At 66.5% G+C, this 57,671-nt stretch carries 51 protein-coding genes and 3 pseudogenes (1 of these 54 cut by a window edge); 15 read left to right on the forward strand and 39 right to left on the reverse strand.

Going from position 1 to position 57,671, the window contains the following annotated elements; all coding sequences use genetic code 11:
• Nucleotides 1–365: 365 nt before the first annotated feature.
• Nucleotides 366–1,022 carry a hypothetical protein gene (locus BN4346_RS39475; protein WP_154677616.1) on the reverse strand — a complete coding sequence of 219 codons (657 nt, stop codon included), beginning with the start codon at nt 1,020–1,022 and terminating at the stop codon, nt 366–368.
• 130 nt (nt 1,023–1,152) lie between these two features.
• The gene (locus tag BN4346_RS39480; protein WP_067974490.1) at nt 1,153–1,590 is read right to left on the reverse strand and encodes a hypothetical protein; all 438 of its coding nucleotides are present in this window, start codon (nt 1,588–1,590) and stop codon (nt 1,153–1,155) included.
• Between the two features lie 1,591 nt (nt 1,591–3,181).
• Between BN4346_RS39480 and BN4346_RS47770 the strand changes: the two genes are divergently transcribed.
• Nucleotides 3,182–3,367 (forward strand): hypothetical protein, encoded by a 186-nt coding sequence (locus tag BN4346_RS47770; RefSeq protein ID WP_154677617.1) that lies wholly within the window; start codon nt 3,182–3,184, stop codon nt 3,365–3,367.
• A gap of 471 nt (nt 3,368–3,838) precedes the next feature.
• On the opposite strand, the gene BN4346_RS39485 is transcribed toward BN4346_RS47770, so the two are convergent.
• From BN4346_RS39485 to BN4346_RS39505, 5 genes are all read right to left on the reverse strand, one after another.
• Nucleotides 3,839–4,870: a sulfate/molybdate ABC transporter ATP-binding protein gene (locus BN4346_RS39485; RefSeq protein WP_067974493.1), complete on the reverse strand. Its 1,032-nt coding sequence runs from the start codon at nt 4,868–4,870 to the stop codon at nt 3,839–3,841.
• Nucleotides 4,867–5,679: a sulfate ABC transporter permease subunit CysW gene (gene cysW / locus BN4346_RS39490; protein ID WP_067974495.1), complete on the reverse strand. Its 813-nt coding sequence runs from the start codon at nt 5,677–5,679 to the stop codon at nt 4,867–4,869. Before cysW ends, BN4346_RS39485 begins: the two co-directional genes overlap by 4 nt.
• A gap of 1 nt (nt 5,680) precedes the next feature.
• Nucleotides 5,681–6,532 carry a sulfate ABC transporter permease subunit CysT gene (gene cysT, locus BN4346_RS39495; protein WP_067974498.1) on the reverse strand — a complete coding sequence of 284 codons (852 nt, stop codon included), beginning with the start codon at nt 6,530–6,532 and terminating at the stop codon, nt 5,681–5,683.
• Nucleotides 6,529–7,560, reverse strand: a complete 1,032-nt coding sequence (locus tag BN4346_RS39500; RefSeq protein ID WP_067974499.1) for an extracellular solute-binding protein — start codon at nt 7,558–7,560, stop codon at nt 6,529–6,531. Before BN4346_RS39500 ends, cysT begins: the two co-directional genes overlap by 4 nt.
• Nucleotides 7,561–7,919: 359 nt before the next feature.
• Nucleotides 7,920–8,117, reverse strand: a complete 198-nt coding sequence (locus tag BN4346_RS39505; RefSeq protein ID WP_047320021.1) for a hypothetical protein — start codon at nt 8,115–8,117, stop codon at nt 7,920–7,922.
• 87 nt (nt 8,118–8,204) lie between these two features.
• On the opposite strand from BN4346_RS39505, the gene BN4346_RS39510 reads away from it, so the two are divergent.
• The gene (locus BN4346_RS39510) at nt 8,205–10,256 is read left to right on the forward strand and encodes a glycoside hydrolase family 15 protein (RefSeq protein WP_067975032.1); all 2,052 of its coding nucleotides are present in this window, start codon (nt 8,205–8,207) and stop codon (nt 10,254–10,256) included.
• A 49-nt stretch (nt 10,257–10,305) separates the two neighbouring features.
• On the opposite strand, the gene BN4346_RS49535 is transcribed toward BN4346_RS39510, so the two are convergent.
• From BN4346_RS49535 to BN4346_RS39525, 4 genes are all read right to left on the reverse strand, one after another.
• Entirely contained in the window at nt 10,306–10,587 is a 282-nt protein-coding gene (locus tag BN4346_RS49535) for a sensor domain-containing protein (RefSeq protein WP_208863253.1), read from the reverse strand.
• Between the two features lies 1 nt (nt 10,588).
• Nucleotides 10,589–11,047, reverse strand: coding sequence for a sensor domain-containing protein (locus BN4346_RS49540; RefSeq protein WP_208863254.1), 459 nt, complete (start codon nt 11,045–11,047; stop codon nt 10,589–10,591).
• Nucleotides 11,047–12,939: a translation elongation factor 4 gene (gene lepA, locus BN4346_RS39520; protein WP_078058735.1), complete on the reverse strand. Its 1,893-nt coding sequence runs from the start codon at nt 12,937–12,939 to the stop codon at nt 11,047–11,049. Before lepA ends, BN4346_RS49540 begins: the two co-directional genes overlap by 1 nt.
• Nucleotides 12,940–13,052: 113 nt before the next feature.
• On the reverse strand, nt 13,053–13,607 hold the full coding sequence (locus tag BN4346_RS39525; RefSeq protein ID WP_067974506.1) for a hypothetical protein: 555 nt from the start codon (nt 13,605–13,607) through the stop codon (nt 13,053–13,055).
• Nucleotides 13,608–14,190: 583 nt separating this feature from the next.
• On the opposite strand from BN4346_RS39525, the gene BN4346_RS39530 reads away from it, so the two are divergent.
• Nucleotides 14,191–14,817 carry a type II toxin-antitoxin system PemK/MazF family toxin gene (locus BN4346_RS39530; RefSeq protein WP_067974509.1) on the forward strand — a complete coding sequence of 209 codons (627 nt, stop codon included), beginning with the start codon at nt 14,191–14,193 and terminating at the stop codon, nt 14,815–14,817.
• A gap of 8 nt (nt 14,818–14,825) precedes the next feature.
• Here the strand turns inward: BN4346_RS39530 and BN4346_RS39535 are convergent, their stop codons facing one another.
• Nucleotides 14,826–15,254: a CBS domain-containing protein gene (locus tag BN4346_RS39535; RefSeq protein ID WP_067974511.1), complete on the reverse strand. Its 429-nt coding sequence runs from the start codon at nt 15,252–15,254 to the stop codon at nt 14,826–14,828.
• Between the two features lie 126 nt (nt 15,255–15,380).
• Between BN4346_RS39535 and BN4346_RS39540 the strand changes: the two genes are divergently transcribed.
• Entirely contained in the window at nt 15,381–16,238 is an 858-nt protein-coding gene (locus tag BN4346_RS39540; protein WP_067974514.1) for a ribonuclease Z, read from the forward strand.
• A gap of 100 nt (nt 16,239–16,338) precedes the next feature.
• Nucleotides 16,339–16,599, forward strand: a complete 261-nt coding sequence (gene rpsT, locus BN4346_RS39545) for a 30S ribosomal protein S20 (RefSeq protein ID WP_024440738.1) — start codon at nt 16,339–16,341, stop codon at nt 16,597–16,599.
• Nucleotides 16,600–16,668: 69 nt separating this feature from the next.
• Here rpsT and holA read toward each other — a convergent pair whose 3' ends face one another.
• The 4 genes from holA to BN4346_RS39565 all read right to left on the reverse strand — a co-directional run bounded on the left by holA (nt 16,669) and on the right by BN4346_RS39565 (nt 20,686).
• Nucleotides 16,669–17,631 (reverse strand): DNA polymerase III subunit delta, encoded by a 963-nt coding sequence (gene holA, locus BN4346_RS39550; RefSeq protein ID WP_067974517.1) that lies wholly within the window; start codon nt 17,629–17,631, stop codon nt 16,669–16,671.
• A 12-nt stretch (nt 17,632–17,643) separates the two neighbouring features.
• Nucleotides 17,644–19,200, reverse strand: coding sequence for a ComEC/Rec2 family competence protein (locus BN4346_RS39555; protein WP_067974520.1), 1,557 nt, complete (start codon nt 19,198–19,200; stop codon nt 17,644–17,646).
• 3 nt (nt 19,201–19,203) lie between these two features.
• Nucleotides 19,204–20,052, reverse strand: coding sequence for a ComEA family DNA-binding protein (locus BN4346_RS39560; RefSeq protein ID WP_067974523.1), 849 nt, complete (start codon nt 20,050–20,052; stop codon nt 19,204–19,206).
• A gap of 109 nt (nt 20,053–20,161) precedes the next feature.
• Nucleotides 20,162–20,686 carry a DUF4352 domain-containing protein gene (locus BN4346_RS39565; protein WP_067974526.1) on the reverse strand — a complete coding sequence of 175 codons (525 nt, stop codon included), beginning with the start codon at nt 20,684–20,686 and terminating at the stop codon, nt 20,162–20,164.
• Nucleotides 20,687–20,794: 108 nt separating this feature from the next.
• Between BN4346_RS39565 and BN4346_RS39570 the strand changes: the two genes are divergently transcribed.
• Complete coding sequence (locus BN4346_RS39570; RefSeq protein WP_067974530.1) at nt 20,795–21,955, forward strand: acyl-CoA dehydrogenase family protein; 1,161 nt, start codon at nt 20,795–20,797, stop codon at nt 21,953–21,955.
• A gap of 14 nt (nt 21,956–21,969) precedes the next feature.
• Complete coding sequence (locus tag BN4346_RS39575; protein WP_067974533.1) at nt 21,970–23,079, forward strand: acyl-CoA dehydrogenase family protein; 1,110 nt, start codon at nt 21,970–21,972, stop codon at nt 23,077–23,079.
• Between the two features lie 4 nt (nt 23,080–23,083).
• Here BN4346_RS39575 and BN4346_RS39580 read toward each other — a convergent pair whose 3' ends face one another.
• Nucleotides 23,084–24,292 carry an enhanced intracellular survival protein Eis gene (locus tag BN4346_RS39580; RefSeq protein ID WP_096867713.1) on the reverse strand — a complete coding sequence of 403 codons (1,209 nt, stop codon included), beginning with the start codon at nt 24,290–24,292 and terminating at the stop codon, nt 23,084–23,086.
• 72 nt (nt 24,293–24,364) lie between these two features.
• On the opposite strand from BN4346_RS39580, the gene BN4346_RS39585 reads away from it, so the two are divergent.
• Nucleotides 24,365–25,420 carry an NAD(P)H-dependent amine dehydrogenase family protein gene (locus tag BN4346_RS39585; protein ID WP_067974536.1) on the forward strand — a complete coding sequence of 352 codons (1,056 nt, stop codon included), beginning with the start codon at nt 24,365–24,367 and terminating at the stop codon, nt 25,418–25,420.
• Nucleotides 25,421–25,434: 14 nt separating this feature from the next.
• On the opposite strand, the gene BN4346_RS39590 is transcribed toward BN4346_RS39585, so the two are convergent.
• The gene (locus BN4346_RS39590) at nt 25,435–26,022 is read right to left on the reverse strand and encodes a PepSY domain-containing protein (protein WP_154677618.1); all 588 of its coding nucleotides are present in this window, start codon (nt 26,020–26,022) and stop codon (nt 25,435–25,437) included.
• A gap of 207 nt (nt 26,023–26,229) precedes the next feature.
• Between BN4346_RS39590 and BN4346_RS39595 the strand changes: the two genes are divergently transcribed.
• The gene (locus BN4346_RS39595; RefSeq protein ID WP_067974547.1) at nt 26,230–26,673 is read left to right on the forward strand and encodes an MmpS family transport accessory protein; all 444 of its coding nucleotides are present in this window, start codon (nt 26,230–26,232) and stop codon (nt 26,671–26,673) included.
• Nucleotides 26,670–29,641, forward strand: a pseudogene (locus BN4346_RS39600) (MMPL/RND family transporter). The gene BN4346_RS39595 and the pseudogene BN4346_RS39600 overlap by 4 nt, the downstream one beginning before the upstream one ends.
• A 21-nt stretch (nt 29,642–29,662) precedes the next feature.
• Here BN4346_RS39600 and BN4346_RS39605 read toward each other — a convergent pair.
• From BN4346_RS39605 to nadD, 5 genes are read right to left on the reverse strand one after another with little or no spacing between them, the layout of a single operon-like run.
• Nucleotides 29,663–30,505 (reverse strand): DegV family protein, encoded by an 843-nt coding sequence (locus tag BN4346_RS39605; protein ID WP_067974548.1) that lies wholly within the window; start codon nt 30,503–30,505, stop codon nt 29,663–29,665.
• A gap of 7 nt (nt 30,506–30,512) precedes the next feature.
• Entirely contained in the window at nt 30,513–31,244 is a 732-nt protein-coding gene (octT, locus tag BN4346_RS39610) for a diglucosylglycerate octanoyltransferase (protein WP_067974551.1), read from the reverse strand.
• Nucleotides 31,234–31,923, reverse strand: a complete 690-nt coding sequence (gene gpgP, locus BN4346_RS39615) for a glucosyl-3-phosphoglycerate phosphatase (RefSeq protein WP_067974557.1) — start codon at nt 31,921–31,923, stop codon at nt 31,234–31,236. The genes octT and gpgP overlap by 11 nt, the downstream gene beginning before the upstream one ends.
• Complete coding sequence (gene rsfS, locus BN4346_RS39620; protein WP_067974560.1) at nt 31,920–32,315, reverse strand: ribosome silencing factor; 396 nt, start codon at nt 32,313–32,315, stop codon at nt 31,920–31,922. The genes gpgP and rsfS overlap by 4 nt, the downstream gene beginning before the upstream one ends.
• Complete coding sequence (gene nadD / locus BN4346_RS39625; protein WP_096867714.1) at nt 32,312–32,938, reverse strand: nicotinate-nucleotide adenylyltransferase; 627 nt, start codon at nt 32,936–32,938, stop codon at nt 32,312–32,314. The genes rsfS and nadD overlap by 4 nt, the downstream gene beginning before the upstream one ends.
• A gap of 224 nt (nt 32,939–33,162) precedes the next feature.
• On the opposite strand from nadD, the gene BN4346_RS39630 reads away from it, so the two are divergent.
• The gene (locus BN4346_RS39630; protein ID WP_096867558.1) at nt 33,163–34,155 is read left to right on the forward strand and encodes a class I SAM-dependent methyltransferase; all 993 of its coding nucleotides are present in this window, start codon (nt 33,163–33,165) and stop codon (nt 34,153–34,155) included.
• 58 nt (nt 34,156–34,213) lie between these two features.
• On the opposite strand, the gene BN4346_RS39635 is transcribed toward BN4346_RS39630, so the two are convergent.
• Genes BN4346_RS39635 through BN4346_RS39655 form a run of 5 tightly spaced genes read right to left on the reverse strand, consistent with a single transcriptional unit; the run spans nt 34,214 to nt 41,433 of the window.
• On the reverse strand, nt 34,214–35,656 hold the full coding sequence (locus BN4346_RS39635) for a vWA domain-containing protein (RefSeq protein WP_208863294.1): 1,443 nt from the start codon (nt 35,654–35,656) through the stop codon (nt 34,214–34,216).
• On the reverse strand, nt 35,653–36,552 hold the full coding sequence (locus BN4346_RS39640) for an AAA family ATPase (protein ID WP_067974569.1): 900 nt from the start codon (nt 36,550–36,552) through the stop codon (nt 35,653–35,655). The genes BN4346_RS39635 and BN4346_RS39640 overlap by 4 nt, the downstream gene beginning before the upstream one ends.
• A 25-nt stretch (nt 36,553–36,577) precedes the next feature.
• Nucleotides 36,578–37,840 carry a glutamate-5-semialdehyde dehydrogenase gene (locus BN4346_RS39645; protein WP_067974571.1) on the reverse strand — a complete coding sequence of 421 codons (1,263 nt, stop codon included), beginning with the start codon at nt 37,838–37,840 and terminating at the stop codon, nt 36,578–36,580.
• 27 nt (nt 37,841–37,867) lie between these two features.
• A complete protein-coding gene (locus BN4346_RS39650; protein ID WP_067974574.1) occupies nt 37,868–39,253 on the reverse strand; it encodes a mechanosensitive ion channel domain-containing protein in 1,386 nt (461 codons plus the stop codon).
• The gene (locus BN4346_RS39655; RefSeq protein WP_078058737.1) at nt 39,250–41,433 is read right to left on the reverse strand and encodes an adenylate/guanylate cyclase domain-containing protein; all 2,184 of its coding nucleotides are present in this window, start codon (nt 41,431–41,433) and stop codon (nt 39,250–39,252) included. The genes BN4346_RS39650 and BN4346_RS39655 overlap by 4 nt, the downstream gene beginning before the upstream one ends.
• 88 nt (nt 41,434–41,521) lie before the next feature.
• On the opposite strand from BN4346_RS39655, the gene BN4346_RS39660 reads away from it, so the two are divergent.
• On the forward strand, nt 41,522–42,382 hold the full coding sequence (locus tag BN4346_RS39660; RefSeq protein WP_067974578.1) for a ribokinase: 861 nt from the start codon (nt 41,522–41,524) through the stop codon (nt 42,380–42,382).
• Here the strand turns inward: BN4346_RS39660 and BN4346_RS39665 are convergent.
• Together BN4346_RS39665 and BN4346_RS39670 are read right to left on the reverse strand one after the other, a co-directional pair.
• Entirely contained in the window at nt 42,366–42,761 is a 396-nt protein-coding gene (locus BN4346_RS39665) for a tautomerase family protein (protein ID WP_067974581.1), read from the reverse strand. The two genes, BN4346_RS39660 and BN4346_RS39665, sit on opposite strands and share 17 nt — an antisense overlap.
• 183 nt (nt 42,762–42,944) lie before the next feature.
• Nucleotides 42,945–44,999, reverse strand: coding sequence for an NAD(+) synthase (locus BN4346_RS39670; protein ID WP_067974584.1), 2,055 nt, complete (start codon nt 44,997–44,999; stop codon nt 42,945–42,947).
• Between the two features lie 95 nt (nt 45,000–45,094).
• Here BN4346_RS39670 and BN4346_RS39675 point away from each other — a divergent pair, with 95 nt between their 5' ends.
• Both BN4346_RS39675 and BN4346_RS39680 read left to right on the forward strand, forming a co-directional pair.
• Nucleotides 45,095–45,946, forward strand: a complete 852-nt coding sequence (locus tag BN4346_RS39675; protein WP_067974586.1) for an NAD-dependent protein deacetylase — start codon at nt 45,095–45,097, stop codon at nt 45,944–45,946.
• A gap of 49 nt (nt 45,947–45,995) precedes the next feature.
• A complete protein-coding gene (locus BN4346_RS39680; protein WP_235653673.1) occupies nt 45,996–47,285 on the forward strand; it encodes an MFS transporter in 1,290 nt (429 codons plus the stop codon).
• On the opposite strand, the gene BN4346_RS39685 is transcribed toward BN4346_RS39680, so the two are convergent.
• Nucleotides 47,235–48,494 (reverse strand): cytochrome P450, encoded by a 1,260-nt coding sequence (locus BN4346_RS39685; protein WP_067974589.1) that lies wholly within the window; start codon nt 48,492–48,494, stop codon nt 47,235–47,237. The two genes, BN4346_RS39680 and BN4346_RS39685, sit on opposite strands and share 51 nt — an antisense overlap.
• 105 nt (nt 48,495–48,599) lie before the next feature.
• Here BN4346_RS39685 and BN4346_RS39690 point away from each other — a divergent pair, with 105 nt between their 5' ends.
• Nucleotides 48,600–49,235 carry a TetR/AcrR family transcriptional regulator gene (locus BN4346_RS39690; RefSeq protein ID WP_067974593.1) on the forward strand — a complete coding sequence of 212 codons (636 nt, stop codon included), beginning with the start codon at nt 48,600–48,602 and terminating at the stop codon, nt 49,233–49,235.
• A 98-nt stretch (nt 49,236–49,333) separates the two neighbouring features.
• Here the strand turns inward: BN4346_RS39690 and proB are convergent, their stop codons facing one another.
• The 8 genes and pseudogenes from proB to folC all read right to left on the reverse strand — a co-directional run.
• The gene (gene proB / locus BN4346_RS39695) at nt 49,334–50,443 is read right to left on the reverse strand and encodes a glutamate 5-kinase (RefSeq protein ID WP_067974596.1); all 1,110 of its coding nucleotides are present in this window, start codon (nt 50,441–50,443) and stop codon (nt 49,334–49,336) included.
• Nucleotides 50,440–51,882 carry a GTPase ObgE gene (gene obgE, locus BN4346_RS39700; RefSeq protein ID WP_067974599.1) on the reverse strand — a complete coding sequence of 481 codons (1,443 nt, stop codon included), beginning with the start codon at nt 51,880–51,882 and terminating at the stop codon, nt 50,440–50,442. The genes proB and obgE overlap by 4 nt, the downstream gene beginning before the upstream one ends.
• Nucleotides 51,883–51,930: 48 nt before the next feature.
• Nucleotides 51,931–52,191, reverse strand: a complete 261-nt coding sequence (gene rpmA / locus BN4346_RS39705) for a 50S ribosomal protein L27 (protein ID WP_024440772.1) — start codon at nt 52,189–52,191, stop codon at nt 51,931–51,933.
• Nucleotides 52,192–52,208: 17 nt separating this feature from the next.
• Nucleotides 52,209–52,498, reverse strand: a pseudogene (gene rplU / locus BN4346_RS39710) (50S ribosomal protein L21).
• A 152-nt stretch (nt 52,499–52,650) separates the two neighbouring features.
• Nucleotides 52,651–55,453, reverse strand: a pseudogene (locus BN4346_RS39715) (Rne/Rng family ribonuclease).
• A 297-nt stretch (nt 55,454–55,750) separates the two neighbouring features.
• The gene (ndk, locus tag BN4346_RS39720) at nt 55,751–56,197 is read right to left on the reverse strand and encodes a nucleoside-diphosphate kinase (RefSeq protein ID WP_067975041.1); all 447 of its coding nucleotides are present in this window, start codon (nt 56,195–56,197) and stop codon (nt 55,751–55,753) included.
• Between the two features lie 85 nt (nt 56,198–56,282).
• Nucleotides 56,283–56,633, reverse strand: a complete 351-nt coding sequence (locus BN4346_RS39725; protein WP_067974601.1) for a DUF4233 domain-containing protein — start codon at nt 56,631–56,633, stop codon at nt 56,283–56,285.
• A protein-coding gene (folC, locus tag BN4346_RS39730; RefSeq protein ID WP_067974604.1) for a bifunctional tetrahydrofolate synthase/dihydrofolate synthase crosses the window boundary here: on the reverse strand, nt 56,630–57,671 show its 3' portion. 374 nt of this gene lie beyond the right edge of the window; 1,042 of the gene's 1,416 nt are visible here — the last part of the coding sequence; its start codon lies off the right edge, out of view; it ends in the stop codon at nt 56,630–56,632. Before folC ends, BN4346_RS39725 begins: the two co-directional genes overlap by 4 nt.

Below are 57,671 nucleotides of genomic sequence, written 5' to 3' on the forward strand. Positions count from 1 at the left end.
TCACCTGCGAGGTGCCTTCCACTTGGAACGATTGAACCGTCGACAAGTCCAATTATTCCTTGCAGGACAGGCACTTTCGCTCATCTACACACCTTCACAAGGCGCATTTCGCGAAAAATCTGGGCTAGGTCCCCGTCATTGCAGCGGGTCGAGGAAGGATCGGCAGCGGTATATAGCGCCCAAGACGCGAGTGCCGTCCGCGGTCGCCGGTACGCCGGTACGCCGGTACGCCGGTACGAATATCGAGCTGACAGATATCGCTTGGTTCGCGGCAACGACGCCAGCAACGATCAGTGTGGAGTCGATACTCGTGTTCATCCGCGTCCGTGATCAGACGCCCGCGTCGCGGGCTGCCCATTCGCTGCTCAGCTGAAGCGAAAGAATACGGCGCCGCCGGCACCGTTACCACCGCCCATTTTCTCGTAGCCTGATTTGCCGGAACCGCCGGTACCTCCTGCGCCGATGCTACCGGTGATCTCGGTAATTGAAGAAGTAATAGCGACGGTGCTGGTGGCCCAGATGCCGGCGCTGCCGCCGGACCCGCCAAAACTGCCAAATGCGCCACCGGAGCCGCCACCACCACCAGGTGCTCCACCGTCGCCGCCCCGACTATTGAGGCCGGCTGTGCCAGGGTTGCCGCCCATGTACGTTTGTCCGTTGAAATCTTTGTTTCCGGGTATCGCACCGGCGCTCGAGTAGGTGAGTTGCCCATTGCTGCCACCGGCACCACCTGCCGCCGTCAACGTAGTACCACCCGTGGGTTTCGCAGTCGTTGAGCCTCCGGCGGTGCCGGCACCGGAAGTGCTGTAGCCACCGCCACCGCCACCGGCACCGATGACGACCATGTCTACGGAGGTCGCGCCAGCCGGGACGGGCACTGTGTACGGCCCGGGATTGCTGATAACGACGACCTGGGCACTACCTCCCGTACCCACGCCCGCGAAATTCTCGACGAGAGCTTGAGTCTGTGCGGCAAGGTCCAAGAAGTCTGCGGCGAGTTGTGGGTAATTCGGAGTGGTCATAGCCTGTGATCCTATCTTGTCTTGCGATATCTAATTAGTGGCTCACATTGTAAAATCTTGACGGCGAGCTTTCTTGATGAAGTTGTCGTTCCGTCACCACCGCAAAAGATCGAGGTGAGCTGCTACCGGGTCAGATATCGCACAAATTCTCGAAGAAATTCGAGGCAATATCGATGCTGTTTGGGAGCTCGTCTACGAAGTTCGGCCCGAACATAATTACAAAGCCGGTAATGGCGTTCGTTAGCCAAGTAAGTCCGTTCACCATCGGGACGAGAAGTTCAGTGACTGGATCAAAATCTAGCTCAAGTGCGGCAGCGCCACCACAGCAAGCGTCGCTGGCGACGGTCGCTCCTTCCCTATAAGCGAAACCCTCCTCCGCCGCCGCAAGGTAGCCTTGGGCTATAAAACAGCCAACCGAACCAGCTATATTGATAGACAAGCTCACCAAGTTAGCGATAATTTCGACCCATGGCGCTATGCTGACCACATAAAGTAACTCATCACCTAGCATTTTTACGGCATCTGACCATTCATCCACGGCGGCCGCAAGTTCAGTCTCACCAGACATATTTATCGCCAATCCTATTGATGAGGTTTAGTAAAAGTAAAAGAATGCTCCGCCGGAGCCGCCCGCGCCGCCGTTAGGTACCACTCCTGATGCGGGAACACCTGTGCCGCCAACACCGCCCGCGCCGACCGTACCGGTGATCTGCTCCATCGAGGAAGTAAGGGTCACCGTGTCAGCATTCCAAGTGCCAGCCAAGCCGCCCCCACCTCCAACGCCACCAATAGCACCGCCACCGCCGCCGGCGCCAGGGACGCCGCCGACGTTACCTGGCCCATCGACCGCCTGCTGGCCTGGATTTCCGCCGACATAACTTTGGCCGTTGAAGTCGTAAGTTCCCGGTGCGCTCCCAAGGGTGGCCGGATTGGTGGTGCCCCCGCCGCCTCCTCCGACGCCTGGCGCTGACAAATTGGAGGCGCCGGCTATGGAGGCGTTTGTTCCTCCGCTTCCCCCTCCTCCGGCGGCGCCCGAACCTCTGCCGCCACCTCCCCTCCGCCGGAAATAACCACCCGGTCGACATGAGTTACGCCGACCGGAATGGGCACTGTATAAGGTCCAGGCGTGGTGATTGCGACAATATTCGAGTCGCCGGGTCCTGTGTCCTTGAATCTATTGGATAGGTTGAGGAGCTGAGTGCGGAGGTTCGCAAACGACGCTGCAAGTTGAGGGTAATTTGGCGAAGTCATGAAGACGTTTCTAGTAGGCTACCGCGAGGCTTGTCAACAGTTTCTTGTATTATTTGCCGACCGCAATGCGTTTTTAGCAATCGTCGGGCCAGAGTGCTAGCGGCGGCCGGCGGTCCCGTCATCGACCGCGCCACCACTCCTTGCCTTCGTCATTTTTGCCTTCCGGCTAAACCGAGGAAAATATTTCCTGGACTTGACCGTGCCGCCGTCGGTGTTTTCTGGAATTTTAGGGCGTTTTCGAGCGGTCCGATGCGCAACGCTGCTATGGTGGCGATCTGTAAGCCGACATCCGGAGGACGCATCTGCGCGTAGGGATGCCCTTGTTGGCTTGCGTCCATTCGGTGGCCGAAACCGGGGTCCACAAGCATGTGAATTGTTCTTCTAACTAAGGGTCGCGCGACAGTTCATCGACCTGACTTGTCGTTAATGTCGTTGCGATCGAAGCACGTACTGAGAGTGCGCTAAAAATACCGTTTGTAGTTGCTGCGCGCGTGCCGTGACTTTTATCGAATATATATTTGTTATTGTCGCCCCGTCGGAACCGGGGCGATCCTCGAGCACTTGAAAACCAGACTCATGGAACCGCGAACCGGACAGCCACAGCCACAGCCACCATTGCGCAGGATCTTGCCTTGTTCATAGACGGCCTGGGATGACTGGCGAGGTGTCGACGTTGATTCACCCTGCGTAGGCCCTGGGTGCGGGAGCTGCTGGACCGCAAGACCGCGCCGAAAGGCACGGCGCTCTTCCTGGTTCGGACGAACGAAGCGAACCCGGTGGCTCCACGATGATCACTAGGGCAAGACGCTGGCCGCCAAGCTGTTGGACTGCCCAGACGACGAGACCCCGGAATATCTCGCCGACGGACTGACCGAATCCGGGAATGACCGCCGCCCAGGTGGTCCTGCTTGGCCTGGTCCTGGGTGCGATTGGAGGGCCGCACGCCCAAGGACGCCTGGCGTGGTCCCTCGGAGATCTCCCGCAAGTACCTGGGCTTCCTGTCGGCCAACGGCTACACCCTGGCCGAGGTGGAGCAGGCGAGCCTCGGGCGCCGCAGCGCTGATGAACTCCAGGCACGGCTGACCGGGCAGTAAGCGTCGGCGTCCGTCTTAGGAGGGCCCGGCCTCGAGTTCCTCTCGGGGCCGGGCTCCTTCGCGTCGTACTCCCCCACCCGCCGCGAGCTTGAACCCGAGCTGGCCATTGTGCGCCAGGCGGCAACGTTGCTCGGTGAGGCCAAGCCCCGCCCAACAGGCTCTACCCGGTGATCGACCGACTTGTCGACGCTGGTACTCCGGTTGACCGCTGTTGCACAGTCCTTGGCATCGCCCGCCAGAACTACTACAAGCACAAGCGAAAACCGACTACTGCCACCCATCTGCGCGGCCAATGGTTGACCGACTGATCCTCGAGATCCACGGCGGCCCTGCGGCATCTACGGCTATCGTCGCGTACACGCCGAGCTGACCCTCGACGTGAGACAAGCCGCATTACCGCTTGTCAGCGCATCCTTGCACGACACTGAATTTGAGGCCCCACACGATCCGGCGCAGGGAAGGCTGCCGCCGTTACGCCGGCACCGGTGCGTCTGCCGCCACGTCGCTCAACGGCGGCACCCGGGTGGCCCGCACGTAGACGGTGTCGCCCTCGGCCAGCGCGAGCGCTTCGGCGTCCCCGCGGGTGATCTGGGCGGTGAATGGCACTCCCGTGGCGGCGTTAGTGAGCTCGACCCGCACCTCGAAGCCCAGCGCCACCACCCGGTCGACGGTGGCACGCAGCACCCCGACCCCGTCGGCACCGTCTACCGTTGCCGCGGACACCGCCATGTCGGGAGTGCGGCCGACCCGGATGTCGTGCGGACGGACCAAAGCTCCGTTGAGCGAGGACACCGCGCCCAGAAACGACATGACGAACGCGTTCGCCGGCGCGTCGTAGACCTCGGTCGGGGTACCGAGTTGCTCGATGCGGCCCCGATTCAGCACGGCGATCCGGTCCGCGACGTCCAGCGCCTCGGCCTGGTCGTGAGTGACCAGCACCGTGGTGACATGCACCTCGTCGTGCAGGCGACGCAGCCAGGCCCGCAGGTCTTCGCGGACCTTGGCGTCCAGCGCACCGAACGGCTCATCGAGCAGCAGCACCTGCGGGTCCACCGCAAGGGCCCGTGCCAGGGCCATCCGCTGACGCTGACCGCCGGACAGCTGGTTGGGGTAACGGGTCTGAAAACCGCTGAGCCCCACCACTTCCAGCAAGTTGTCTACTTTTTCCTTGATCTCGGGCTTGGGCCGCTTGCGGATCTTGAGCCCGAACGCCACGTTGTCGCGCACCGTCATGTGCTTGAACGCCGCGTAGTGCTGGAAGACGAATCCGATGCCGCGCCGTTGCGGCGGCACACCGGTGACGTCGACCCCATTGATGGTGACTGTTCCGCTGTCCGGGTGGTCCAGGCCGGCGATAGCCCGCAGCAGAGTCGACTTGCCCGAGCCGCTCGGGCCGAGCAGCGCCGTGAGCGAACCGGACGGGACCGCGAAGTCGACGTTGTCCAAGGCAACGAAGTCGCCGTAGCGCTTGTTCGCCCCGCGCACCGTAATTGCGTTGCTCATTTGTCTCCCTTTCCGGCCCGCACGTCGAGCACCACCTGAACGATCAAGACCAACACCGACACTGTCATCAGCAGCGTGGACAAGGCGTAGGCGCCATATTCGGCGCCGCGGTTGTAACGGTCGGACACCAGCAATGTCAGCGTCTGAGACTTTCCGGGCAGGTTCGACGAGACGATCAACACCGCGCCGTACTCGCCCAGGGTGCGTGCCACCGTCAGCACGATCCCGTACGTCAGCCCCCAACGGATCGACGGCAGCGTGATCCGCCAGAACGTCTGCCACCAGCTCGAACCCAGCGTGGCCGACGCTTCTTCCATATCGGTGCCGAGCTCGTGCAGCACCGGTTCGACTTCCCGGATCACGAACGGCAGCGTGACGAAGATGCTGGCCAGCACGATGCCGGGCAGGCCGAAGATGATCTTGAAGCCCCAGTCGTTCTCGACAAAGCCCAGCAACCCCGCTGACCCCCACAGCACGACCAGCGCCACACCGACGATCACCGGCGAGACTGCGAATGGCAGGTCGATGACCGCTTGGAGCACGCCCTTGCCGCGGAACTTGTTGCGCGCCAGTACCAATGCCGTCGGGATACCGAAGATGACGTTCAACGGCACCACGATCGCCACCACCAGCAGCGACAGTTGCAGCGCCGAGATCGCTGCCGGCGTGGAGATGTAGTCGAAGAACTGTCCGAACCCGGGAGCGAAGCTGCGCCACAAGATCAATGACACCGGGACGATCAGCAGCAGGCCGATGTAGGCCACCGCCAGCGAGCGGAACAGATAGCGGAACTTCCGTGACGACGTCATATCAGGACCTCTCCTGCCGCTTGCCCACTCGCGACCCCAGCACCCGCAACGCGAGCAGCACCAGGAACGAGATCGCGAGCAGCACCAACGAGATCGCCGCCGCACCGGTGCGGTCGTCGTTCTCGATCAGCGTGCGGATCCACTGCGAGGAAACTTCGGTCTTACCGGGCACCGCGCCACCGATCAACACCACCGAACCGAACTCGCCGATCGCCCGGGAGAACGCCAGCCCCGCCCCCGTCAGCAGCGCCGGCGTCAGGGCCGGCAACACCACGGCGCGGAAGATGGTCAGCCCGGACGCCCCCAGGGACGCAGCCGCCTCCTCGACCTCACGATCGATCTCCAGCAACACCGGTTGCACGGACCGCACCACGAAGGGCAGCGTGACGAACGCCAGCGCCAGGCCAACGCCCCAGGCGGTGTGCTGCAGGTGCACGTGCACCGGGCTGGCCGGGCCGTAGAGCGCCAGCATCACCAGACTGGCGACGATGGTGGGCAGCGCGAACGGCAGGTCGATGATCACATCGATGAAGCGCTTACCAAAGAAGTCGTCACGCACCAGCACCCACGCGATCAACAGGCCGAACACCAGGTTGAGCACGGTGACGCCGGCCGCGATCGTCAGCGTCACCCGAAACGACTGCAGGGCGGCGTGCGAGGTGACCGCCAATTGGAACGCACGCCATCCGCCGCCGCCCGCCTGCCAGGCGATCGCGGCCAGCGGCGCCAACACGATCAGCGACAGCCACACCGCGGCAACACCGACCCGCAGGGACACCCTTTCCCGTCGCAGACCGGTGTGGCCACCACCGCCGCCGGGCCGAGTCTCCTCGGCGACCAGTGCCGCGCTCATCCGGTGACCCGGGTGTAGATCTTGGTAATGGCGCCGCTCGACTTGTCGAAGAGGGAGTTGTCGACAACGTCCCACCCGCCGAGGTCCGCGACCGTCCACAACTTGTCGGGATCTGGGAACGCGTGGCGGAATTCGTCGGCGATGCTCGGGTCGGCCGGACGGAAGCCGGCTTCGGCCCAGAGGCGTTGCGCCGCCGCCGTGTACTGGAAATTCTTGAAAGCGGTGACGGTGTCAAGGTGCCGACTGGAAGTCACTACGGCCAATGGGTTTTCGATCTTGAAGGTCTGGGACGGGTTGACGTGTTCCACCGGCTTGCCCTTGCGCTCGACCGCTATCGCCTCGTTCTCGTAGCTGATCAGCACGTCGCCGCTGCCCTGCAGGAACACATCGGTGGCCTCGCGACCCGAACCCGGGCGCAGCTTGAAATGGTCACCGACCAGCTGCTCGATAAAGTCCAGGCCGGCCTGCGGGTTCTTGCCGCCCTCGCTCTTGACCGCATAGGGAGCCAGCAGATTCCATTTGGCCGATCCAGAGCTCAGCGGGCTGGGGCTGATCACCTCGACGCCGGGCCGCAGCAGGTCGTCCCAGCCGTTGATGTGCTTGGGATTGCCCTGCCGGACCACCAAGGTCACCACCGAACCGAACGGGATTCCCCGGGTGACATCGGCGTTCCAGTCCTCGGCGACCTTGCCGGCCTTCACCAAGCGGGTGACGTCGGGCTCCACGGAAAAATTCACGATGTCGGCGGGTTTGCCGCTGGCGACCCCGCGGGACTGATCGCCCGATGCGCCATAGGAGGTGACAATCTGAACGTCGGAGCCCTCCTCGGTGTTGTAAAAGGCCGGGATCACCCTGCTCCAACCAGGTTCGGGAACCGCATAGGCCACCAACGTCAGGGTGGTGTGCGCGTCGGAGCGCTCGCCGCCGCCAATGACATCGCTGGGTCCGCCGCCGCACCCGGCGAGCGTGGTGACTGCCATGGCGGCGGCCAGCGCCAGCGCGACGCTGCGCGCGATGGTGTTGGGCATTGATGACCTTTCCGGGCGAATCCGTTTAGACGTCGGCAAGAATGCTTGTCCGTCGGATCGTGAAAGGCGTTCAATTCTCCAGAACGTGCCTCAATAAAGACGAGACCGGTACGCCGACGGGTGCGGAATCAACGACAACAGTGCAGGTCGGCCACAGCGGAGGTGATCACGGCGAGCTTCGGGAACGCCAAAAACTGGCGCCGCCGGTCACCGGTCGCTGCGAACATGCGGGGAAGCATAACAGAGGGGCAGCTCCCGGCCCGGTTCGGCGGGGCTAGCCGGTCAGCGCGTCAGCAGCCAACTGACGATTACCAGCAAAATCAGGCCGACCAGCACCAACGTCACCTGCGAACGAGGCATCAGCGGGCCCCACCGTCACGACCGTGCCGGACCCGCTCCTGCACGCGAATTCCCTCTCCCAGCGCCGCGTCCAGCACCGAGGCCAGGCCGTAGGCCAGCAACAACACCACCGGCATCACCACCGCGGTCTGTACCACGAAGCCGAGGCCGGACAGCCACAGCTCAACACCGTCCCACCAGCTCAGGAAGCCCACCACCCCGTCTACCCTAGGCGGGCCGGCAGCCGAAGCCAACATCGCCCGATCCGGGTAGACGTGCGCCATGCCGCCAGAGATGATGACGGAATGGACCTGCACACCCCGCCGGGCGATGCACCCGCCAAGACCGCCCCGGAAGTCACCACGCCTGCCGGAGGCACCAACACCGCGGCTGCGCCGCCACCGCCCCTGTCGGCGACCGCTCCGGTGCCGTACGCGGCGACACAGAGCCAGGTCCGCAACCCGTTTCCCCCGATCGCCGACTACGCATTTCTGTCGGACTGCGAGAACACCTGCCTGATCTCGGCGGCCGGTTCGGTGGAGTGGATGTGCCTGCCCCGCCCGGACTCCCCCAGCGTCTTCGGCGCCCTCCTGGACCGCAGCGCCGGGCACTTTCGGCTCGGACCCTACGGGGTATCGGTACCTGCGGCCCGGCGCTACCTGCCCGGCAGCCCGATCATGGAGACCACCTGGCAGACCCACACCGGCTGGCTGATCGTGCGCGACGCGCTGGTGATGGGCAAATGGCACGACATCGAGGCACGGTCCCAGACCCACCGGCGCACCCCCACCGATTGGGACGCCGAACACATCCTGCTGCGCACCGTGCGCTGCGTCAGCGGTACCGCCGAGCTGACGATGAGCTGCGAGCCGGCGTTCGACTATCACCGCACCAGCGCGACCTGGGAATACTCGTCCAACGCCTACGGCGAGGCGATCGCGCGGGCCCGGCAGAACCCGGACGCCCACCCGACGTTGCGGTTGACGACGAATCTTCGGCTGGGACTGGAGGGCCGTGAGGCCCGGGCTCGCACCCGGCTGACCGAGGGCGACGACGTCTTCGTGGCCTTGAGCTGGTCGAAACACCCTGCGCCGCAAAGCTATGCTGAGGCCGCCGACAAGATGTGGAATACCACCGAGTGCTGGCGCCAATGGATCAACATCGGCAACTTCCCGGACCATCCGTGGCGGTCCTATCTGCAGCGCAGCGCGCTGACGCTCAAGGGCCTGACCTATTCACCGACCGGAGCCCTGCTAGCCGCACCCACGACGTCGCTGCCCGAAACACCTCAGGGCGAACGGAATTGGGATTACCGGTACAGCTGGGTGCGCGACTCAGCGTTCACCCTGTGGGGGTTGTACACGCTGGGGCTGGACCGCGAGGCCGACGATTTCTTCTCGTTCATCGCCGACGTGTCCGGCGTCAACAACGGGCAGCAACATCCGTTGCAGGTGATGTATGGCGTCGGCGGGGAGCATGAACTGGTCGAGCAGGAGCTGGACCACCTGTCCGGCTACGACAACGCCCGCCCGGTGCGGATCGGCAATGGTGCCTACAACCAGCAACAGCACGACATCTGGGGCACCATGCTCGACTCGGTCTACCTGCACGCCAAGTCCCGCGAGCAGATCACGGAGGCCCTGTGGCCAGTGCTGAAACGCCAGGTGGAAGAGGCGATCAAGCACTGGCGCGAACCCGACCGGGGTATCTGGGAGGTGCGCGGCGAACCGCAACACTTCACGTCATCGAAGGTGATGTGCTGGGTGGCGCTGGACCGCGGGTCGAAGCTGGCCGAGCTGCAAGGCGCGGTCTCCTACGCCAAGCAGTGGCGCGCGATCGCCGAGGAGATCAAGGCGGACGTGCTGGCCAACGGGGTCGATGCCCGCGGCGTGCTGACCCAAACCTACGGGAGCACCGCACTGGACGCCTCGTTGCTGCTGGTGGTGCTCACCCGGTTCCTGCCGGCCGACGACCCGCGGGTGCGCGCTACCGTCATGGCGATCGCCGAAGAACTCACCGAAGACGGCCTGGTGCTGCGCTATCGCACCGAGGAGACCGACGACGGACTGTCCGGAGCCGAGGGCACCTTCACCATCTGCTCGTTCTGGCTGGTCTCGGCGTTGGTAGAGATCGGCGAGGTCAGCCGGGCCAAGCATCTGTGTGAGCGGCTGCTGTCGTTCGCCAGCCCACTGCACCTCTATGCCGAGGAGATTGAGCCCCGCACCGGTCGGCACCTAGGCAACTTCCCGCAGGCCTTCACGCACTTGGCGCTGATCAACGCCGTCGTCCACGTAATTCGGGCCGAGGAAGAGGCCGACTCCACCGGAGGGTTCCAGCCGGCGAACGCGCCGATGTAGGGCCCGTGTTTCGCGCGAGCGTAAAGCCAGCTTCACGTTCGGCCCGGGATCAGCCGCTGAGGTTGCGGATCTTGTCCAGCATCGCCCGGGCCAGGTCCGCGGCCGTGGTGTCGCCGGCGGGCGGGGCGCCGGAGTGGTCATCATCCTCGACGAACCAGAACACGTCGACGTCGACGACACAATTCACCCGCGCCGCGAGCGCCCGCGAAACCCGCAGTCCCGCTTCACCGTCCACACTTGTGCGCACAGTGGCCACCAATACCGCATCCCGGTCGGAGACGTCGGTGACCTCGCCGCTGGCCTCGCTGTCAGCCCCGCTGTCCCGCGTCACCCTACTGGACGAACTTCTCGAAGAGCGCGTCGGCGTCTGCCGCGCTGTCGAGCGCGATCACCGCCTCGCCCACCCCGGTCAGCGGCGAATCACCGTCGCTGGAGCTGTCCCAGAACTCGTGGGCGACGTCGCGCACCCGCGCGGCGCTGTAGACGCCGCGCTGACCGCCCACCGCGGCGCCGACACAGTCTTCCGGCTCAGCCGACTCCCACGCGTCGGGTAGCTCATCGAGGCCGCCGAACCGCGGCGGTATCGAGGGGTCACTGCGAAAGGGCTGGCCGGTCAGCTTCGCCAGCTCTGAGTCGTCGAGCAACACCTGCCGGACCGCCATCCCGGTCACCGGCGTGGGCGCCAATCCCGGTGCAGGACGCACGGTTCCGGATACCACCGTGGTGCACCCGCCGGCCAGCAGCACGACCGGCACCGCGCCCGCCGCGATTATGCCTGCCCGAAAGGCCACTACTTCTTGGCCTTATCCCCGGCAGAACCCCCGCTGTCGGTGGACAGTGCCGCGACAAACGCCTCTTGCGGCACCTCGACCCGGCCGATGGTCTTCATCCGCTTCTTGCCCTCTTTCTGCTTTTCCAGCAGCTTGCGCTTACGGGTGATGTCACCGCCGTAGCACTTGGACAACACGTCCTTGCGGATGGCCCGGATGTTTTCGCGGGCAATGATTCTCGAACCGATCGCGGCCTGCACCGGCACTTCGAACTGCTGACGCGGAATCAGCTCCTTGAGCTTGGTGGTCATCTTGTTGCCGTAGGCCGAGGCCGAGTCTTTGTGGACGATCGCACTGAACGCGTCCACCGCCTCGCCCTGCAGCAGGATGTCGACCTTGACCAAGTCGGCTTCCTGCTCGCCGGCCTCCTCGTAGTCCAGGCTGGCGTACCCGCGAGTGCGCGACTTCAGCGAGTCGAAGAAGTCGAAGATAATCTCGCCCAACGGCATGGTGTAGCGCAGCTCAACGCGCTCCGGTGAGAGGTAGTCCATACCGCCGAGTTCCCCACGGCGAGACTGGCACAGTTCCATGATGGTGCCGACGAACTCGCTCGGAGCGATCACGGTGGTCTTGACCACGGGCTCGTAGACCGAGCGGATCTTGCCTTCCGGCCAGTCCGACGGGTTGGTGACGACGATCTCGGTGTTGTCCTCGGCGATCACCCGGTAGACGACGTTGGGCGAGGTGGAGATCAGGTCCAAGCCGAATTCGCGTTCGAGCCGTTCCCGGGTGATCTCCATGTGCAGCAGGCCCAGGAAGCCACAGCGGAAGCCGAAACCCAGCGCCACCGAGGTTTCCGGTTCGTAGGTCAGCGCGGCATCGTTGAGCTGCAGCTTGTCCAGGGCTTCACGCAGGTTGGGGTAATCCGAGCCGTCCACCGGGTACAACCCGGAGTAGACCATCGGCTTGGGCTCGCGGTATCCGGTGAGTGCCTGGGTGGCTCCGCCCCGGGCGGTGGTGACGGTGTCGCCGACCTTGGACTGGCGCACATCCTTCACGCCGGTGATCAAGTAACCCACCTCGCCGACGCCGAGTCCCTTGGCAGCCTTGGGTTCGGGCGAGACGATGCCAACTTCGAGCAGCTCGTGGGTGGCACCGGTGGACATCATCGCGATCTTCTCGCGAGGGGTGATCTTGCCGTCGACGACCCGAACGTAGGTCACCACGCCGCGGTAGATGTCGTAGACGGAGTCGAAGATCATCGCCCGGGTGGGCGCATCGGGGTCGCCGGTGGGCGCTGGCACCTGCTTCACCACTTCGTCGAGCAGTTCGGCCACGCCTTCGCCGGTCTTACCGGAAACCTTCAGCACGTCCTGCGGCTCGCACCCGATGATGTGGGCCAATTCCGCGGCGTAACGCTCCGGGTCGGCCGCGGGTAGGTCGATCTTGTTGAGCACCGGGATGATGGTCAGCTCACGGTCCAGCGCCAGGTACAGGTTGGCCAGGGTCTGGGCCTCAATGCCCTGGGCGGCATCGACCAGCAGAATCGCGCCCTCACAGGCCTCCAGCGCGCGCGACACCTCGTAGGTGAAGTCGACGTGACCGGGCGTGTCGATCAGGTGCAGCACGTAATCGCCGGCCGCAGGCCCGTTACCCGCGTTCCGCTCCGGGTTGTCCTTGACCGTCCAGGGCAACCGCACGTTCTGCGCCTTGATGGTGATGCCGCGTTCCCGCTCGATGTCCATCCGGTCCAGGTACTGGGCCCGCATCGATCGGTCGTCGACGACGCCGGTGAGCTGCAGCATCCGGTCGGCCAGGGTGGATTTGCCGTGGTCGATGTGGGCGATGATGCAGAAGTTCCGTATCTGCGCCGGCGCGGTGAAGGTCTGGTCGGCGAAACTGCTGATGGGAATCTCCTGGTGAACGGGGGGCGGTGGTGCCTACTGCCTAGTCAGGGTAGCGAGACGGAGGCTTCAAAACGAAACCCCCGGAGACGATCCTCCGGGAGTTTCGGTTCGAGCTGCGGCTAGGAGTCAAAGATGCCGAAGTATCCCAGCAAGTCACCCCAGGCGTACTGGAGGTAGCTGGCGGCCTCTGCCCAGCCACTGTCGGCGCTATTGGCGATGTCCGCCATGCTGCTCCCGCCGAACAGGTCGCCGGTGCCGCCGTCCCAATCGAGCACCGCGCCGTTGTTCATCGTCGCGTACAACAGCGAGTTGATGCTGTCGTCGAACGGGACCATCGCGCCGTTGTAGACGCTGTAGGCACCGGGGTCAGTGGCCAGTCCGGCCTCCTCCGGGTTGAACCCGTAGACCAGGTGATCGAACGCCGTCGTGCCACTGTCCTGAACCGTCGAGACATCTGCCGACTTGATGATGTCGAAGCCGTCCGGGCCCATGGTGACGTCCGTGGAGGGGACCCCCGCCAGGAAGTTGTCGGTTCCGAAGAGGAAGTTCATCGACGCGATCTCGTTGTCCACCAACGAGGACAGTGGGTCCGTGTCAGCAGATGCCAACGGCGCCAATACGAACGCCGCGCCGGCGGCAAAGCCACCAACGACGACGAATTTGCGCATGCTCATGTTCAATGCCTTTCGTAATGTCTCTCTTTGGCGGTAGTCCACCCAGGAGCCCCCCAGCACCATTACTGAAAGCCGCAGGGGCTCTGTCAGTTTCGTTAATCCTGTTACGCTTGAAACCCTGCGTGATAGCTGCGCAAATCCATATACCTCCTGATAGCCCCTCGGCGCACAGCAGGGCCTGGGCGATCACCCACCGGATTCAGCCAAGGCATCAGTTGCCGGCGAACGCCATGTCGTACATGTCGTTCCGGGCGGTGACTTGCCCCGTTCAAGCACCCCCGGAGGAAAAGCCAAGCCCTCCCCAGACTGCGGTTTCGGCGACTTCCACCCACCGATTGAAATCTTCCGTCCGGCTGACGCGGCGATAGCTCTACGTCAGCCCGTTGAAAAGAAGCCCCCTGTGAATAGATATTCCCGTACCGTACGCCGATGTGCCTCTGGGGACAACACAAGTGGCACATCAGTTTTCGTACAGATTCCTGCGATTTTTGTTTACCTCCACGTCAAAAAGTTGTTGTCGCGGGGCCGCGCTGCCGATGCCCAGATACCGATGCCCGGAACAGGTTTCGCCTATGCTGCGAGCATGGCTTCCCCGCGGAAGACCCCATGGGAGTCGGTGCAGCGATTCGCGGAGAACCTGGTGTTCAACGAAGCCCCACGGTTCATCCGCCAACTCGAGCAGGCACCGCTGGTACAGCAGCGCATCCAGCGCGGTATCGAGCAGGGCATCAAGATCGGTCTGGAGATGCTCAGCGGCGCGACATCGGAGCCGGCGACGGGAATCGCCGCTGGGCGACCGGTGACTGACAGCAGTGCTCCCACCGCGCACCGGGCGCGCCGACTCGTCTACGCCCCCGATCTCAACGGTCGTGCCGACCCGGGTGAGATCGTCTGGACCTGGGTGGCCTATGAGGACATTGCGGGCCAGGGGCCCAAGCAAGGAGAAGACCGACCGGTGCTGGTCGTCGGCCGAGACCGCAACATGCTGCTGGGTCTGATGCTGTCCAGCCGGGAGCGGCATGCCGACGACACGAATTGGGTCGGCATCGGTGCGGGCAGCTGGGATGATGCTCACCGGGTCAGCTGGGTGCGACTCGACCGGGTGCTCGACGTGCCCGAGGAATCGATCCGGCGCGAAGGCGCCATCTTGGAGCGTTCGGTGTTCGAGGTAGTGGCCGCCCGACTCCGCGGCGACTACGCGTGGAGCTGACGGGCCCGCTAGCCCTGGGCGATGTAGTCGCGCAGTTGCTCGTGTTCGGCCTGCAGTTCTTCCATCCGGGACTTGACAATGTCGCCGATACTGACGATCCCGGCCAATCGGCCGTTTTCGAGAACTGGTATGTGCCTCGCGCGGTGTTCAGTCATCAACATGCTGACGTCGTCGGCGGAGTCGGTCTTGGTGCAGGTCGCCACCAAGCGGGTCATGATGGACGACACCGGCCGGGCCAGCAGACTGGCGCCATGGACGTGCAACTGGCGTACCACGTCACGCTCGGAGGCCACCCCCTCCAGGCCCTCGCGTCCGATCACCACCATGGCGCCGATGTTGTGCTCGGCCAAGCCTGCCAGCAACTCCATGACCGTGGCATCCGGATGGATGGTCACCACCGCCGCACCCTTGTTCCGCAATACATCCGCGATCCGCATTGAAGCCTCCCGCCGCAGTGATCTGCTTCACACCAGGCTAGGCCATTTTGCCCGGTCGGGGGCGGCGATAACGAAACTCCACCGATCGCACAACGCGCGAGCGCCATCTGTGGCATATGTGACGTCATGACGATCGAGATCACCCTGCTGGGCACCGGAAGCCCGATCCCCGACCCGAACCGCGCCGGCCCGTCGACCCTGATCCGGGCCGGCGGCCAGCAACTGCTGGTCGACTGCGGACGGGGGGTGCTGCAGCGTTTGGCAGCGGCAGGTTGCTCGGCCAGCACCCTGTCGGCACTGCTGCTCACCCACCTGCACAGCGACCACATCGCCGACCTGGGCGATCTGCTGATCACCCGATGGGTCACCACCTTCACTCCCGACGCCCCGCCGCTGCCGATCATCGGACCACCGGGCACCGCGGAGGTGGTGGAGGCGACCCTGCGAGCCTTCGGTCACGACATCGGCTATCGCATTGCCCACCACGACGATCTGACCGCCCCTCCGCCGGTCGACGTGCAGGAATACACCACGGGTCAGGTCTGGGATCGCGACCGGGTGCAGATCACCGTGGCGCCCACCGACCACCGGCCGGTGACGCCGACCATCGGATTCCGGATCGAGCACACCGACGAAAACGGGACCGCTTCGGTGGTGATGGCCGGCGACACCGTGCCCTGCGACAGCCTCGACGCGCTGGCGGCCGGAGCCGGCGCGCTGGTGCACACCGTCATCCGCGACGACCTCATCGAGTTGCTGCCCCAGCAGCGGATCCGCGACATCTGCGACTACCACTCCTCGGTGGCCCAGGCGGCCGCGACCGCCCGGCGGGCCGGGGTGGGCATTCTGGTGCTGACCCACTATGTGCCTGCCATCGCCCCCGGGCAGGACGAGCAGTGGCGGGCGCTGGCCGCCGCGGAGTTCGACGGGCCGATCGAACTCGGCGACGACCTGCATCGGGTCGAGGTGACCGCCCGCCGATGAGGCGAGTTGGGGAGTTGCCGGACCAGCTGGTACCCTGAACAGCTGTTGCTCCCGTGTCGGGAGGCGAACCCAACTCAAGCTTTTGCGAAGGAAATACTCCGTGGCCAACATCAAGTCGCAGGTGAAGCGCAACCGGACCAACGAGCAAGCCCGGCTGCGCAACCAGTCGGTGAAGTCGGCGGTGCGCACCGCGATCCGTGCCTTCCGCGAGGCCGCCGCAGCCGGCGACAAGGACAAGGCCGGCGTGCTGCTGGTCTCGACCAGCCGCAAGCTGGACAAGGCCGCCAGCAAGGGTGTCATCCACAAGAACCAGGCTGCCAACAAGAAGTCGGCGCTGGCGAAGGCGCTCAACCAGCTCTGACCTAGCGGATTGTCCGCAAGCGCAGGCCCCTGATTCCACTGGCGAACAGGGGCCTTCGTGTTGCCTGGATCAGCGGTCGGCCAACTCGGCGACTCCGCGGACCGCGGCCTCCAATGCGTAGTCGGCATCGGCGGCGGCGCCCTTGACGTCGGCGTTGAGGGCGGCCACCAGCCGCACCGCGGCCGCCATCGTCCCCGGCGACCAGAACCGGGCCTGCTTCTGCGCCTTCTGCACCCGCCAGGGCGGCATGCCCAGCTCACCGGCCAGCCGGTAGGGATCGCCCGACTTGGACCTGACCCGGGCGATGGTGTGAATCGCCTCGGCCAGGGCGTCGGCCAGCACCACGTGCGGTTCGCCACGAATCATCGCCCAGCGCAGCGCCTCGGTGGCACCGGCGACATCACCGACGACGGCCCGATCGGCGACGTCGAACCCTTTCACCTCGGCTTTCCCACTGTGATAGCGGCGCACCGCGATGGCGTCGACGTGCCCACCGGTGTCCGCGACCAGCTGTGAACAGGCCGCGGCGAGTTCGCGGATGTCAGAGCCCACCGCATCGAGCATCGCCGTCACGGTGTCGTCGTCGACCCGGACCTTGAGCCCGCGGAATTCGGCCCGGACGAAGTCAGCACGTTCGGAGGCCTTGGTGATGCGGGCGCAGGCATGCACCTGGGCGCCGAGTTCCCGCAACTGCCCGGCCAGTGCCTTGGCCCGCCCAGCGCCGGAATGGACCACCACCAGCACGGTGCCCGGCGGGACGTCCTCAGCGGTGGCGGCAATCAGCGCCACGGCTTCCTTGCCGGCTTCAGCCGCTGCCTCGAGCACCACCACCCGTTCGTCGGCGAACAGCGACGGGCTCAGTAACTCAGCGAGCTCGCCCGCCTCGACTTCACCGGCCCGCAACCGGTCCACCGGGATGTCGATGCTGCCGGCCTGTGCCCGTACCCCGGCGAGTACCTGGCCAACGGCTCGTTCGACCAGCAGTTCCTCGTCCCCGAGGATCAGATGCAGTGGCGAAACCGGTTGGCTCACCCACCAATCGTGTCACGCTGCGCCGACACTCGCCCAGGCGGTCAACACCTGCGCCGCGGACCACGCCAGCAGGCATAGCCCCAGCGCGGACAGCACCCGACGGCACCACCGCCATCGCCAACACACCACCACCAAGACTGCGGCGGCACCGACACCGACGACCCCCGCCGCTCCCTCCGGCACCGGCACGGTGGCGGAGGGGATGCCGCCCGACCAGCGCGCGACGCGGCACACCCACCACAACTCCGGCCCGGTGAAACGGATCAACAGGTAAGCGCCCGCCGGCCACCACCCGCACAACACCGCCGCTGCGCTGCCCAGCACCGTGATCGGCGCGACCAGCGCCGCCACCGCCAGGTTGGCCACGGTACTGACCAGGCTGAGCCGCCCGGAGATGCCGGCGATCAACGGCGCGGTGACCAGGTTGGCCGCCCACGCCACGCAGACCGCGGCGGCCAGCGGCCGAGGCCACCCATGGGCCACCAGTCGGGCGGTCCAGACCGGCGCGATGAGCACCAACGCCGTAGTGGCCACCACCGACAGCGCGAACCCGACGTCGACGGCCAGGTGCGGGGCCAACGCCAGCAGCAGCAGCACACTGGTGGCCAGACTCGGCACGGCCTGGCGGCTGCGCGCGGACAGCACGCCCAACAGCGCGATGGCCCCCATCACCGCCGCCCGCAGCACACTGGCCGTGGGCTGCACCACGATCACGAAGGCGATCAGCGCAATTCCGGCCAGCATCGCGGCGGCCCGCGGTCCGACCAACCGCGCCGAGAAAAGCATCGCGCCGCAGACGATCGTCACATTGGCGCCGGAGACCGCCATCAGATGCGTCAGCCCCGCGGCCCGAAAGTCGCGGCCGGTGGCGGTCGTGATCGCCGAGGTGTCGCCGAGCACCAATGCAGGCAGCATCCGGGCCTGCTCGTCGGGCAGTACGCGCGCCGCGGCGGCCGCGAACCGGGCCCGAACCCGATGTGCCGCCCGCGCGATGGGGCCGGGCTGGCCGCGCGCCGGAGCGCCGGTGGCCGTGAGCACCGCCACCGAAAGGTCGCGCCGGGCCGGGCGGCCCACCTTGGCGCGGAAGGCCATCGACTGGCCGACCATCACCTCGCCGAATTCGGCGCCGGAGGCGAACACCACCACCCGGCCCGAGGCGACGGTGTCGTCGAGGCGCTGCAAGGTAGCCCGGAACATCACCCGACGGGCGCCGGCCGGCAGTGGGCTCTCGCTCGGGGTGACCGTCACCGCCGCAGTTGTGCCGCACAGCGCGGTGATCGGGTGGTGCTCGACGGAGTCGGTACGCAGCGCGACGGCCCAGCCGAAGCCCGCCCCCGCCATCGATGCCGCGGCAACCGCCGCACTCACCAGCCGCCAGCCGGGGCGCCGCAGCCGTCCGGCGTACCAGCGCAGCGCGCTGGCGGCCACCGCCAGCAGCGCACACAGGACGGCCGCCGCGCCGCCGATCTGCCACTGGATGCCGGCCGCCGTGACCAGCCAGCCGACCACCGCCGCCGGTACCAGCCGAACGTCGAGCCTGGCCGCCGGTTCGGCCGCTGGCGGCGTCACGCCTCAGACACGAACCAGGGCACGCAGCTTCTCCAGGCGTGCCGGGCCGATTCCGTCGACGTCGCCGAGCTGATCGACGCGGGTGAACTTCCCGTGGCTGTCGCGCCAGGCCACGATGGCGGCGGCGGTCACCGGACCCACCCCGGGCAGCGCGTCGAGCTGCTCGACTGTCGCGGTGTTGAGATTGACCGGCTCGCCTGATTGGGGCTCGGGGCCGGCCGCCGTGGGTGCGGTGCGGGTGGCGGGTGCTTCGGGCACCGGCGCGACGGCGCCGACCGAACTGCCCAGTACCGGCAGCCCCGTCGGCGGTGCCAGACCGACCACGATCTGTTCGCCGTCGACCAATGGCCGGGCCAGGTTCAGCCCGACGGTATCCGCGCCGTCGAGGGCACCGCCGGCCGCGGTGAGCGCATCGGCGATGCGGGATCCGGGCGCCAACGTGGCCAGACCCGGTTTGTGCACCAGGCCGACCACGCTGACCACGACCTGCTCGACGGGCGGCGCCGAGCTGGCAGCCGGTTCGTCGGTGCGCGCGCTGGCGGTTGAAACCATCTCCACCGGCGGCAGTTTGGCGCTGCGCACTGGCGCGGGCTGATCACGCAGCACGGTGAACACCGTGATGAGCACCGCCACCGCGGCGATCACCGCTAAGGCGATTGCGCCGGCTCGGCCCGGGTCGGCTCGCACTTTGGCAAGCCAGCCCGCGTCGGACGCGCCGTCAGGCAGCCAACGCGGCAGCAGCGAATTCGGGTCAGTCTCGTCGTCGGCGTCGGCGGTGCGTTCGCCAGGATCGGGTTCGGGCAGCAGGCCGAGTCGACGCTGCAGCCGCTCGCCGGGTAGTTCTGATGCCATGCGCCGACGGTAGGTGCCGGCACCGTCAGACCGGTTCGCTCACCGCACGATCCAGGCCGGACTGTGGATCAAACCCGGACTGTGCGAAACCGGCTCCGGCACCCCGCGGTTACGGGTTCAGCCACTCCCCTACGTCGTGCGAGATGCCCGACGACGGCGCATAGCGGACCTTCGCCGCGGTGACCCCGGTGGGCAGCGCGAAGACCACACAGCCGGTGTTGGACGATCCGGCGGGGATCAGGAACCAGCCGTAGGCGAAGTCCTTGCACTCGGTCACGGTGGCGAAATCGGCTTGGTAGTTCTGGTTGTCGGAACCGACCACCGTGACGTCACTGTTGCTGTTGCCGACGATGGTCGTGGTTCCGGCGTTCTTGATGCGTAGCTTGGTCGCGAGGTAGGTCTTGCCCGCCGCGCCCCAGCCGTTCGGGACGGTCGCCGGTGCGATCACCTCGGTCAGCGTCACGGCGATCTGCTGCCCGCCGATCCGCATCAGGTCCAGCGTCTGACCGATGTGCGCGGCCGGGCGCGGCGCAGATGTTTGCTTGGCGTCCGGCTTGGCCTCCTCCGCCGGCCCCGCCGAGCACGACGCGAGAGACAAAACCAGAACACCGAGCGCGACGACCCACCGTCTCATGGGGTCCAGCCTACAAAAGCGCACGCTCAGCCCTCCCCGAACGGCCGCGGAAGTGGCGATTAGGGTGCATACCAACCGTGAGTTCACCCAACCAACCGGGAGGTCGACGTGAGACTGGCACTGAGCGCGGAGGAAGCAGCATTCCGCGACGAAATGCGGACCTTCTTCACCACCGAGATCCCCGCCGACATTCGCGAACGCAGTCGGTTGGGCCATTCGAACTTTCCCGACGACATCGTCACCACCCAGCGGATCCTCAACGCCAACGGCCTGGCGGTACCGAACTGGCCGGTCGAGTGGGGCGGCAAGGACTGGACGCTGACCCAGCACCAGATCTGGCACGACGAGATGCAGTTGGCCTCGGTGCCCGAACCGCTGACCTTCAACGCCAAGATGGTCGGCCCGGTGATCGCGGAATTCGGTTCCCAAGCGATCAAGGAACGCTTCCTGCCCGCCACCGCCAACCTGGACATCTGGTGGTGCCAAGGCTTCTCCGAGCCCGAAGCCGGCTCCGACCTGGCAAGCCTGCGCACCACGGCGGTGCGCGACGGCGACAGCTACATCGTCAACGGGCAGAAGACCTGGACCACGCTCGGCCAGTACGCGGACTGGATCTTCTGCCTGGTACGCACCGACCCGCAGGCCCCCAAGAAGCAGGCCGGAATCTCCTTCCTGCTGTTCCGGGTAGACACTCCGGGTGTGACTATGCGGCCGATCAAACTGATCGACGGCGGCTACGAGGTCAACGAGGTGTTCTTCTCCGACGTGCGGGTGCCCGCTGATCAGCTGGTCGGTGAGGAGAACCACGGCTGGACCTACGCGAAATTCCTGCTGGGCAACGAGCGGACCGGCATCGCCGGGGTAACCCGTACCAAGGTGCGTGTTGCCGAACTCAAGCAGCGCGCCAAGGCGTTGGGGGCCCTCGAAGATCCATTGTTCGCCGCACGAGTCGCCGAACTCGAAAACGATCTACTGGCACTAGAGCTCACCCAGATGCGGGTGTCGAGCGACTCCGCCGACGGCAAGCCGAACCCGGCATCGTCGGTGCTCAAGCTGCAGGGCAGCCAGCTGCAGCAGGCCGCCACCGAGCTGTTCGTGGAACTGGCCGGCCCCGATGTCCTGCCCTTCGAGGCAGGCGACGGCATCGCAACGCCCACCTGGGCTCAGGACGCTGCACCGACGTACCTGAACTACCGCAAGACCTCGATCTACGGCGGCAGCAACGAGGTACAGCGCACCATCATCGCCTCGACCATTCTCGGCCTTTAGGAGGTAGGACAGCTATGGACTTCCAACTCAGCGACGAGCAGGTTCTGCTGCGCGACACCACCCGTTCGATGTTGTCGGGCTATGACACCGAAACCCGCAACAAGGTCATCGAGGCCGAACCCGGATTCAACCCCGAGGTGTGGAAACAACTGGCGGACATCGGGATTCTCGGTCTGGGCTTCGACCCCCAGGAGTCCGGCCCGCTGGAGATCATGGTGGTGCTCACCGAGATCGGCCGGCGGGTGGCGCCGGAGCCCGTCGTGCACGGCGCACTCGGGCCGGGCGCACTGATCGCTGATCGCGGCACCGCCGAGCAGCGTGCGTTGCTCGACACCGTCGCCGAGGGCGACCACGTCCTGGCGCTCGCCCACACCGAGCCGGGCATGCGGGGAACCGCCGGCAAGGTGACCACCACGGCTGTGCCGCAAGGCGGTTCGTGGCAGCTGACCGGACGTAAGAACCCGGTGTTGACCGGGGATCGCGCCGACACACTGGTAGTCAGCGCCGCATTGCCGGACGGCGCGACGGGGCTGTTCCTGGTCGAGGGAGGCGCCGACGGCGTGACCCGCCAGCCCTACCGGACCTTCGACGGCCAGCGCGGCGCCCAGATCGACTTCGCCGACACCCCGGCCACCGCGCTGGGTGAGGCCACCGACGCCTCGGCCGCCATCGAGCGCGCGATGATTCGCATCTCCTCGGCCCTGTGCGCCGAGGCGGTCGGCGCGATGGAGGAGGCTTTGCGGCTGACCACCGACTACCTCAAGACACGCAAGCAGTTCGGGGTCACGCTCAACACCTTCCAGACCCTGACTCAGCGCGCCGCCGACATGTACGTGTCACTGGAGCTGGCCCGCAGCATGAGCATGTATGCGGCGATGTCGCTCGCCGACGACAACTACGACCCGGTGATCGCGGCGCGCGCCAAGCTGCAGGTCGGCCGCTCCGGGCGCCACATTGCTCAGGAGGCCATCCAGTTGCACGGCGGGATTGGGGTGACCTGGGAGTATCCGGTCGGCCACCTTGCGGCCCGGCTCACCGCGATCGAGCACACCCTGGGTTCGTCGCAGGACCAGCTGCACGTGCTGATCGACAACCTGGGCGGCTACGACCTGGCCAAGCTGTAATTCCCTAGAAGTGGTAACCGATCTGGGCACCGACGTCGTGGGCGAACGCCGCATCCAGTCGGCGCGCCAGGGCGTCGTCGCGACACCGTAGCCTGCCGGCTCCGGCCAGCGCCGACGCCCGATGCGCGCCGAAGTACAGGCTGCCCAGCACATCCAGGTCCAACTCGACTTCGGCCTCCGCCTCGGTCGGGGTGCAGTCGGCGAGTCCGTCGCGGATCGTGAGGGCGAATCGCCCACCATCGCTGCGGAATCCGTCGTGCACCCCGATGACGACGGACAAGTCGCCGGCGTAGCGGCGAGCCATCAACACCGTGGGGATGTCCATCATCCGCAGCCACAACGCGTCTGACCGACCGGTGGTGGTGGCCAGCCGGGTATCGGTCAGCAGGTACGGCATCGGATCGTCCGGGTAGGTTTCGATCACGATCTTGCCCATCAGGTCCAGCCCCAGCAGTCCCCGCCACAACGCGGCGTGCGCGTCGGGGGTGCCGGCTCGGAACTCGCCGATCCGCGCCGACCTCGGGTGTTCGCCGTGCGCCCGGTAGAGCACGTAGCCGTCGGGGTGCAGCAGCCCGAACCATTCGGTGCCGCCCTCGCGGGTGTTCTCCCGATCTGCGAGCAGGTCGTCCCAGAGCGCCACGGGACGAGCCAACCCGCCTGGGACGCGCTGACGCCACCGCTGGTAGACCGCAGCAAACTCGTCTCGGCTGTCGGCGGGTTTGACCAGCCGTACCCCGCCGGGATCGGGTGCGTCGGCATGCAACTGGGCGAACCGCCGGTCGATGGTCAGCTCGTGGTCCACCGTCGCCGGGCCATAGCCGAACCGCCCGTAGATGCCGCCCTCACTGGCGGTCAACGCCGCAATCGGGTAACCCGAATCAGCCATGCGCCGGTGTAATTCGTCGTACATCATCCGGAGCACACCCCGTCGGCGGTGCGTCGGAGCCACCACCACAAAGCTGACACCGGCCGCCGGCAGCACCGCCCCGCCCGGCACCGTCAACTCCATATCCAGGTAGCCCGACATTCCCACGACCGCATCACCGTCGCAGACCACGATGACGCTGTCGGGAGTTGTCAGGGTTCGCCAGGCGACCATCGATTCGGCGTCCCAGTCCTCAGCGAATCCGACGGCAGCCAGCACCGCCATCGCTGGCCAATCGTCATCGGTAGCGGTCCGCAGGGTCAGTGTTTGGGTTAGGGTGCCGGTCACGCCGATCGAGGCTGCCACAAACACTCTGAGACCGCACCCCAATAATGTGGGATACACCCGTCACCGAGGAGCATGATGCCCGCTGCCACCCGCCCGCTTCGCGTCATCCAATGGACCACCGGAAACATCGGCCAGCGCTCGCTGCACGCCATCATCGGCAGGCCCGACATGGAGCTCGTCGGGGTCTACGCCCACGGCAAGGACAAGGTGGGAGTGGACGCTGCCGAGCTGGCCGGCTGGCCGGAGCCGACCGGGATCACCGCCACCAATGACATCGACGCCCTGATCGCACTGAAGCCGGACGCGTGCTGTTACAACCCGCTGTGGCCCAGCATCGACGAGTTGGTCCGGCTGCTGGAGGCCGGGGTGAACGTGTGCTCGACCGCGGCCTGGATCACCGGTGGCAAGCAGAGCGAGCAAGACCGCAAGCGCATCGAAGACGCCTGCCGGGCCGGCAACTCCACCATGTTCGGCAGCGGCGCGCACCCCGGGCTGACCAACATGATCGGCATGGTGCTGTCCGGGGCGTGCGAGCGGGTCGACGAGATCCGGATCACCGAATCGGTGGACTGCTCGACGTATGAGTCGGCGGCCACCATGGCGGCGATGGGTTTCGCGCAGGACCCCGACACCCCCGGGCTGGCCGAGAGCGTCCGCCGGGAGAGCGAGGTTTTTGCCGAGTCGGCGGCGATGATGGCCGGTGCGATCGGCGCACAGTTGGACCGCATCACCTTCGACGTGCAGTTCACGGCCGCGACCGGCGACAGCGACCTGGGCTTCATGAAGATCCCGGCTGGCACGGTGGGCAGCGTTTTCGGCTATCACCGCGGCTGGGTGGGGACGCGCAACGTGGTCAGCGTCGGCTTCAACTGGATCATGGGCGACCAGGTCACCCCACCCAAGCCGGTGGCGCACGGCCACGTCATCCAGGTGTTCGGACTGCCCAACATGCGCACCGTGATCAACTGCCTGCCGCCGAAGGACTGGAGCGAGCCGAACTTCAATGGTCTGGGCTCGATCTACACGGCGATGCCGGTGACCAACGCGGTTCCGGCAGTGGTCGCGGCCGAGCCGGGCATCGTCACGCTGGCCGATCTGCCGCCGATCACCGGCCGCGCCGGCGGTTAGCGAGCCTCGACTAATCACACCTGCCGGTTGGCGGTGACCTCCCCCGACGCCGCGTCCACGGTGACGTCGCGTTCGGCTAGGTTGTCGTCCCACACGTCGGCTTCCCAGACGACCGTGCCGTTCATGTCGAGCAGGCTCAGCTCGGTGATCGAACTGTTGGGCACTGCCCGCAGCACGCGTTCCACGGCGGCTCGGTAGTCCAGATGAGTGCCGTCCACATTGGCGCGCCGCTTGGCCTTGTCGGCGTCGCTGTCGTCCGTCGCGGTGGGGCCGACCAGCACGGACACCCCGTCGGAGTCGATCTTGACCTGTTGTTCGGTGCCGTCGGGAGTGACCACCCTGGCCTTCCAGGTACCGGCATCGCTGGTCTGACTCTCGATGAAGATCAACACGCTGTCGGGTACCTGTGCGATTGCCAGGTCACCGGCGCGCAGCAGGGTGAGCGGGTCGGGCGGGGCGTCGGGGCGGGTCCAGGACGCCTCAGGTGCAGACGACTCCTGCGAGGACGCGCCGGATGTGCCTTTGCCACTGCACCCGGCCAGCGCCAGCGCTGCCACGATGACCACCGCACCGAATCGGACGACTTTTCCCAGAGCGTGCATCAGCGGCCATGCTACTGAAGTCTGGGCGTCGGCGCTGAACTCGAGGCTCGGCGACCGCAGCGGCACCGGTTGCGGTCCTTAGCTAAACGAAGGTTATGCTGCCAAAGGGCGCGATTCGCGGAACCATCGATGCTTCCGGCGAAGCCGGAGAGCAGACCGTCCAGCGCCGACGTTGAACCGCACTATCGGCAGGCGGAAGGCGGTGAGATGGGGAGAATCTCGGTTGCCGGCATGCTCAAACGGCATTGGATTCCACTGGTCTTCATTGTGGTCATCGCGATCTCGAGTGTGATGGTCAGCCGGCTGCACAAGGTATTCGCCTCCGAAGACCTCAATCCCCACGCCGGCGCCGGCATCGAGATCGTCCAGTTCAACCCGAAATCCGTCGCCTACGAGGCCTTCGGGCCGCCTGGTACCACTGCCGACATCAACTACTGGGACGCCGAGGCCAATGTCCATCAGCTGACCGGCGTGCCGCTGCCGTGGACCTACACCGTGGTCACGGTGCTACCCGCCGTCATGGCCAACATGATCGTGCAGGGCAACACCGGTGAGATCGGCTGCCGAATCAAGATCGACGATCGGCTGCTCGACGAACGTCGCGCCACCGGCCTCAACGCCCAGACCTTCTGCCTGGTGAAGTCCGGATGATCAAGCGGATCAAAGAGCAGCTGGACAGCCAGCAAGACCCGCACGTCAAGCGGCCGTTCTTCGCGCACATGCTGCGTATTTTCGCGGTGCCGATCATCGTCGTCTGGATCGTGCTCACCGTGCTGGTGAATGTCCTTGTGCCCCAGCTGGAAGTCATCTCCGAGGAGCACTCCGCGCCGCTGGCGCCCGTCGATGCACCGTCGATGATCGCCAGCCAGCTGGTCGGCGAGAACTTTCAGGAATACAAGTCCAACAGCACCGTGATGATGGTGGTGGTCGGCGACGAGGAACTCGGCGAAGCCGCCCACCACTACTACGACGAGATCGTTGCGAAGCTGGTCGCCGACAAAGACCATGTCGAGCACGCCCAGGACTTCTGGCGTGACCGGCTGACCGCGGCAGGCGTGCAGAGTTCCGACGCCAAGGCCGCCTACATCATGCTCAACCTGGTCGGCAACCAGGGCATGACCGAGGCCAACGATTCGGTCGTGGCGGTCCGTCAGGCCATCGACGACACCCCCGCCCCGCCCGGGGTCAAGGCCTACGTCGCCGGGCCGGCTGCGCTGACTGCTGATCTGCGGCAGATCGGCGACTCCAGTCTGGTCAAGATCACGCTGTTCACCATCGCCGCGATCGCGATCATGCTGCTGATCGTCTTCAGGTCGGTGTCGGCGATGTTGACGCAGCTGTTTCTGACCCTGCTCGAGCTGATCTGCGCCCGCGGTGTGGTCGCTGTCCTGGGCTACCACGACGTCATGGGCCTGACCACGTTCGCGGTCAACATCATGGTGATGCTCGCGATCGCCGCGGGCACCGACTACGGCATCTTCCTCATCGGCCGGTACCGGGAAGCCCGGCTGGCCGGCGAGGACCGGATTGACGCGTACTACATCACCGTTCGCAGTGTCACCCCGGTGGTACTGGGTTCGGGGCTGACCATCGCCGGGGCGTCGGCGATGCTGTATTTCACCCGGCTACCCTACTTCCACACCATGGGCATTCCGGTGTCCGTCGGCATGCTTGTGGTGGTCAGCGCTGCGCTCACCCTGGGACCGGCCATGCTGGTGGTGGTCACCAGTTTCGGTCTGCTCGAACCCAAAAAGGCTAAGCCGGGCGGATTCTGGCGCCGGGCCGGCGTCTCGGTGGTGCGCTGGCCCGGACCGATCGCGGTGGCCAGCCTGGCCATCATCATGATCGGTCTGGTCGCCCTGCCGGGGTTCAAGCCCGGCTATGACGACCGCAAATATCTGCCGCGGGACACCCCGGTCAACGTGGCCTATGCCGCCGCGGAGAAGCATTTCTCGGCTGCCCGGATGGCGCCGGACATCACCATGGTCGAATCCGACCACGACATGCGCAATCCCGCCGACATGCTGGTGCTGGACCGAGTCGCCAAGAACATCATGCGGGTGGTCGGCATCGGGATGATCCAGGACATCACCCGTCCTTTGGGAATTCCGCTGCAACACAGCTCGATACCGTTCCAACTCAGCGTCTCCAACCAGCTGATGATCCAGAACATGAAGACACTCAAGGACCGGATCAAAGACATCGACACCATCTCCCAGCAACTCGACAAGGACATCGAGTTGCTGATCCAGATGTACGGCTACCTCCAAGAGGTCGACCGGACGTTCGACGACACGGCCGAGGTCACCCGGAACACCGTGGATGTCTCCGACCGGATCCGCGACCACATCGCCGAATTCGACGACCAGTTCCGTCCGCTGCGCAGCTACTTCTACTGGGAGCCGCACTGCTTCGACATCCCGATGTGCAACGCGCTGCGCAACACCTTCGACGCCACCGACGGCATCGACCAACTCACCGAGCAACTGCACTACCTGTCCGACGACATCACCAAGACGGCGCGCCTGCTGCCGCAGGCGGTCGAACTGCTGCCGGCCGTGGTCGACACCATGCGAATCATGCGCGGACTGGTGCTGACGGTGCACTCCACGTTCTCGGCGTTCGTCGATCAGATGGAGGACTTGAGCAACACCCAGATCATGATGGGTCAGAGCTTCGACGACTCCAAGAACGATGATTTCTTCTATCTGCCCGCAGAAGCATTCGACAACAAGGACTTTCAAACCGGGCTTCGGCTGTTCATGTCGCCAGACGGCAAGTCGGCGCGGTTCTTCGTGACGCACCAGACCTATCCGGCAACCGCGGAGGGCATCAAACGGGTTGAGCCGGAGCGGATCGCAGCGCAGGAGGCTCTGAAGCAGTCGTCGTTGGCGGACGCCAAGGTCTACATCGGCGGCATGGCCGCTCTCTACGAAGACATGCAGAACGGCGCCAAATACGACCTGATGATCGCGATCGTAGCGTCGCTGACGTTGATCTTCTTGATCATGATGATGATCACCCGCAGCCTGGTGGCCGCCGCGGTCATCCTGGGCACCGCATCCAGTTCGATCGCCGCGTCGTTCGGCATCTCGGTGTTGATCTGGCAGCACATTTTCGGCCAGCACATCTATTGGGTGACGCTGGTGCTGGCGGTCATCGTGTTGCTGGCCGTGGGCTCGGATTACAACCTGTTGCTGGTCTCCCGTTTCGAGGAGGAGATACACGCCGGGCTCAAGACCGGCTATATCCGGGCGATGGCCGGCAGTCCAGCAGCAATCCGATTGCCACCGTGGTGCCATACATGCCGATGGCCGGCAGCGGCGGCGTGGTGACCTCGGCCGGCATGGTGTTCGCCGCCACCATGGGCATCATGTATTTCAGCGACCTCAAGGCCATCGGCATGTATGGCACCACGGTGGCAATCGGATTGCTGCTGGACACCTTCGTAGTCCGAGCGTTCTTCATGCCGTCGATCGCGACGTTGCTGGGCAAGTGGTTCTGGTGGCCGCAGGTAGTCCGGCCGTGGGGTCCCAACAAGAACATTCGTGGGATCGCGGCCCACACCCCGCATGAAGAGTCCACCGATACCGACCGATTCGCCGCGCCCACCCAGTAGGCGGCCCCAGCGGTGACGCGCTCAGACCCCGCCCGGGTCGACGTCAACACACACCGCGACCGCGCCGGCCCCGACATGCAGCGCCAACGTCGGGCATAGGCTGGTGATCACCGCGGGCGCACAGACCGGCAGCCGCTCTGCCAGTGCACCGGCCACCTCTTGGGCCCCCTGCGGGTTGGCGACGTGATGCACCGCCAGCGCCGCTGAGCGATCTCCGACCACATCACAGACCCGGTCGATCATCGAGGCAACTGCCTTGCTGACGGTGCGGATACGTTGCGCCAGAACGAGCTTTCCGTCCTCGACGGCCAACAGCGGCTTCAGGGACAAGGCGGTGCCCAGCCAGGCCGCCGCGCTGCCGATCCGGCCGCTACGCCGTAGGTTGTCCAGCCGTTGCACCACCATGTAGGCGTGACCACGTTGCACGGCGGCGTCCGCCGCGGCCGCGACTCCGTGCAGGTCGGCGCCGTCGGCGGCCGCTCGGGCCGCGGCCAAGGCCGCGAATCCGGTGCCCATCGCCGCCGACTTCGAGTCGATCACCCGCACGCCGGGGCCGATCTGACTGGCTACCTGTTCGGCGGTGCCGAAAGTGCCGGACAACGCCGAGGAGATGTGTACCGCCACTACCCCCGAGCCCGCGCTGTAGCCAAGCGCATTCCGGTAGACCTCAGCCAGTTCCTCCGGGCCCGCGCCGGAGGTGGTGACGCGCTCGCGCGCATAAATGTCGGCGGGCACGTCGTCGACGCCGTCGCGCAGATCGGTTCCGTCGAGCAGGATGTGCAGCGGCACCGTACGGATCCCCCAACGGTCACGCGCCTCACGCGGCAGGCAGGCCGACGAATCTGTGACGATGACGACGCTCATCGGATGGTCACACCAACGGGCCGGGGACGCCGGCCTCACTCAGGGCCTTGAGCATCAGCTCGGCGACCGCCCGGTGCGCTTCGAAGTTCCAATGGATGCCGTCGGGATTTGCGCGTCCGCTCATGACCTCATCGGCCACCGCGGCCTTCAGGTCCACCAGGGGCACATCGTGCTCCCGCGACCAGGCCGTAATGGCACGCACCGTCGGCTCGCGCCCCTGGTGCGCGCGGCCGTAGGTGTCAGCGATGTGCACCGACGGCAGCGAAGCCACAATGGGGATACCCGGACGGTTGAAATCGATAGCGCCCCTGGTCATCTCAAGGTATTCCACGGTGAGATGCGGCGGTAGGGCCGCCCGTGCCACCGGCGAAAGCCGGGGCTGCAGCCAGCCGTAGCCATCTCGAACCCAACGCCGCAACCAGGCCGGCCGCACGTAGCGGATCAGTTCACGCACTGCCGTCGGCCACACCGAGGGCAGCGAGTCCATTCCGCTGGTGGCGAAGATGACCGCACCGGCGCGGGGCAGTGCCGCCCACGCCCGCGGGTCCTGGGTGGACGCCCACCAGACGTCTCGGCTGGTCCAGCCGATCCGACCGATCAGTTCGACATCCCAGTCCAGCTGGCCGGCAACGATGTTCGGCCAGATCCGCGGATCGTCGGCGGGCAGGCCGCCGGTGGGACCGTAGTAGGACAGCGAGTCGGCGAAGACCAACAGGGTGGGACGCGTTTCAGAGGACATCACTGGCCACCTGAGCCGAGGCGTTCCACACGTCCAGACGCCAGCGCACATCGGCGAAGTCGGCCTGGTCGGAATCCGGGCCGGAATCCGGCCCGCCGGAGTATCCGCTGAGCTGGGTCCAGCTGGCGTTGGCCATCCCACCCAGTACCGGCCAGTTCTCCACTGGCAGCCGCAGCAAGGCCGCGGTCAGCGCGGCGATCAGCCCGCCGTGGGCGACCAGCACCACCGGCTGATCGGCGTGATCGGCTCTGCCCCAGTCCGGCTCCCCGGCCACCAGCTCGCGCACCAGCGGAACGCTGCGCTCGGCCACGTCGATGCGGCTCTCCCCGCCGTGGGGTGCCCATCGGGCGTCGTCGCGCCAAGCCGACCGGGCTCCTGGCGCGGCGGCGTCAACCTCTTCGTGGGTCAGCCCCTGCCAGTCACCCAGGTGCGTTTCCCGCAGCCGCGTGTCCACCCGGACCTGGAGCCCGTTGTGCTGCACAGTGGCGGTGTCGTAGGCCCGCCACAGATCCGAGGACACGATCAGCAGCGGGTGCCGTTTGCGCAGCACCTCCGCTGCCGCCTCTGCCTGCACACGGCCCAGGTCGCTGAGCACGGTGTCCAACTGGCCCTGCATCCGGCTGCCGGCGTTGAACTCGGTCTGGCCGTGTCGCAGCAGGATCAGCCTGCGGATCCTCACGAGGCATCCTCCGGCGCCGACTCGCCGGCCGGCTCGATCGGGTCGATCGGCACCAGCGGGCAGTCCTTCCACAGCCGATCCAGCGCGTAGAAGTCCCGCTCGTCCTGATGCTGGATGTGCACGACGATGTCGACGTAGTCCAGCAGGGTCCAGCGCCCCTCCCGGGTGCCCTCGCGGCGCGCCGGCTTGTACCCGGCCAGGCGCATCTTGTCCTCGACCTCATCGACGATCGCGTTGACCTGGCGCTCGTTGGAGGCCGAGGCGATCACGAAGCAGTCGGTGATGACCAGTTGCGCGGAGACGTCGATGACGACGACGTCGTCGGCCAGCTTGTTGGAAGCGGCGCCGGCCGCCACGGTGGCCATCCGCACGGCCTCGGGTGTCGCGGTCATTGTTGGTCTCCGGGGGTCGGTTGGTAGAGGCAGCGTTTGGACACGTACTGGACCACCCCGTCCGGTACCAGGTACCAGATCGGGCGGGATTCTGCCGCGCGCCGACGGCAATCGGTGGACGAGATCGCCAGCGCCGGCACCTCGACCAGCGTCAACGCGTGCGGCGGCAGCGAGCCGAGCGCTTCGGCGAGATGGTCGCCGTTGAGCTCGTAGCCGGGCCGGCTCACCCCCACGAACCGCGCCATCTCGAACATCTCCGGCCAATCCTGCCAGGACAGAATGGTGGCCAGCGCGTCTGCGCCGGTGATGAAGTAGAGCTCGGCATCGGGGTGCTGTTCTTGCAGGTCACGCAGGGTGTCCTTGGTGTAGGTGGGACCGCCGCGATCGATGTCGGCGCGGCTCACCGAGAACCGCGGGTTGGACGCGGTGGCGATCACCGTCATCAGGTAACGGTCCTCTGCGGCGGTGACGCGGCGTTCCTTAAGCCACGGTTGGCCCGTCGGCACGAACACCACCTCGTCGAGCTCGAACAGATCGGCCACCTCACTGGCGGCGACCAGGTGGCCATGATGGATGGGATCGAATGTCCCACCCATGACTCCCAGCCGCCGTTTTCGCACGATAGGCCAGCTTACTTGGGGTCCTCGTCGGCATGAGCGCACTGGTGGCACCGCCCGCCTGCGGAACAGTCGGCCGATAGGGCGAGCGGATTTCCACTTGGTCGCACTATCCTTGCAGGACGCAACACCCCGTTGCTGCCGCTAAGCGGATGCCGATCGTGTAGAAGGTGTCTGTGGAAGATTTTCCGGTGAGTTCAATTGATCGCGTCCAGGCGACCAAAGACGCCATGGTTAGGCGTTTTCACACTCGGGCGCAGATCACTGGCGAAATCAGGCTTCCGGCCGTGCCCAACCTGCTGGACGAATATGTGTCGATGTGCGGAACCGCGTTCGCGGGCCTGGGCAAGCCCTTCAACGACGCCGAACTCGAACGCCTCAGAGAAGTGTTGAAAGCCCAGCTGGCTGAGGCCTACGCGCACTCGGTGCGCTCGCACATCATCATCTCCTACAACGCCCCGATCGGCGCCACCCTGAACTACACGATCCGCGCCCAATGGAGCTCCCTGGTACAGACGTACGAGGCCTGGCTGGCAACGCGGCAACCACCGTTGTTCGGCACCGAACCCGACGCTCGGGTTTGGCACCTCGCCTGCGAGGCCGACAATCCGGCCTCCCATCGTGTGCTCGAAATCGGTGCGGGCACAGGGCGTAACGCCCTGGCGTTGGCGCGTCGCGGACATCCGGTCGACGTCGTCGAGATGACCCCGAAATTCGCCGATATGCTCACGACCGACGCAGCGGCAGAGTCCTTGGACGTGCGCGTCATCGTACGGGACGTGTTCGCCGACGCCGACGACCTGCGCGACGACTACCAGATGATGGTGCTTTCTGAGGTATTAACCGATTTCCGGTCTACAACGGAGCTGCGCAGCCTGTTCGAACTCGCCGCTCGATGCCTGGCGCCCGGCGGACGGCTGGTGTTCAACAGCTTCCTGGCGCACGACGGCTACGAACCCGACAGCGCCGCCCGGGAATTCTGCCAGCAGGTGTACTCGAGTTTGTACACCCGCAATGAAATGGCGACAGCGGCGGCCGGCCTACCCCTGCAGCTGCTCTCCGACGAGTCGGTCCACGACTACGAGAAGGCGAACCTGCCCGAGGGTGCCTGGCCGCCCACCAGCTGGTACATCGGGTGGATCACCGGGCAGGACGCGTTCCGAACCACGCGTGAGGAAAGCCCGATGGAGTTGCGCTGGCTGATTTACCAGCGGACGCGCTGAGGGTCCGCAGAAAAGCACCAGCTATCAGATCCTCGGCGCGCCCAGGGGGCAACGCGCGTTAGACCGGCAGCAAAGCGTCGATGACACCGGCCAGTTGCTTGGCCGAGCGGCATTCGCGCATCGCGATCACGTCGCTGTACCGCGGCACCGCGGAATCGCCACTGCCCCACAGATGCGCCGGCTCGGGGTTGAGCCAGTGCGCGTGCCGGCTGGCGGTCACCAGGTGCGACAGCACCTCCACCCCAGGGTTGCGGTAATTGGTGCGACCGTCGCCGAGCACCAGCAGCGCGCTGCGCGGCGACACCACGTTTGGATAATTCTCGGCGAACGAGACGAAGGCATTGCCGTAATCGGAGTGCCCGTCGCGGGTATAGACCCCGGACTCCCGGGTGATCCGCTGGATCGCCACGGCCAGGTCGGCCTCCGGCCCGAACAGGTGCGTCACCTCATCGGTAGTGTCGATGAACGCAAACACACGAACTCTCGAAAACTGTTGCCGCAGTGCGTGAACCAGCAGCAACGTGAAATGACTGAACCCGGCGACCGAGCCGGACACATCGCACAACACCACCAGCTCGGGCCGGGCGGGACGCGGCTTGCGTAGCACCACGTCGATCGGCACCCCGCCGGTGGACATCGACTTACGCAGGGTCTTGCGCAGGTCGATGGTGCCGGCACGAGAGCGTCGGCGGCGCGCGGCCAGCCGGGTCGCCAGGGTGCGGGCCAGCGGCGCCACCACTCGGCGCATCTGGCGCAGCTGTTCGCCGGACGCACGCAGGAACTCCACGTTCTCACTCAGCTGCGGAATGCCGTACATCTGGACGTGTTCGCGGCCCAGCTGCTCAGCGGTGCGTCGCTTGGTCTCGGCGTCAACGAGCTTGCGCAGCGCGGCGATCCGCTGCGCTGCCATGGCCTTGGCAATCTGTTCCTGAGTGGGGCTCGGCTCGTCGCCATAGGGCGCGAGCAGCCCGGCCAGCAGCTTGCCCTCCAACTCATCGAGCGCCAGCGCTTTGAGCGCCTGGTAGGCCGAGTAGGACGGGCCCCGGCTGGAGCGGTATTGCCCGAAGGCGCCGACGATCGCGGCGATCATCGCCGACAACCGGGGATCGGAATCGGCGAGATCGGGATTCGCGGTCAACAGATCGACCAGCATCGCCCGGATGTCCTCGGCGTCCTCCGGCAGCGGTACGTCGTCGGCCGACTGCGCCTCATCGGAGATCACCACCGTGCGCCCGCCCAGCGCCGCGGGGAACCACAGATCGAACATGGCGTCGTAGGTGTCGCGGTGGTCGGGCCGGCGCAGCACCGCGCAGGCCAGCCCCTCCCGCAGCACCTCCCGGTCGTCGAGCCCGATCGCGGTCAGCACCCGCCCGGCGTCGACCGTCTCGGAGGGGCCCACCGAGATCCCCTGGCCGCGCAGCGCTTCCACGAACCCCACCAGATGCCCCGGAATTCCATGCGGGGCAAGGGGTTGCGGCGGGCGGCTACGGCGGACCATCAGTTCAGTCGCAACTCTCCGGATGCCCGCACCTGATCGGATTGGTGCTTGAGCACCACCCCCAGGGTGGCAGCGACGGTGGCGTCGTCGATGGTGTCCATGCCCAGCGCCAGGATGGTGCGGCCCCAGTCGATGGTTTCGGCCACCGACGGCACCTTCTTGAGCTGCATGCCGCGCAGCACCGCGATGATGCGCACCAACTCGGCGGCCAGGTGCTCGGGTAACTCCGGTACCCGCGACAGCAGAATCCGGCGTTCCAGGTCCGGATCGGGGAAGTCGATGTGCAGGAACAGGCAGCGGCGCTTGAGCGCTTCGGACAGTTCCCGGGTGGCGTTGGAGGTCAAGACCGTGAACGGGGTGCGCGCCGCGGTGATCGTGCCCAGTTCTGGAACGGTCACCGCGAAATCGGAGAGCACCTCCAGCAGCAGACCCTCGATTTCGATGTCGGCCTTGTCGGTCTCGTCGATCAGCAGCACGGTCGGATCGGTGCGCCGGATCGCGGTCAGCAGCGGACGCGACAGCAAAAACTCCTCGGAGAACACGTCCATCTTGGTGGCGTCCCAGTCACCGCCGTTGGACCCGGACTGAATTCGCAGTATCTGCTTGGCGTGATTCCACTCATATAGTGCCCGGGCCTCGTCGACGCCCTCATAGCACTGCAACCGCACCAGCCCGGAACCGGTGGCCGCGGCAACCGCACGGGCCAGCTCGGTCTTGCCCACCCCGGCCGGACCCTCCACCAGCAAGGGTTTGCCCAGTCGGTCGGCCAGGAATACCGCCGTGGTGGTGGCGGTGTCGGCCAGATAGCCGGTCTCAGCCAGCCGGCGGGCTACGTCGTCGATGTCGGCGAACAGCGGCGCTTGGCGGGCCGGGATGGCGGGGATGGCGGGCTTTTCCATGCGGATGTTGCTCCTTTGCGGCGCCTTAGACGGGACGGGTGTGGCCGTCACCCCACACGATCCATTTGGTCGACGTCAGCTCCGGCAGCCCCATCGGGCCCCGGGCGTGCAGCTTCTGGGTGGAGATGCCGATCTCGGCGCCGAAGCCGAACTGCTCTCCGTCGGTGAAAGCGGTAGAGGCGTTGACCATGACCGCGGCGGCGTCGACCTGCTCGCTGAATCGCTGGGCGGCCGCCATGTTGGTAGTGACGATGGCCTCGGTGTGGCCGGTGCCGTACTCGTTGATGTGCTCGATCGCGTCCTCGAGCCCGTCGACCACCGCAAGGGCAATGTCCATCGCCAGATACTCGCGGCGCAAGTCTTCCTCGGCGGCAGCGTCATCGGCCTGCCCGGTGCAGTCGTGCACCGCGACTCCGGCTGCGGTCAAGGCGTCCACCAGCCGCGGTACCGCCGATGCGGCGATGGCCTTGTCGATCAGCAAGGTCTCGGCGGCGTTGCAGACGCTGGGCCGACGGGTCTTGGAGTTCAACAGCACCCGTTCGGCGATGTCGAGATCGGCGGCCTCGTGGACGTAGACGTGGCAGTTGCCGACGCCGGTCTCGATGGTGGGTACCAACGCGTCGCGTACCACGGCTTCGATCAAACCGGCCCCGCCGCGCGGGATCACCACGTCGACCAGTCCGCGGGCCTGGATCAGGTGGGTGACGGTGGCGCGATCGACCGACGACAGCAGTTGCACCGCGTCCGCGGGCAGGTCCTCGGCCTCCAGGGCGCCGCGCAGCACATCGACCAAGGCCTGGTTGGAGTGGGCCGCCGACGAACTGCCGCGCAGCAGTGCGGCGTTGCCGGATTTGAGCGTCAACCCGAATGCGTCGACGGTGACATTGGGCCGGCCCTCGTAGACCATGCCCACCACGCCGAGCGGGACGCGCTGCTGACGCAGTAGCAGTCCGTTGGGCAGGGTGTAGCCGCGCAGGACCTCGCCGACCGGGTCGGGCAGGCCGGCGACCTGGCGCAGGCCGGCGGCGATCCCGTCCACCCGGGCCTTGGTCAGCGCCAGCCGGTCCAGGATGGCCTCGGGTGTGCCGGCGGCACGGGCAGCGGCGACGTCGCGGTCATTGGCGGCCAGGATGTCGTCGGCGTGCGCCAGCAATGCGTCGGCTGCGGCGTTCAACGCACTGTTCTTGGCCGCGGTGGACAACGCCGTCAGGGAACGCGAGGCGACCCTTGCGCGGCGGGCGGCGTCGTGGACCTCTTGGCGCAGGTCGGGAAGCACGGGGACGCTCATCGTGCCAGCGTATCGGCGAACGCCCGATCAGGTAAAACGGCCCCGCTGTGTCGATGGCGTGCGGCGCCGCTGATCGATGATCCGGCCGAGTTCCTGCAGCAGCAGCGGCTTGGCCATCACCAGATCCTCGATGTGCTCGCGGTCGATGACCACCGCGGTCACCTCTTCCTGTGCGCGAGCGTCGAACTGGCTGGATTGGCGGGTCAGAGTGGTGACGCCGAGAAACGCGCCGTGCCGCAGCGTGGTGCCGGGCTGGGCCGGATCTTCGCCGCTGAGCCGGACACTGCCGTCGGTCAGAAATGTCATGGCGGTGGGCACCTGACCCGCCAGCTGCAACGGTTCGTCGGTGCCGTACCGGACGATCCTGGCGTAGGGCACCAGGGCTTGCTGGTCGGCCTCGGTCAGCCGCAGCGCAGGGGCGACAACGGTCCGCAGCGCCTCGGCCACCCGTTCCGGCGTGCAGAAGTCGTCGTCGGCGCCGTCAAGGTGCAGTCCCTCCCGCCGGGATGCATACCAGAGCCACCGCATGAAGGTGGCCTGCGCCGCACTGTCGTCGCTCGGCGAGTCGACCGCAATGGTGGTCCGGTATTGGCCGCTACCGAGGGCCGCGGAAACCGGTGCCGTCCCGGTGGTTCGCATCGGCAGTGCGGCGGCAACGCGCGACAACAACGCGCACACCCGATCTGGCGGATCGCCGACGGCGAACGTGGTGGTGATCGACACCCGGTGCGCACCGCCGGATCGGCTGATGTTGGTGAATGAGGTGCCGGCCAGCACCGAGTTCGGCGTGACTTGCAGTCCGTCGGCCGTGCTGATGTGCACCGCCCGCCAGTTCACTTCGGCAACCCGGCCGTGGGCGGTGGGGGTGGACAGCCAGTCGCCGATCCGGAACGGCTGCTCGAAGAGCATGAACAGGCCCGAAACGATCTGGCCGACAGAGTTCTGCAGCATCAAACCGATGACCACCGACGTAACGCCCAGCGCGGTGAACAAGCCGCCGATCTTGGCGCCCCAGACCAGGGAAAGGATCAGTGCCAAACCCGCACCGATCAGCAGGAACCGGGCGACATCGACGAAAATGGTCGGTATCCGGCCCCGCCAAGAACCTTTGGGGGCGCTCTGGAAAAAGGTGACATCGAGCACCGACAGCAGCAACACCAGCAGCACGAAGCCGAACGCGGTGTAGATGACCCGCAGCGTCGGATCGTGTTCTGGTACCTCGGCCACCTTCGCCAGCAGCACCAACAACGCACCCAGCGGCAACACGTAGTTGCGCGTCAGCGCCACCGGCCGGGCCAGGTGGCTGCCTCGGCGCGCCAGCGCCCCATGCCCTTCGGTGAGCAGGACCAGACCTGCGGGGAACCCGACGGCAACCCCGACCGCCCAGTAGAGCCACGGCCCGAAGACGTTCATGGTGCCTCCGACAAGCCCGACGCCAATCTCGAGGTCAATCTCCAGGTCTGTTCCTGGGCATCGCCGATCGTCATGGTGCCGGCCGGGGCGAACTCCGCGGCGTCGCCGAGCATGTCACGAACCGCCGCGGTGAGGTAGATGCCGGATTCCGGTGTTTTCCTGCGCAACTGATAGGCGTGGTTAACCGCAGAGCCCCAAAGATCGTAGGTGACACCGGATCGGCCCACCAGACCGCTGACGACCTCGCCGGTGTTGACTCCGGCCCACAGGCTCAGCCGGTAGCCGGATTTGATGGCGAACCGATCGACAATGCGCTCCATCTCCGCAGCGAATTCGACGATTCGGTGCACGGCGTCCAGGCGCGGGGTGGTCAAGCCGCAGCCGGCGAGATAGCCGTTGTACATCGTCCGGATTCGTTCGACTCCAACGACTTCGGCCGCCGCGTCGAATTGGCTGACCAAGTCGTCGACGATCGTCACCAATTCGCTCGCGGAGACCTCGGAGGACAGTTGGTCGATCCCCTGCAACTCGGCGTAGATGACGGTGACGTTGTGGTGCTGATCTGCGATGGCCTGCTCGCCCCCGCGGTAGCGTCGTACCAGTGACTCCGGCATCAACGACAGCATCAGTTCGTCGTTCTGCTTGCGCTGCTGGTTGAGCAACTCCTCCTTGGTGCGAAGGCTGAGGCTCATGTCGTTGAATGCCTTGGTCAGATCGCCGATCTCGTCGGCCGTCCGGGCTGGTACCACGGCGCTGTAGTCACCGGCGCTGATTCGCTGGGCGGCAGCTTGTAGCCGACGGATCGGTTGCAGGAAGAGCCGGGCGAGCAGCATCGCCAGCACACAGATCGCGAAGATGACCCCGGTGGTGGCCAGCACCACTCTCCTGCTGAAAGAGGTGACACCGGCGAAGGCGTCGGAGTACTCCCTAGTCGCTAGGATCGACCACTGCAAGTCCGAATTGGGTACGGTCACCGGCGCGTACGCGGTCAACTCCCGCTTGCCCAGATAGTCATATCCATTGGTGAGCGTTCCGGACTGGCCACGTTGTGCGGCCTGTAGTCCGGGTCCGCTGACCGGCTGCACCAAGGTGGTGGTCCCCAACCGAACCGCGCGGTCCACCATCGCCTCAGCGGTTCCCGCCTGCATCGCTTCGCGTCGGTAGCGCTCGGGATCCTCCAGGAACAGCCGCGAATCGGAGCGCATCAGGTCGTCCGGACCGGCCAGATAAGTCTCGGTGGTGTGCCCCAGCCCTGCCGCATCCCAGTCTCGGTCGGCGGTCATGATCCGGGTGATCTTTGCGCTGGGCAGCGCCAAGGCCAACACCCCCTCGACGGCCCCCTTGGTGCCGACCGGCGATACCAGCCAGGCCGTGGGTGTGTCGAAGTTCGGTTGATAGGGCTGATAATCGGTGATCCACACGAAGTTGACCGCGTTAGCCGCCAGAGCTTTGCGGTAGGCATCGCGCAGACTGGATTCGCGGTACGGGCCGGTGAGCAGGTTGGTGCCCAGATCCACGCCCTTATTGACCGAATAGACCACATTGCCGTCGGTGTCCAACAGCAACGCATCCTGGTACTCGTTAAGTCGGACGATCTCCGCGAAGACATCGTTGAACTGGGCATTTGCCGCTGACCACGCACTACCGTCGCCCGCGTCGACGAGTTTCTTCGAGTCCCCGGCGAAACCGGCGGTGTAGTTGGCCTGCAGGTAACGCTGCGCGTTCGAGGTGGGCAGAAACGCCGCGACGTCCGCTTGCTCGCCGGTCCGTTCAGCCAACGCCTTGGTGAAGTTGTCTCGGTAGTAGCCGGCGATCGTCCGCTGCTGCTCGGGGGTGATCGGAGCGTGGGCGAGTTCGTCGAATCCAGCGGTGAACGCCTTCAGTGCGGCGGCCGTGGTCGCTCCCCCGCTGTAAACGATCAGGGAGTTGGTCATCTCGGCGAACAATCCGGTGACCGCGCGGCGCTGCGACTCACGAGCCTGCACCAGCTTGTTGGTGGCCGCACGCTGCAATTCCTCTGCGCCATATTGGAATTCGACGAATCCCACGACTCCGACCGAGGCGACGCTGGTCAGCAGCAGGATGATCATCAGCTTGGTCTTGATGCTGAGCCGGGCCGCCAACCGCCGGTACAGGCGCTCGTCGTTCGCCGTGGTCACTGTCGACGGTGCCGAGTCCACTCGGCGGCTCCCTTCGCCGGTTGTCGGATGGGTTCTCACATTAGGGGATGCACCACATGCCACGGTCGCGAATGCGAAGCTGAAACCCATGGCGACGCGGGTGTGCGTGGTAGGCAGCGTGAACACCGATACCGTCTTCTCGGTCGCCGCGCTTCCCGCCCCGGGCGAGACGGTGCTGGCCGCGGCGCCCAGCAGCCACCCCGGCGGGAAGGGCGCCAACCAGGCGATAGCAGCGGCACGAGCCGGAGCACGGGTGCAGTTCGTGGGGGCGGTCGGTGACGACGACGCCGGACGGCGGCTACGCCGGCACCTTCAGGGCAACGGCGTCGGAACCGACGGCCTGACGACGGTGGCGGGTTCAAGCGGCTCGGCGGTCATCACGGTGGACCCATCCGGGGAGAACACCATCGTGGTGGCCGCCGGCGCCAACGGCGCGTGGGCACTGGATGCCGGCCAGCGCGACCTGATCGCCGACTGCGACGTGCTGCTGATGCAGTTGGAGATTCCGATCCCGGTGGCCATCGCGGCCGCCGAGCTGGCCCACACCCGCGGGGCGACCGTGATCCTCAACGTGTCCCCGGCCGGTGGCGACCTGAGCGAGCTGGCCGAGCTCATCGATGTCGCCGTGGTCAACCAGGCGGAGTCCGCGGCGTTCGGCCATCGAGTGCCCCACCGGGTGGTCACCCTCGGCGCGCGCGGGGCCCGCTACGCCGGAGCGGACGGCACCGTCGATATGCCGGCACCGGTGGTCCAGGCGGTCGACACCTCCGGCGCGGGCGACGTGTTCGCCGGCGTGCTGGCGACCGAATGGGCCGGCGGCATCGAGCACGCAATGCAATGCGCCTGTGTGGCAGGGGCGTTGGCCACGCTGGTGGCCGGCGCTGGGGAGTGCGCCCCGAGCGCCGAGGCGATCAGCGCGGCACGGGACACCTTCAGACCTGGACGTTGAATCCCAGGTCGACGTCGGACGCGGCCTGCCCGCCTCGAATGCCCCAATTGTCGCGATCCACTTCGTGCAGGGTGATCATCACATGGTCAGCGGGAATGCCCAGCGCAGTAAGGTTTTGGACGATACCGGCATAAAGCAGCCGCTTGGCCTCAAGTGACCGGCCCGAGAAGCAGTCAATCGATACCAGGGTGCGGTAGTCGGGCCTGGCGAGCTGCGCCGGGACCGCAAACCGGTGCGGCTCGTGGACGACCAACCGCACGTTTTTGTCCTTGGCCGGGATCTGGAAAGCGGTCACGAGCGCGCCGTGGACGGCATCGATGATCGCGACTTCCTCGGCCGGTTCGTAGCGGCGGCGAACCTCGATCAGGACGGTGGGCATGATCCACACCCTGCCAGATGATCAGTCCCGTTTGGCCCGCGCCCACCAGATGGTGCCGATGTTCTTGACCCGCACGCTGGTGAGGCCTTGGCACCATCAGTGCGATGCGCCCACCGGGCTTGAGTAGTTGCTGCGCATCAGCGCGCGGGAAGGCGGACTGGGAGCCATCCTCGATGCTCCTGCTTACCCCTGCGGAATCTCCCGTTCGATCTCGTCAAGCCAGATCCGCGCCGACATGTCCGACGGGGCCCGCCAGTCTCCCCGCGGCGACAGCGAACCGCCGTGGGATACCTTCGGGCCGTTCGGCAACGCCGAGCGCTTGAACTGACTGAACGAATAGAACCGCTGCACAAAGACTTTCAACCATTTCCGGACATCTGCCAGCGAGTAGGCCTGCCGCTTGTCCGCCGGATATCCGGGTGGCCAGGAACCCGCTTCCACGTCATGCCAGGCATGCCAGGCCAGGAACGCGGTCTTGGCGGGCGTGAATCCGTAGCGCAGCACCTGAAACAGCGCGAAGTCCTGCAGCGAGTACGGGCCCACCTTGTCCTCGCTGCGCTGAATCTCTTCGCCGTCAGTCGCCGGCACCAGTTCCGGGCTGATCTCGGTGTTGAGCACCGAGGCCAATACCGCGCACACGTCGACGTCGAACTCCCCGGAGTTGATGACCCACCGGATCAGGTGCTGGATCAGCGTTTTGGGCACGCCACCGTTGACGTTGTAGTGCGACATCTGATCGCCCACCCCGTAGGTGGACCAGCCCAGCGCCAGCTCGGACAGGTCGCCGGTGCCCAGCACGATGCCGCCGTTCTGGTTGGCGATCCGGAACAGATAGTCGGTGCGCAGACCGGCCTGCACATTTTCGAACGTGACGTCATAGACGGCTTCCCCGCGCGCGAACGGGTGCCCCAGCTCGGACAGCATCAGTGTGGCGGTCTCGCGGATGTCGATTTCGGCGAACGTCACCCCCAGCGCCTTGCTCAGCGCGACGGCATTGGCCTTGGTGCGCTCTCCGGTGGCGAAGCCGGGCAGGGTGAACGCCAGAATGTCACTGCGCGGCCGGTTTTCCCGGTCCATCGCTCGGGCCGCGACGATCAGGGCGTGGGTCGAATCCAGACCGCCGGACACCCCGATGACCACCTTGGGACAGTTCAGTGCGCGCAGCCGCTGCTCCAGGCCAGAAACCTGGATGTTGTAGGCCTCGTAGCAGTCCTGTTGCAGGCGCTGCGGATTCGACGGCACGAACGGGAATCGTTCAACAACCCGCCGCAGTCCGATGTCTCCGGCCGGCGGGTCCAGAATGAACTCCACCCGCCGGAACGCCTGCACCGCATCCCGATGGTGGCGGCGATTGTCGTCAAAGGTGCCCATGCGCAGCCGCTCCGAGCGCAGCAGTCCGAGGTCGACGTCGGCGACCGATCGGCGGGGGCCGTTGGGGAACCGTTCACTGTCCTCGAGCAGGGTGCCGTTTTCCCAGATCATGGTCTGGCCGTCCCAGGCGAGGTCGGTGGTCGACTCCCCCTCTCCCGCGGCGGCGTAGACGTAGGCGGCCAGGCAGCGCGCCGAGGCCGAGCGGGCCAACAGGGCGCGGTCTTCGGCACGCCCGACGGTGATCGGACTGCCGGACAGGTTGGCCAGCACCGTCGCGCCGGCCAGGGCGGCCTGAGCGCTGGGTGGCACCGGCACGAACATGTCCTCGCACACCTCAGCGTGCAGCACGAACCCGGGCAGGTCGGCCGCGGCGAACAACAGGTCCGGCCCGAACGGGATCTCCGCCCCGCCCAGCCGAATGAGTCCGCGTTCGTCGGCGCCGGCAGCCAGCTGGCGGCCTTCGTAAAACTCCCGATAGGTGGGCAGGTAGGACTTCGGCGCGACACCGAGGATGCGTCCGCGGTGGATGACGACCGCGGTGTTGTAGACGCGATGGGCATAACGCAGTGGCGCCCCCACCACCAGGACCGGCAGCAGCTCAGTCGACGCCGCGACCACCTCGAACAATGCCGCCTCGACGGCACCGAGCAGGCTGTCTTGCTGCACGATGTCGTCAATGGAGTATCCCGACAGGGTGAGTTCGGGAAAGACGGCCAGGGCGACGCCGTCGTTGTGGCATTCGCGCGCCAGCCGTAGCACCGACTCGGCGTTGGCGGCCGGGTCGGCGAGCGTCGTACGGTGCGTGCAGGCGGCAACCCGCGCGAACCCATGCCGGTAGGCGCTGTAGAAGTCCCCAGAATGCTCCATTGCCCCCATTGTCGCCTGGACTGTGTCAACGTGCAGCTTTCGGGTGCCCGCAACATGCGAGCGGTCCACCACCGCAAAGTGCCTACGCTGACCAGATGGGCGAAACCGAGCCAACGGTCTGCGACTTGCTGGCTCTGCTGGCGGACCGGCGGGTCGCGGTGCTGACCGGTGCCGGTATCTCCACCGATTCGGGGATTCCGGACTATCGCGGCCCGGACTCGCCGCCGAGCAACCCGATGACCATCGCCCAGTTCACCGGCGACCCGGTGTTTCGTCAGCGATACTGGGCGCGCAACCACATCGGCTGGCGCCACCTGGCCGACACCGCGCCCAATATCGGACACTGGGCCGTGGCGGCGCTGGAACAAGCCGGGGTGGTGACCGGGGTCATCACCCAGAACGTCGACCTGCTGCACACCCAAGCCGGGAGCCGGCGCGTGGTGGATCTGCACGGCAGCTACGCGACGGTGATCTGTCTGGCCTGCGGGCAATCGTTGAGCCGAGCGTCGCTGGCTGAGCAGCTGGAGCAGCTCAACCCCGGGTTCATCGACCGAGTGGGGAAGCTCGGCGGTATCGCCGTGGCGCCCGATGCGGACGCCGTCGTCACCGATACCGCGTCATTCCGGTTTGTCGACTGCCGGCATTGCGGCGGGATACTCAAGCCCGACATCGTCTACTTCGGCGAAAGCGTCCCCAAAGAACGTGTTGCCCAGGCTTATTCGATGGTCGACGACGCGGAGGCACTGCTGGTGGCGGGTTCGTCGCTGACGGTGTTCTCCGGCTACCGATTTGTTCGCCACGCCGCCGCGCGCGGTATCCCGGTCGCGATCGTCAACCGCGGCCCCACCCGCGGCGATGAGTTGGCCGGCGTCAAGATCGACGGCGGTTGTTCGCCGACGCTGGCGTTGCTGGCCTCGGAGCTGGCCGGCAAAATTTCGTCGCGGTAATCCGTCGGTAGCGGCAGCCAATCGCTCCGAAATCCGGCACGATGCTCGGGTGACAAAGCAGCGGCTCACCCCCGACCAGCGCAACTCATTCCTCGCTGCCGTGTTGGGCTGGGCGATGGATGCGTTCGACTACTTCATCGTGGTGTTCGTCTACGCCGACATCGCCAAGACTTTCGGCCACACCAAGACCGAAGTCGCGTTTCTGACCACCGCCACCCTGGTGATGCGCCCGCTCGGGGCACTGTTGTTCGGTCTGTGGGCCGACCGGGTCGGCAGGCGAATACCGCTGATGGTGAACGTGATCTTCTACTCGACGGTGGGGTTCCTGTGCGCGTTCGCGCCTACCTTCACTGTGTTGGTGATTCTGCGCCTGCTGTACGGGATCGGGATGGGCGGCGAATGGGGGCTGGGCGCCGCGCTGGCGATGGAGAAGATTCCACCGGAGCGCCGCGGATTCTTCTCCGGGCTGCTCCAGGAGGGCTATCTGTTCGGCTATCTGGCCGCCACCCTCGCCTCGCTACTGGTGAACGACGTCCTGGGGCTGTCCTGGCGCTGGCTGTTCGGGCTCTCGATCCTGCCGGCCATGGTCAGCCTGTTGATCCGCTACCGCGTTACCGAATCCGAAGTATGGCTGGCCACCCAGGACCGGATGCGACTGACCCACACCAAGATTCGCGACGTCTTCACCGACGCCAAGGTGATCCGCCGATTCTGCTACCTGGTGTTGCTGATGACGGCGTTCAATTGGATGAGCCACGGCACCCACGACATCTATCCGACATTTCTGACCTCGCCCGACGGGGCAGGTCTGTCCCATGTGACGGCCAAGTGGATCGCGGTGATCTACAACATCGGCGGGATCATCGGCGGGCTGATCTTCGGCTCGCTGTCACAGCGGTTGGGCCGGCGCTACGCGATCATCTGGGCCGCGGTGATGGGTTTGCCGATCGTGCCGCTGTTCGCGTTGTCGCACACCGCCGGCATGTTGTGCCTGGGCTCATTTCTGATCCAGATCTGCGTACAGGGCGCCTGGGGGGTGATCCCGGCGCACCTGACCGAGATGTCGCCGGACGCGATCCGCGGCTTCTATCCGGGCGTCACCTACCAGTTGGGCAATCTCTTCGCGGCATTCAATCTGCCGATCCAGGAGCACTTGGCGGCCGCCCACGGGTATCCGTTCGCGCTGATGGTCACGGTGGTGCCGACGTTGATCGCCGTCATCGTGCTGACCGCGATCGGCAAGGACGCCACCGGCCGGCGGTTCGGACACGATGAGGACGGATCAGGGTCAGAAGGTGCAAGTCATGGCCCGGATCCCGTGAATGAAGCTGCCCGCTAGGTACTCCGGGTCACCGGCCTCGATACGCGGCAGCCGGTGGAGCAACTCGCCGAAGAGGGCCCGCAGCTGGGCCCGCGCCACATGGGTTCCCAGACAGTAGTGCTGCCCGCCGCCGCCGAACCCCAGATGCGGATTGGGGTCACGGCTCAGATCCAGGCGATCGGGATGGTCGAACACCTGCGCATCCCAGTTGCCTGAGGCATAGAACATCGCCACCTTGTCGCCGGCCCGAATGGTCTGGCCGCCGAGTTCATAATCGGATGCGGCGGTGCGGCGGAAGGTCATCACCGGCGTCGCGTAGCGGATGAACTCCTCTACCGCGGTTCCGATGCGGCGGTCGAAATCCTCAAGGAGCCAGGCGCGTTGCGCGGGGAAGTCGGTGAGCGCTCGCAGGGCATGACTGGCGGTCTGGCGGGTGGTGTCGTTGCCCGCCACCGCGAGCAGCACGAAGTAGGCGGACACCTCGGCGTCGGTGAGCCGGTCGCCGTCGACCTCGGCGTTGACCAGACTGCTGAACAAGTCATCACCAGGGCTCTCGCGGCGCTGCGCGGCCAGCGCGGCGGCGACCTGATGCAGGTACATGATGTTCTCGCCCATCACCGCCAGCGGGTCGCGCCCGGCGAGGAACACCGGGTCGTTGGTCGATACCAGGGCGTCGGCGGCATGGGCTACCTGTGCGCGCTCGGAATCGGGCACGCCGACCATGTCGGCCAGCGTGCGCAGCGGCAGTTCCTTGGCGCAGTGCTCGACGAAGTCGGCCCCACTGCCGGCGGCCTTGAGTTCCTCGACGATGGCCGTGGCGCTGGCCTTGATCGAGTCCTCGATGCGCCGGATCTGCCGGGGAGTGAACGCCGCGGTGGCCAGTTTGCGCAGTGTGGTGTGCCGGGGTGGATCCATGGCCAGGAAGGACTGCGTGGTCTCCAGCAGCTCGGCGGGGAAGTTCTCGAACTGCACGCCCTTGCCGGACAGGAAGACGTCGTTGGTGCGGCTCACCTCGACGATGTCCGCGTGACGGGTCACTGCCCAATATCCCGGGTCGTCGGGATCGTTGAGCATGGCGTCTTCCACCGGCGGGTGCCAGCTCACCGGGCGCTCGGCGCGCAGCGCCGCGAACGAGCGCTCCCGCTCCGCGGCGGTGCCGGACCAGAACGCACGTGAGGACAAGTCGACCGCGTCGTAGCTGCGCAGCGCGGCGGATGGTGCCGTCACGAGACCTCCTCGGCGTATGGCCCCGGTCACACCGGGCTCGATCAGACAGTAGGTCTAGACATAGTGTCTAGTCAAGACGTCGGACTTGCCGTTACGCTGACCGCTGTGGCTTCTGTGACCCGCAAGCCCCCCACCAGTCGCCAGGAGCGGCGCGAGGAGATTGAGCGGCGCCTCCTCGACGCCACCGAGCGACTGATGAGCGCTGGCGCCAGCTTCACCGAACTCAGCGTGGACCGGCTCGCCACTGAGGCAGGCATTTCGCGCGCCAGCTTCTACATCTACTTCGAGGACAAGGGTCACCTGTTGCGCCGACTCGCCGGCCAGGTGTTCGGCGATCTCGCCTCGGGGGCCGAGCGTTGGTGGGGCGTGGCGCAGCGCCGCGATCCCGACGATGCCCGCGCAGCGATGGCCGCGATCATCGCCAACTATCGGCGGCATCAACCCCTGCTGATCGCGCTCAGCGAGATGGCCGGCTACGACCCGCTGGTGGGCGCCACCTACCGGGACTTGCTGACCGGAATCTCGGGCCGGGTGGCCCAGGTCATCGAAGACGGCCAAGCGGACGGCTCTATCCGCCGCGAGCTACCTGTCGCCGCCACCGCAAGTGCGCTCACTTGGATGGTGGAGCGGGTATGCCAGCAGAACTTGCCGGTTCGCGACGCGGACTACGATTCCGAACTCTCTACGGCGTTGACGGAAATCCTTTGGGGCGCGCTCTATCTCAAACCGACGGACAAGTAGTGCGCAACCACCGAACGTGCGTACTTGTACGCCTCCGACCGGCGTGTCGCTGGGCAGACGCACGCCCGCCGGAAAGACCCGCCGGAAAGAGGGAGCGGCTAGACCGCGACCAGGTCGTCGGCGTGCACCACCGGCCGACGGGCATCCGGGGCCAACTCGGTGGTGGAATGGCCGATCATGGCGTCTAGCTCCGCGGCGTCGTAGCCGACCACGCCGCGGGCCACCACCGATCCGTCCGGGCCACACAGTTCGACCACGTCGCCGCCGTAGAACCTGCCCGAAACCGCAGTGATCCCGGCCGGCAGCAGGGAGCGGCGGCGTGCCAGCACCGCCTCGACAGCCCCGACGTCCAGCGTCAGCGTCCCGGCCGCGTCGGCGGCGTGGCGCACCCAGAACTTGCGTGCCGACAACCGTTGCGCCCGGGGCGCGAAGACGGTGCCCACCGATGCATCCGAGAGGGCGGCAGCGGCCTCACCGGCTGCGGCCAGCAACACCGGGACTCCCGCGTCGGCGGCCAGCAGTGCCGACGACAGCTTCGACACCATGCCGCCGGTGCCCAGGTGACTGCCCTCGCTGGCAATCACGTCGGCGAGATCATCCGGTCCGGACACCTCGGGAACCAGGCGGGCCGGGCCCTTGCGGGGATCGGAGTCGTAGAGGCCGTCGATGTCGGAGAGCAGCACCAGCGCATCGGCGCCCACCAGATGCGCCACCAGCGCCGAGAGCCGGTCGTTGTCGCCGAACCGGATCTCGCTGGTGGCGACCGTGTCGTTCTCGTTGACGATCGCGACCGCGTGCAACGCGCGCAACCGGTCCAGGGTGCGGGCCGCATTGGTGTGGGACACCCGCATCGAGACATCCTGCGCGGTCAGCAGCACCTGTCCGACGGTGCGGCCGAACCGGCCGAAGGCGGCACTCCAGGCATTGACCAGCGCCACCTGGCCCACACTGGCAGCGGCCTGTTTGGTGGCCAGATCGGTTGGCCGCCTCGTCAATCCCAGCGGCTCCAGGCCGGCGGCGATGGCCCCGGACGAGACGATCACCACGTCGGAACCGGCCTTCATCCGGGCTTCGATCGCCTCGGCGAGCCCGGCCAGCCGGGCCGCGTCGAACATGCCGGTCTCGGTGGTCAGCGCGGTGGTGCCGATCTTGACCACGACGCTGCGCGCGCTGCGAATCGCTTCGCGCGCACCGCCGCTGCGGCTCACGAGTCCTCCGAATGCTCTCGGCGCTGTTTGCGCGCCACCTTGCGCTCGGCGGCTCCGACCCGGTCGGTCTGCTCCACCCGAACGTCGGTGCCCCGACCAGACAACGGCATGTCCACCCCGGCCGGCGTGGCCGGCTCCCAGTCGAAGGTCATCTCCCCGATGGTCACCGCGCAGCCGGGTTTGGCGCCCCGCTTCAGCAGTGCGTCCTCGACCCCGAGTCGGGCGAGCCGGTCGCCCAGGTAGCCGACCGCTTCGTCGTTGTCGAAGTTGGTCTGGTGCACCCAGCGTTCGGGTTGTGTACCGCGCACAAGGAAACCGCCCTCGCCGTCGGATTCCACGGTGAACCCGGTCTCGCCCGCGCGCACGGGGCGGATGACCGGCCGGCGCGCCACCGGCTCCGGCTGTGCCGCACGGTATGCCGACACCATCTCGGCCAGCGCGAACGTCAACGGCCGCAAGCCCTCCCGGCTGGCGGTGGACACGCTGAATACCGGCCAGCCGCGGGCGGCCACCTCCTCGGAGATGAACTCGGCCATCTCCCGGGCATCCGGTACATCGATCTTGTTGAGCACCACTGCCCGCGGGCGCTCGGCCAGATCGCCCAGCGTCGAATCCCCTTGCAAGGTCGGGGTGTACGCGGCCAATTCGGTTTCCAGCGCGTCGATGTCGGAGATCGGGTCGCGACCCGGCTCCATGGTGGCGCAATCCACCACGTGCACCAGCACCGCACAGCGCTCGATGTGCCGCAGGAAGTCCAGACCCAGTCCACGACCAGCCGAGGCACCCGGAATCAGGCCGGGGACGTCGGCGACGGTGTAGGTCTGCTCGCCGGCGGAGACCACGCCCAGGTTGGGCGCCAGTGTGGTGAATGGGTAGTCCGCTATCTTCGGCTTGGCCGCCGAGATCACCGACACCAGCGAGGATTTCCCGGCCGACGGGAATCCGACCAGGCCGACGTCGGCGACGGTCTTGAGTTCGAGGGTGAGGTCGCGGGTTTCGCCCTTCTCCCCCAGCAACGCGAAGCCGGGCGCCTTGCGGGCGCGCGACACCAGTGCCGCGTTGCCCAACCCGCCGCGTCCGCCGGCGGCTGCCTCGAAGCGGGCACCCGTGCCTACCAGATCGGCCAGCAGCCGCCCGTGCTCGTCGAGCACGACGGTGCCATCGGGCACCTTGATCTCCAGGTCCGCACCGAAAGCGCCGTCCTTGTTGTTGCCCTGGCCCTGCTTGCCGGACGCCGCGTCGATGTGCGGCCGAAAGTGAAAGTCCAGCAGGGTGTGCACCTGGGGATCGACGACCAGCACGACGCTGCCGCCGCGACCGCCGTTACCACCGTCGGGACCACCGAGCGGCTTGAACTTCTCCCGGTGAATCGAGGCGCAGCCGTTGCCCCCGTCGCCGGCCCGCACATGGATGACAACGCGGTCGACGAACCGGGACATGGCGTTACTACCTATCCGGCGCGCAATGGCGCCCAGTTACGCCGGCGACTAGTCGCGGGCGACAGGCACGATGTTGATGAGCTTGCGGCCGCGCTTCACACCGAACTCGACCGCACCAGGTGCGGTGGCGAACAGGGTGTCGTCACCGCCGCGCCCGACGTTGACGCCGGGATGGAAATGAGTGCCGCGCTGGCGGACCAGGATCTCGCCGGCCTTGACAACCTGGCCGCCGAACCGCTTGACGCCAAGCCGCTGGGCATTTGAGTCGCGCCCGTTACGTGAGCTGGAAGCGCCCTTTTTGTGTGCCATCTCGCTGCCTCCTGCTGCTACTTGATTCCGGTGACCTTGAGCACGGTCAGCTGCTGACGGTGACCCTGCCGCTTGTGGTAGCCGGTCTTGTTCTTGAACTTGTGGATGCGGATCTTGGGGCCCTTGGTGTGCTCCAGGATCTCGCCGGTGACCGCGACCTTCGCCAGCTTGGCGGCGTCGGTGGTGACGGTGGCACCGTCCACGACCAGCGCGACCGGCAGCGAGACCGACGATCCCGGCTCGGACTCGATCTTCTCAACACCTTGTACTGCTTGCCGCCGGTTTTGACGATTGCGTACGTCGCCATCGTTGGTTTCTACCTCTGCTTCTCGGGCGCGCACGCCATCGGGACTTGCGCAGGTGTCTGGGGTTCTGTCCGCCGAGCTGTGGTTATTCCCGCCTGGCGACAACTGGTCAAGGGTACGTGACCAGCGGCTAAGGGGTCAAACCGGCACGACCTTAGATCGGTGGCCCGGCAGGTCGGGCCGCCGCACGCCGACGTCGGGGACGCTCGACCACCGCCAACGGCACCTCGGGCTCGTCAAAGTCCTCGGAATCCTCAGCATCGTCGGCGTCTTCGTCCTCATCGGACTCATCGGACTCATCGATGACATCCAGGTCGTCGTCGAAGTCTTCGTCGTCATCGTCGTCGAGATCGACTTCGTCGGCGTCTTCGTCGGCGTCTTCTTCGTCGTCGACGTCTTCATCGTCGGCGTCGTCATCGACCACGTCGGACTCCAGGTCATCCTGGGCGACCTCCTCGGTGCCTTCGTCGACCTGCTCGGTGAGGTTCACCAACCGCTCATCGACGTCGGGTGCAGTCTCGCCCTCGTCGTCCTCGTCGTCCTCGTGCCGGTCGGTGGCGGCAGCCATCGCCTTGAACATCGGGTGATCACCCGGGGTATGAACCGGAACCTTGGCGACCGCCGGTTCGTCGACCTTCGGCTTCTTCGAGCGCTTGCTGCGGCGGCTGCTGGTGCTGCCGCCCGATTCCGTCTTGCGTCCCGGCGCCGCCGAGTCCACCGGGTCGGCGTGCAGCACGATGCCGCGCCCCGCGCAGTGCTGACACGAGCTCGAGAACGCCTCGATCAGGCCGGTCCCCAGGCGCTTGCGGGTCAGCTGCACCAGACCCAGCGACGTCACCTCCGAAACCTGATGGCGGGTTCGGTCGCGACCCAGTGCCTCGGTCAGCCGACGCAGCACCAGGTCCCGGTTGGACTCCAGCACCATGTCGATGAAGTCGATGACGATGATGCCGCCAATGTCACGAAGGCGCAGCTGCCGGACGATCTCCTCGGCGGCCTCCAGATTGTTCTTGGTCACCGTCTCCTCGAGGTTGCCCCCGGAGCCGGTGAACTTGCCGGTATTGACGTCGACCACCGTCATCGCCTCGGTGCGGTCGATGACCAGCGTGCCGCCCGAAGGGAGCCAGACTTTGCGGTCCAGCGCCTTGGCCAGCTGCTCGTCGATGCGGTGCACGGCGAACACGTCCGGACCGGCCTGGCCCTCGGGGCCGGTGGGGGCCTGGTAGCGGGTCAGCTTAGGCACCAGTTCGGGCGCCACCGAACCGACGTAGTCGTTGATCGTGGCCCAGGCGTCATCACCGGAGACCACCAACTCGGAGAAGTCCTCGTTGAACAGGTCCCGAATCACCTTGACCAGCACGTCGGGCTCTTCGTAGAGCGCCACGGCGGCTCCGGCCGCTTTCCCCTTGGTCTCGACCGCGGTGGCCTCGATCTGGGTCCAGCGCTCCTGGAGGCGTTCCACGTCGGCGCGGATGTCTTCTTCTTTGACACCCTCAGACGCGGTGCGGATGATCACGCCGGCGTCGGCGGGCACCACCTCGCGCAGGATCTCCTTGAGCCGCTGACGCTCGGTGTCGGGCAGCTTGCGGCTGATCCCGGTCGACGACGCGCCCGGCACATACACCAGGTAGCGGCCGGCCAGCGACACCTGCGTGGTGAGCCGGGCGCCCTTGTGTCCGATGGGGTCCTTGCTGACCTGCACCACGACGTAGTCACCGGGTTTGAGCGCCTGTTCGATCTTGCGGTTGGCGCCGCCGAGCCCGGCAGCTTCCCAGTTCACCTCGCCGGCGTAGAGCACGCCGTTGCGGCCCCGGCCGATGTCGACGAAGGCGGCCTCCATCGACGGCAGCACGTTCTGGACAATGCCCAGGTAGACGTTGCCCACCAGGGAGGTCGATGCGGCCGACGTCACGAAGTGCTCGACCATCACGCCGTCTTCCAGCACGGCGATCTGGGTGTAGCGGGCGCCCTGGTGCGGCGGCTCGGTCCGGACCCGGTCACGGACCACCATCCGGCGTTCGACGGCCTCGCGGCGGGCCAGGAATTCGGCCTCGCTCAGGATCGGCGGGCGGCGGCGCCCGGCGTCGCGGCCGTCGCGGCGACGCTGACGTTTGGCCTCCAGCCGTGTCGAGCCGGTGATGCCCTGGATCTCGTCGTCACCGGTGCCGCGGTCGCTCTTGGCTGACCGGCTGGTCTTGGCGCGCGGAGCGTCCGTCCTTGCGACGACGGCGACGGCGACGGCGACGGCCGCCCGCGTCCTCGGCCGAACCGCCCTCCTCGTCGGTGGCGTCCTCGGCGTCCTCGGGGTCCCCGGCCTCCTCCGATTCCGCGGCGGAGCCGTCATCCTCGGTCTCGTCGTCATCGGCGTCGTCGGCTGCCGCACCCTCGGACCCGCGGCCCCGGCCACGACCACGACGACCACGGCGGCGGCGCCGGTTAGCCGGCCGGTCCCCGTTCTCGTCATCGGTGTCGGCGTCGGCACCGCCGAGGTCGTCGTCACCATAGTCGTCCGAGTCATCGTCGGTATCCACGCCGACGTCACGGGGCACCGCGCGCTCAAAAGCGACCGGCTGCGGCGCGACGAACAACGGCATGTAATCAGCCCGCACGGCGACCGGCTCCGGTGCCGTCTCCAGCAGCAGCCGGGACTCTGGCTCGTCGGGGACTTCGGCGGTTGCCTCGGCCCCGCCGGCCTCCTGGAACAACCCGCCGACAGCGGGTTCGGCGACCGAGTCCAGCAGGTCTCGGACCCGCACCGCCTCGACACGATCCACGCTGGAGTGGGCGCTGCGCGTCCGGCCGTCGAGCTCGGTTAGTGCATCCAGGACCCGCCGGCTGGTGGTGCCGAGAACCCGCGCCAGCGAGTGCACCCGCAGTCGATCGGGCAACTCTTCCTGCTCGCTCGGCGTTGCCGGTACCTCTGAGTCAGGGCCTTTAAAAAGAGAGGGGTCTGCCACGTACGTCTCCTCAAGCCCCCGGGCGCGTCGTTGCGACGCGGCCACGCGAGGACTTCTCGTTATGGGCCCGGCTCACTTCCCCGGGCTTGTGGTGGTCTCGCTCCGAGGGGCTCGGGTTGAACCGACTCGGTGCCTGGCTGAATGAGGATCGGCGATCGGCGCCGCATCACATATCGCGACCGTCGCACTCGCCGAAGTCTTCATTCGGGTGTCGGACACCGGTCCGGTGACGTTCACCCGTTAGTCAGTATCCCACACAATCCACAGGGGCCGGACGAAAGGCACTAACTTCCGGCGTCAGGCCAGGGTCATCGGGGTCGTCGGCGCCGACGGTTTCAGGTCGGGGAACCACAGTGCGATCTCACGCTCGGCCGACTCCGGCGAGTCCGAGCCGTGCACCAGGTTGAACTGGGTCTCCAGACCGAAGTCGCCGCGGATAGTGCCCGGAGTGGCCTTGGCCACCGGGTCGGTGCCGCCGGCCAGCTGCCGGAACGCCTCGATCGCGCGCGGCCCCTCGACCACGGCGGCGACCACGGGACCTGAGGTGATGAAGTCCAGCAGCGAAGCGAAGAACGCCTTGCCGTCGTGCTCGGCGTAGTGCTGCCGGGCCACGGCCTGCTGCACCGGCCGCAGTTCCAGGGCCGCCAACGTCAGGCCCTTCTTCTCGATGCGGTTGATGATCTCGCCCACCAGCCGACGGTTCACACCGTCCGGCTTGATCAGTACCAAAGTCCGCTCAGTCATGCAGCGCCGCTCCTCATCCCTCGTTCCGCCCTGCGTCATCGCCAGCGGCACGGGCGATAGCGTACCGGCCCGTTAGCCGGTTCCGTCACGAGCGTCGCAACACCACGGCACGGAAATAGGCGATCAGCGCCCACGCCGCGGTGAACACCAGGCCCATGATGCCCACGCCGGGATAAATCAAGAACCCGGCCACCAGCACCGGCTGCAGCGCCAGATTGGCCCAGATCGCCCAGCTGCGGCCCTGGATGCCGGCGAACAGCAGCAACACCAATGCCAGGCCGAGCAGATACGCCAGCGAGAACGGGGTCAGACCGCCGCCGACGACGCTGACCACCGGCAGGGCCAACAGCACCGTGATGGCTTCGAGGATCAGCGTCGCGGCCATCACGCCGCGAAAACCGCGCCACGGGTCGGGAACATCTGGCGGTTGGGTCATGCCGGGTCCTTCCCGAACAGCGAGCGAGCCGCACCGGCGGTGACCACCGATCCGGTGATCACGATGCCAGCTCCCGAAGCTTCTCCCTCGGAGTCGTATTCGTCGACCAGCGCCGTAGCGGTGTCGATCGCGTCTTCCAGCGTTTCGGTGGTGACCACCCGGTCGTCACCGAACCACCGTGCCGCTGCCACGGTTAGCGTCTCGACATCCAGCGCACGCGGAGAACCATTGTTGGTCACCACAATTCGATCGAACGCCGGCTCCAGCGCCGCCAGAATTCCATCCACATCCTTGTCACCCATCACGCTGACCACACCGATCAGGTACCGGAAGTCGAAATCCTCGGCCAGGGCCTGGGCCAGCACGGCGGCACCGGCCGGGTTGTGCGCGGCGTCGATGAACACCGTGGGCGAACTGCGCATCCGCTCCAGCCGGCCGGGGCTGCGCACAGCGGCGAAGCCTGCCCGAACGGTCTCGATATCGAGCTGACGCTCGGCGCCGGCGCCGAAGAACGCCTCCACCGCCGCCAGCGCCAGCACTGCGTTGTGGGCCTGGTGCTCGCCGTGCAACGGCAGAAAGATGTCGGAGTACACCCCGCCCAGGCCCTGTAGTTCCAGCACCTGCCCGCCAACCGCGAGTTGGCGACTGCGCACCGCGAACTCCGAGGTCTCCCGCGCCACCGCGGCGTCGGCGCGCACCGACTGCGCCAGCAACACCTCCATCACCTCGGGTACCTGGCGGGCGATCACCGCCACGGTGTCGACCAGTTCGTCCGACGAGCGATGAATGATGCCGGCCTTCTCCGCAGCGATCCCGGCGATGTCGTCACCGAGATAGTCGACGTGGTCGATGCCGATCGGGGTGATCACGGCGACCGGAGCATCCACGACGTTGGTGGCGTCCCAGCGACCGCCCATGCCGACTTCCACAATGGCGACATCGACTGGGGCGTCGGCGAACGCCGCGAACGCCATCCCGGTGAGCACCTCGAACTTGCTCATCGCCGGTCCCCCGTCAGCCTGCGAGGACGCATCGACC

The organism is Mycolicibacter icosiumassiliensis, from assembly GCF_900078685.2.
Taxonomy (GTDB): domain Bacteria; phylum Actinomycetota; class Actinomycetes; order Mycobacteriales; family Mycobacteriaceae; genus Mycobacterium; species Mycobacterium icosiumassiliensis.

Excerpts from the sequence above, each read along its gene's own strand:
- rpmA (WP_024440772.1), bottom strand. The coding sequence starts at position 52,191 with ATGGCACACAAAAAGGGCGCTTCCAGCTCACGTAACGGGCGCGACTCA.
- rsfS (WP_067974560.1), bottom strand. The coding sequence starts at position 32,315 with ATGACCGCGACACCCGAGGCCGTGCGGATGGCCACCGTGGCGGCCGGC.
- BN4346_RS39480 (WP_067974490.1), bottom strand. The coding sequence starts at position 1,590 with ATGTCTGGTGAGACTGAACTTGCGGCCGCCGTGGATGAATGGTCAGAT.
- BN4346_RS39510 (WP_067975032.1), top strand. The coding sequence starts at position 8,205 with ATGGACCTGCACACCCCGCCGGGCGATGCACCCGCCAAGACCGCCCCG.
- BN4346_RS39605 (WP_067974548.1), bottom strand. The coding sequence starts at position 30,505 with ATGAGCGTCGTCATCGTCACAGATTCGTCGGCCTGCCTGCCGCGTGAG.
- BN4346_RS39650 (WP_067974574.1), bottom strand. The coding sequence starts at position 39,253 with ATGAACGTCTTCGGGCCGTGGCTCTACTGGGCGGTCGGGGTTGCCGTC.
- BN4346_RS39530 (WP_067974509.1), top strand. The coding sequence starts at position 14,191 with ATGGCTTCCCCGCGGAAGACCCCATGGGAGTCGGTGCAGCGATTCGCG.
- BN4346_RS39590 (WP_154677618.1), bottom strand. The coding sequence starts at position 26,022 with ATGCACGCTCTGGGAAAAGTCGTCCGATTCGGTGCGGTGGTCATCGTG.
- ndk (WP_067975041.1), bottom strand. The coding sequence starts at position 56,197 with ATGACTGAGCGGACTTTGGTACTGATCAAGCCGGACGGTGTGAACCGT.
- BN4346_RS39645 (WP_067974571.1), bottom strand. The coding sequence starts at position 37,840 with ATGAGCGTCCCCGTGCTTCCCGACCTGCGCCAAGAGGTCCACGACGCC.
- BN4346_RS39540 (WP_067974514.1), top strand. The coding sequence starts at position 15,381 with ATGACGATCGAGATCACCCTGCTGGGCACCGGAAGCCCGATCCCCGAC.
- BN4346_RS39660 (WP_067974578.1), top strand. The coding sequence starts at position 41,522 with ATGGCGACGCGGGTGTGCGTGGTAGGCAGCGTGAACACCGATACCGTC.
- cysW (WP_067974495.1), bottom strand. The coding sequence starts at position 5,679 with ATGACGTCGTCACGGAAGTTCCGCTATCTGTTCCGCTCGCTGGCGGTG.
- BN4346_RS39585 (WP_067974536.1), top strand. The coding sequence starts at position 24,365 with ATGATGCCCGCTGCCACCCGCCCGCTTCGCGTCATCCAATGGACCACC.
- obgE (WP_067974599.1), bottom strand. The coding sequence starts at position 51,882 with ATGTCCCGGTTCGTCGACCGCGTTGTCATCCATGTGCGGGCCGGCGAC.
- BN4346_RS39500 (WP_067974499.1), bottom strand. The coding sequence starts at position 7,560 with ATGCCCAACACCATCGCGCGCAGCGTCGCGCTGGCGCTGGCCGCCGCC.
- cysT (WP_067974498.1), bottom strand. The coding sequence starts at position 6,532 with ATGAGCGCGGCACTGGTCGCCGAGGAGACTCGGCCCGGCGGCGGTGGT.
- BN4346_RS39725 (WP_067974601.1), bottom strand. The coding sequence starts at position 56,633 with ATGACCCAACCGCCAGATGTTCCCGACCCGTGGCGCGGTTTTCGCGGC.
- BN4346_RS39670 (WP_067974584.1), bottom strand. The coding sequence starts at position 44,999 with ATGGAGCATTCTGGGGACTTCTACAGCGCCTACCGGCATGGGTTCGCG.
- BN4346_RS39535 (WP_067974511.1), bottom strand. The coding sequence starts at position 15,254 with ATGCGGATCGCGGATGTATTGCGGAACAAGGGTGCGGCGGTGGTGACC.
- BN4346_RS39630 (WP_096867558.1), top strand. The coding sequence starts at position 33,163 with ATGGTTAGGCGTTTTCACACTCGGGCGCAGATCACTGGCGAAATCAGG.
- BN4346_RS39560 (WP_067974523.1), bottom strand. The coding sequence starts at position 20,052 with ATGGCATCAGAACTACCCGGCGAGCGGCTGCAGCGTCGACTCGGCCTG.
- BN4346_RS39525 (WP_067974506.1), bottom strand. The coding sequence starts at position 13,607 with ATGAGCATGCGCAAATTCGTCGTCGTTGGTGGCTTTGCCGCCGGCGCG.
- octT (WP_067974551.1), bottom strand. The coding sequence starts at position 31,244 with ATGTCCTCTGAAACGCGTCCCACCCTGTTGGTCTTCGCCGACTCGCTG.
- BN4346_RS39665 (WP_067974581.1), bottom strand. The coding sequence starts at position 42,761 with ATGCCCACCGTCCTGATCGAGGTTCGCCGCCGCTACGAACCGGCCGAG.
- BN4346_RS39675 (WP_067974586.1), top strand. The coding sequence starts at position 45,095 with ATGGGCGAAACCGAGCCAACGGTCTGCGACTTGCTGGCTCTGCTGGCG.
- BN4346_RS39475 (WP_154677616.1), bottom strand. The coding sequence starts at position 1,022 with ATGACCACTCCGAATTACCCACAACTCGCCGCAGACTTCTTGGACCTT.
- BN4346_RS39575 (WP_067974533.1), top strand. The coding sequence starts at position 21,970 with ATGGACTTCCAACTCAGCGACGAGCAGGTTCTGCTGCGCGACACCACC.
- BN4346_RS39640 (WP_067974569.1), bottom strand. The coding sequence starts at position 36,552 with ATGGAAAAGCCCGCCATCCCCGCCATCCCGGCCCGCCAAGCGCCGCTG.
- BN4346_RS39595 (WP_067974547.1), top strand. The coding sequence starts at position 26,230 with ATGGGGAGAATCTCGGTTGCCGGCATGCTCAAACGGCATTGGATTCCA.
- BN4346_RS39565 (WP_067974526.1), bottom strand. The coding sequence starts at position 20,686 with ATGAGACGGTGGGTCGTCGCGCTCGGTGTTCTGGTTTTGTCTCTCGCG.
- BN4346_RS39485 (WP_067974493.1), bottom strand. The coding sequence starts at position 4,870 with ATGAGCAACGCAATTACGGTGCGCGGGGCGAACAAGCGCTACGGCGAC.